The 45,957-nt window shown below is 50.6% G+C and carries 32 protein-coding genes, 11 tRNA genes, 1 rRNA gene and 1 riboswitch (1 of these 45 running past the window's edge); of the genes, 8 read left to right on the plus strand and 36 right to left on the minus strand.

What is annotated here, in order from left to right; genetic code table 11:
* Positions 1 to 9, minus strand: a riboswitch (cyclic di-AMP (ydaO/yuaA leader) (it extends 138 nt beyond the left edge of the window).
* A 368-nt stretch (positions 10 to 377) separates the two neighbouring features.
* The 4 genes from BMX45_RS26945 to BMX45_RS26960 all read right to left on the minus strand — a co-directional run bounded on the left by BMX45_RS26945 (position 378) and on the right by BMX45_RS26960 (position 4,191).
* The gene (locus BMX45_RS26945; protein WP_090913369.1) at positions 378 to 1,121 is read right to left on the minus strand and encodes an SDR family NAD(P)-dependent oxidoreductase; all 744 of its coding nucleotides are present in this window, start codon (positions 1,119 to 1,121) and stop codon (positions 378 to 380) included.
* A gap of 182 nt (positions 1,122 to 1,303) precedes the next feature.
* Positions 1,304 to 1,915 carry a flavin reductase family protein gene (locus BMX45_RS26950; RefSeq protein ID WP_090913371.1) on the minus strand — a complete coding sequence of 204 codons (612 nt, stop codon included), beginning with the start codon at positions 1,913 to 1,915 and terminating at the stop codon, positions 1,304 to 1,306.
* On the minus strand, positions 1,912 to 2,865 hold the full coding sequence (locus tag BMX45_RS26955) for a ring-cleaving dioxygenase (RefSeq protein ID WP_090913373.1): 954 nt from the start codon (positions 2,863 to 2,865) through the stop codon (positions 1,912 to 1,914). Before BMX45_RS26955 ends, BMX45_RS26950 begins: the two co-directional genes overlap by 4 nt.
* 246 nt (positions 2,866 to 3,111) lie before the next feature.
* Positions 3,112 to 4,191 carry an AI-2E family transporter gene (locus tag BMX45_RS26960; protein WP_009589554.1) on the minus strand — a complete coding sequence of 360 codons (1,080 nt, stop codon included), beginning with the start codon at positions 4,189 to 4,191 and terminating at the stop codon, positions 3,112 to 3,114.
* A gap of 223 nt (positions 4,192 to 4,414) precedes the next feature.
* On the opposite strand from BMX45_RS26960, the gene cls reads away from it, so the two are divergent.
* Both cls and BMX45_RS26970 read left to right on the plus strand, forming a co-directional pair.
* A complete protein-coding gene (gene cls, locus BMX45_RS26965) occupies positions 4,415 to 5,863 on the plus strand; it encodes a cardiolipin synthase (protein ID WP_090913375.1) in 1,449 nt (482 codons plus the stop codon).
* 123 nt (positions 5,864 to 5,986) lie between these two features.
* Positions 5,987 to 6,391: a VOC family protein gene (locus BMX45_RS26970; RefSeq protein WP_090913377.1), complete on the plus strand. Its 405-nt coding sequence runs from the start codon at positions 5,987 to 5,989 to the stop codon at positions 6,389 to 6,391.
* A gap of 61 nt (positions 6,392 to 6,452) precedes the next feature.
* Here the strand turns inward: BMX45_RS26970 and BMX45_RS26975 are convergent, their stop codons facing one another.
* The 4 genes from BMX45_RS26975 to BMX45_RS26990 all read right to left on the minus strand — a co-directional run bounded on the left by BMX45_RS26975 (position 6,453) and on the right by BMX45_RS26990 (position 12,433).
* Positions 6,453 to 6,869, minus strand: coding sequence for a MarR family winged helix-turn-helix transcriptional regulator (locus BMX45_RS26975; RefSeq protein ID WP_254778287.1), 417 nt, complete (start codon positions 6,867 to 6,869; stop codon positions 6,453 to 6,455).
* Between the two features lie 177 nt (positions 6,870 to 7,046).
* Entirely contained in the window at positions 7,047 to 7,457 is a 411-nt protein-coding gene (locus tag BMX45_RS26980) for a VOC family protein (RefSeq protein WP_090913380.1), read from the minus strand.
* A gap of 149 nt (positions 7,458 to 7,606) precedes the next feature.
* Positions 7,607 to 11,557, minus strand: a complete 3,951-nt coding sequence (locus BMX45_RS26985) for a glycosyl hydrolase family 18 protein (protein ID WP_254778289.1) — start codon at positions 11,555 to 11,557, stop codon at positions 7,607 to 7,609.
* A gap of 507 nt (positions 11,558 to 12,064) precedes the next feature.
* The gene (locus tag BMX45_RS26990) at positions 12,065 to 12,433 is read right to left on the minus strand and encodes a YybH family protein (RefSeq protein ID WP_090913384.1); all 369 of its coding nucleotides are present in this window, start codon (positions 12,431 to 12,433) and stop codon (positions 12,065 to 12,067) included.
* Between the two features lie 123 nt (positions 12,434 to 12,556).
* On the opposite strand from BMX45_RS26990, the gene BMX45_RS26995 reads away from it, so the two are divergent.
* Positions 12,557 to 13,330 (plus strand): helix-turn-helix domain-containing protein, encoded by a 774-nt coding sequence (locus BMX45_RS26995; protein ID WP_175495212.1) that lies wholly within the window; start codon positions 12,557 to 12,559, stop codon positions 13,328 to 13,330.
* 73 nt (positions 13,331 to 13,403) lie between these two features.
* Positions 13,404 to 14,216, plus strand: coding sequence for a VOC family protein (locus BMX45_RS27000; protein ID WP_090913387.1), 813 nt, complete (start codon positions 13,404 to 13,406; stop codon positions 14,214 to 14,216).
* Between the two features lie 165 nt (positions 14,217 to 14,381).
* Here BMX45_RS27000 and BMX45_RS27005 read toward each other — a convergent pair whose 3' ends face one another.
* A complete protein-coding gene (locus BMX45_RS27005; RefSeq protein ID WP_090913389.1) occupies positions 14,382 to 14,741 on the minus strand; it encodes a MerR family transcriptional regulator in 360 nt (119 codons plus the stop codon).
* Between the two features lie 119 nt (positions 14,742 to 14,860).
* Between BMX45_RS27005 and BMX45_RS27010 the strand changes: the two genes are divergently transcribed.
* A complete protein-coding gene (locus tag BMX45_RS27010) occupies positions 14,861 to 15,499 on the plus strand; it encodes a nitroreductase family protein (RefSeq protein ID WP_090913394.1) in 639 nt (212 codons plus the stop codon).
* A 166-nt stretch (positions 15,500 to 15,665) separates the two neighbouring features.
* Here BMX45_RS27010 and BMX45_RS27015 read toward each other — a convergent pair whose 3' ends face one another.
* The 8 genes from BMX45_RS27015 to BMX45_RS27050 all read right to left on the minus strand — a co-directional run bounded on the left by BMX45_RS27015 (position 15,666) and on the right by BMX45_RS27050 (position 29,910).
* On the minus strand, positions 15,666 to 16,001 hold the full coding sequence (locus BMX45_RS27015; RefSeq protein ID WP_090913396.1) for a hypothetical protein: 336 nt from the start codon (positions 15,999 to 16,001) through the stop codon (positions 15,666 to 15,668).
* On the minus strand, positions 15,988 to 18,963 hold the full coding sequence (locus tag BMX45_RS27020) for a GAP1-N2 domain-containing protein (RefSeq protein WP_090913398.1): 2,976 nt from the start codon (positions 18,961 to 18,963) through the stop codon (positions 15,988 to 15,990). The genes BMX45_RS27015 and BMX45_RS27020 overlap by 14 nt, the downstream gene beginning before the upstream one ends.
* A complete protein-coding gene (locus BMX45_RS27025) occupies positions 18,963 to 20,222 on the minus strand; it encodes a hypothetical protein (RefSeq protein WP_009589557.1) in 1,260 nt (419 codons plus the stop codon). The genes BMX45_RS27020 and BMX45_RS27025 overlap by 1 nt, the downstream gene beginning before the upstream one ends.
* Before the next feature lie 76 nt (positions 20,223 to 20,298).
* Positions 20,299 to 20,940 (minus strand): beta-mannanase, encoded by a 642-nt coding sequence (locus BMX45_RS27030; RefSeq protein WP_090913400.1) that lies wholly within the window; start codon positions 20,938 to 20,940, stop codon positions 20,299 to 20,301.
* Positions 20,941 to 20,957: 17 nt separating this feature from the next.
* Positions 20,958 to 22,223 (minus strand): vWA domain-containing protein, encoded by a 1,266-nt coding sequence (locus BMX45_RS27035; RefSeq protein WP_090913401.1) that lies wholly within the window; start codon positions 22,221 to 22,223, stop codon positions 20,958 to 20,960.
* 37 nt (positions 22,224 to 22,260) lie between these two features.
* On the minus strand, positions 22,261 to 24,645 hold the full coding sequence (locus tag BMX45_RS27040) for a transcription initiation factor TFIID (RefSeq protein ID WP_090913403.1): 2,385 nt from the start codon (positions 24,643 to 24,645) through the stop codon (positions 22,261 to 22,263).
* A 3-nt stretch (positions 24,646 to 24,648) separates the two neighbouring features.
* A complete protein-coding gene (locus BMX45_RS27045; protein ID WP_090913405.1) occupies positions 24,649 to 28,038 on the minus strand; it encodes a tubulin-like doman-containing protein in 3,390 nt (1,129 codons plus the stop codon).
* A gap of 84 nt (positions 28,039 to 28,122) precedes the next feature.
* On the minus strand, positions 28,123 to 29,910 hold the full coding sequence (locus BMX45_RS27050) for a vWA domain-containing protein (protein ID WP_090913407.1): 1,788 nt from the start codon (positions 29,908 to 29,910) through the stop codon (positions 28,123 to 28,125).
* 314 nt (positions 29,911 to 30,224) lie between these two features.
* Here BMX45_RS27050 and BMX45_RS31480 point away from each other — a divergent pair, with 314 nt between their 5' ends.
* From BMX45_RS31480 to BMX45_RS27060, 3 genes are all read left to right on the plus strand, one after another.
* Positions 30,225 to 30,377: a hypothetical protein gene (locus tag BMX45_RS31480; RefSeq protein ID WP_009589533.1), complete on the plus strand. Its 153-nt coding sequence runs from the start codon at positions 30,225 to 30,227 to the stop codon at positions 30,375 to 30,377.
* 142 nt (positions 30,378 to 30,519) lie between these two features.
* Positions 30,520 to 31,305, plus strand: a complete 786-nt coding sequence (locus BMX45_RS27055; RefSeq protein WP_254778291.1) for a hypothetical protein — start codon at positions 30,520 to 30,522, stop codon at positions 31,303 to 31,305.
* A 15-nt stretch (positions 31,306 to 31,320) separates the two neighbouring features.
* Positions 31,321 to 33,237, plus strand: coding sequence for a hypothetical protein (locus BMX45_RS27060; protein WP_090913411.1), 1,917 nt, complete (start codon positions 31,321 to 31,323; stop codon positions 33,235 to 33,237).
* 169 nt (positions 33,238 to 33,406) lie between these two features.
* Here the strand turns inward: BMX45_RS27060 and glmS are convergent, their stop codons facing one another.
* The 19 genes from glmS to rrf form a co-directional block, all read right to left on the minus strand.
* A complete protein-coding gene (gene glmS, locus BMX45_RS27065; RefSeq protein ID WP_090913413.1) occupies positions 33,407 to 35,239 on the minus strand; it encodes a glutamine--fructose-6-phosphate transaminase (isomerizing) in 1,833 nt (610 codons plus the stop codon).
* 736 nt (positions 35,240 to 35,975) lie between these two features.
* Positions 35,976 to 37,316, minus strand: a complete 1,341-nt coding sequence (gene glmM, locus BMX45_RS27070) for a phosphoglucosamine mutase (RefSeq protein WP_090913415.1) — start codon at positions 37,314 to 37,316, stop codon at positions 35,976 to 35,978.
* 32 nt (positions 37,317 to 37,348) lie between these two features.
* Complete coding sequence (locus tag BMX45_RS27075) at positions 37,349 to 38,821, minus strand: CdaR family protein (protein ID WP_090913417.1); 1,473 nt, start codon at positions 38,819 to 38,821, stop codon at positions 37,349 to 37,351.
* On the minus strand, positions 38,814 to 39,647 hold the full coding sequence (cdaA, locus tag BMX45_RS27080; protein ID WP_015737608.1) for a diadenylate cyclase CdaA: 834 nt from the start codon (positions 39,645 to 39,647) through the stop codon (positions 38,814 to 38,816). Before cdaA ends, BMX45_RS27075 begins: the two co-directional genes overlap by 8 nt.
* Before the next feature lie 313 nt (positions 39,648 to 39,960).
* Positions 39,961 to 40,575: a zf-HC2 domain-containing protein gene (locus BMX45_RS27085; protein ID WP_090913419.1), complete on the minus strand. Its 615-nt coding sequence runs from the start codon at positions 40,573 to 40,575 to the stop codon at positions 39,961 to 39,963.
* 222 nt (positions 40,576 to 40,797) lie between these two features.
* Complete coding sequence (gene sigW / locus BMX45_RS27090; RefSeq protein ID WP_009589526.1) at positions 40,798 to 41,367, minus strand: RNA polymerase sigma factor SigW; 570 nt, start codon at positions 41,365 to 41,367, stop codon at positions 40,798 to 40,800.
* A 241-nt stretch (positions 41,368 to 41,608) separates the two neighbouring features.
* Positions 41,609 to 44,395 (minus strand): phosphoenolpyruvate carboxylase, encoded by a 2,787-nt coding sequence (gene ppc, locus BMX45_RS27095; protein WP_090913421.1) that lies wholly within the window; start codon positions 44,393 to 44,395, stop codon positions 41,609 to 41,611.
* A 275-nt stretch (positions 44,396 to 44,670) separates the two neighbouring features.
* Positions 44,671 to 44,744 (minus strand) — tRNA-Gly (locus BMX45_RS27100).
* Between the two features lie 77 nt (positions 44,745 to 44,821).
* A tRNA-Pro gene (locus tag BMX45_RS27105) sits at positions 44,822 to 44,895 on the minus strand.
* 21 nt (positions 44,896 to 44,916) lie between these two features.
* A tRNA-Arg gene (locus BMX45_RS27110) sits at positions 44,917 to 44,993 on the minus strand.
* A 3-nt stretch (positions 44,994 to 44,996) separates the two neighbouring features.
* Positions 44,997 to 45,071 (minus strand) — tRNA-Gly (locus BMX45_RS27115).
* Between the two features lie 5 nt (positions 45,072 to 45,076).
* Positions 45,077 to 45,160: transfer RNA gene (locus BMX45_RS27120), tRNA-Leu, on the minus strand.
* A gap of 14 nt (positions 45,161 to 45,174) precedes the next feature.
* A tRNA-Lys gene (locus BMX45_RS27125) sits at positions 45,175 to 45,250 on the minus strand.
* 65 nt (positions 45,251 to 45,315) lie between these two features.
* Positions 45,316 to 45,390, minus strand: a tRNA-Gln gene (locus BMX45_RS27130).
* 53 nt (positions 45,391 to 45,443) lie between these two features.
* Positions 45,444 to 45,519 (minus strand) — tRNA-Val (locus tag BMX45_RS27135).
* Between the two features lie 44 nt (positions 45,520 to 45,563).
* Positions 45,564 to 45,638: transfer RNA gene (locus BMX45_RS27140), tRNA-Glu, on the minus strand.
* 36 nt (positions 45,639 to 45,674) lie between these two features.
* A tRNA-Thr gene (locus BMX45_RS27145) sits at positions 45,675 to 45,750 on the minus strand.
* Positions 45,751 to 45,753: 3 nt separating this feature from the next.
* Positions 45,754 to 45,829, minus strand: a tRNA-Asn gene (locus tag BMX45_RS27150).
* A gap of 9 nt (positions 45,830 to 45,838) precedes the next feature.
* Positions 45,839 to 45,955: ribosomal RNA gene (gene rrf, locus BMX45_RS27155) — 5S ribosomal RNA — on the minus strand.
* Positions 45,956 to 45,957 lie beyond the last annotated feature (2 nt).

Consider the following 45,957-nt stretch of genomic DNA (forward strand, 5'->3'; position numbering starts at 1 on the left):
GTGTTCATGATAAAGGGAAGCACAGGAAAAGTCAAACCCCTTTAACCGCTTTTTCTGGAAATTCAGAAGTAAAAATACCGTTTTTTCAACGAGGATATCGAGCCTTTTGAACACCTTGTTTAAGGCTGTCCATACACCGGATTGGTCATGGAATCCATGCTCCATTTTCCGCTATATAGCAGGCATTTGACGGGTCATGCGGAAATCGTTCATGCCATATATGTTTTATGTCATGAAAGAGCCCCGGATTAGGCAGTCTGCCCGTATGAAATACGGGACCGAAAAAAAATTTTGAAACACTCCATAAATAAGTCTGATAACAACGCCTGGAATGACTTGAAAAAAAGCCTCGATGCTTAGCATCAGGGCTTTTCTCATCATACTGCGGTATAGCCGCCATCCACCAGCAGGCTCGTGCCCGTAATGAAGGAGGCATCTTCACTGGCAAGGAACAACACCGCTTTGGCCACTTCTTCCGGCTGTCCCAAACGGCCCATCGGATGAAGGCCGACCAGGTGCTGCGTGATCGCTTCCGTTCTTCCCTTGATCAGCGGCGTATCGATATATCCCGGACACACGGCATTGATTCGGATTCCTTTGGAGGCATAGTCTGCGCTGAGCGACTGGGTTAACAGCTTGACGCCTCCCTTAGCCGAAGCATAGGCGGTTACCCCTGCTTTTCCGACATGGCTATGGATCGAGCCGCAGTTTACGATTGCCCCTCCGGTTCCTTGGGACAGCATTTGCTGAATAACATACTTATCGCACAGGAAGACCCCTGTCAGATTAATATCAATCGTTCTCTGCCAGTTATCCATCGTTAACTGATCGGCAGGAGCATCATGGGCAATGCCTGCATTGGCGAACAATACATCGACACGGCCAAAATGCTGCACCGTCTGATCCACCATTTTTGCGACTTCCTGCTCTTGGGTTACATCCGTTTTGACGAACAGCGCTTCGAAGCCGACTCCTCTCAATTCGTCGGAAACCGCTTGGCCCTGGTCGGAATAATCCGCGATAACGACCTTGGCTCCCTCTTTTGCAAAAAGTCTGACTGCCGCTTCGCCAATCCCGCTGGCGCCCCCCGTCACAATGACAACCTTGGAATCAAATTTCATGCGTTGATCACTCCTATGTTGTAAATTCATCAACCGGCTATCCATTCATGTAGAATGGGCAAATACCGACCATGATATTCCAATCCCCCGTTTCCTACTGAATGACCAGCAACCTATCGACGAAAAAGAATGTTCGCTAAAAATAGTCGCTAAGCAATAACCCTATTCAAGCTCAAGCCCTATCAGACCGGCCGCTCCATCGTAAACATCTCTCCCAGGGTCGAATAGATATTTCCTGCCATGCGGCTCACAGGTTTCAACTTCGATGCGTCGATCCGGCCATGCTCGTAGAGCTCCTCGGACACGTGAAATCGGACGACGCGGGCAATCAATAGATCAGCGGCAGGCAGCTGATCCGCGCCATCCAACGTGACGACCTGCTCCAGCACGCATTCCATGCGGATCTTGGATTCCAGAACGCCGGGAACCTTAACAACGTCACTAACGACCGGGGTTAAACGGGTTCGGTCAAGCTCACTTTCGTCCGGAGGCAGGTTCGCCGCCGTTTCGTTCACGGCTGCAACGGTATCTTCGTCCACGATGTGGATGACAAGTTCGCCGCTCTGCATGGCATTTCTCGCCGTATCCTTGGGTGCACCGTTCTTTCGCTGAACGGAAACCGACAGCAAAGGGGGATTGCTCGACACAATGGAAAAGTAACTGAACGGCGCCGCATTCAGCACGCCATCCGCCGATAATGTCGTTACGAAAGCGACCGGACGCGGAACGACGCTTCCGATCAACAGCTTGTATGTGTCCCGTTCGCTTTGGGTATTCGGGTCAATGGATATCACTTGAGTTGCCCCTCTCCTGTATTTTTGATTAGTATAGGCTCCAACCCCTGCTCGATTCGGGCACGCTCCGGTTCGAACCAGGCAGGAAGCTTTAATTGTTCCCCCAGCGAGTTCAGGTCTTCGTCCACCGTAAATCCGGGCGGATCGGTTGCGATCTCAAACAGGATCCCACCACGTTCCCTGAAATATAACGCTTTGAAATAGTTCCGGTTCCTGATATCCGTAGGGTGAAATCCCTGCTCCTTCACCCATTCATGCCATTTGCCGTGCTCCTCATCATCTTGAGCCCGCCATGCGATATGATGGGTCGTTCCGGCACCTCCGGCTCCCAAAGGGATATCCCGCATCGGCAGATCAATCACGTTGCCGAAGAGGCCCGCAGCTTGAAACCGGGCATAATTGACGTCCTCCCCAATATAGGTCAGTCCCATGACATTCTCCAGCGCCTTCTTCGTCTCCTCCCATTTGCTGCTGAACAGAACCGCGCCGCCGAATCCCTTAATCGCTGTAGCCGGTGTTATATCGTCCACGGACCAGCCGTTATTCGGACCGTCTTCCCGCTCCACCAACTCTAGCGAAAGTCCGTCCCGATCGGAGAATTGAAGATATTGTTCGTTAAACCGGAAAGCCTTCATGACGGGAACGCCAAAGCTCCGCAGCCGCTGTTCCCAATAAGGCAGGGCCCCTACAGGAACGGCAAAGGTCGTATATCCTGCCTGTCCTCCTCCACGCAGCCCTCTTCGCGAAGCAGAGGAAGGGAAGAAAGTGATGATCGTTCCGGGTTGTCCTCCCTCATCCCCGAAATACAGATGATATACCTCGGGCGCATCGTAATTCACGGTTTTCTTTACCATTCTGAGTCCCAGCACGCCTGTATAAAAATCAACGTTCTTCTGCGGATCTTGCGCATAAGCGGTAATATGATGAATGCCTGCCGTATGTAATGTCATATCCCATCTCTCCCTCACCATTCGTGTCGAAACCCGTTATTTCCGTTCATAATCCGTTTTGCATGATGGATGAGCCATAAATCATAAATAATCTTTAATTTTAATATCTTTAATTTAAGATTATAGGATTTTCTTATCATTGTCAAGCTCCTGTGCACCCCAAATATATAAAAAGCCGCCCAAGAACGATTCCTCGCTCTTGGGCGGCTTTATTATGCGGCTAAAGGCCGCCTCCCTATCCCACGCTTAGGCTTTTTGCCATTTCTCCTTAAAGAACAGCTGGTACACTCTGGTTACGATAATTTTAATGATCATATAGATCGGTACGATCAGCAGTATTCCGATAATGCCGCCAAGATCCTGCCCCACCAGTACCAGGATAATGATGGTAATGGGATGGATCGCCAGCTGTTTGCCGAAAATATACGGACCTATCAGGTTATCCTGAATCTGCTGGGCCGCCAGAATGACGACAAGAGACCAGATCGCGGTTCCCGGGGACTGAATAAAGCCGATAATCACGATCGGGATCGAGGACAGAATGGCGCCGATAAACGGTATGAAATTCGCGATGACCGCCACGACCGTCAACAGCAGCGCATAAGGCAGGCCGATAATCAGGAATCCGATATACATCAGAACCCCCAGCGCCAAATTGACGAGAACCCGGCCTACGATAAAGCCTTTGAGTGCATTGTTGATTTCATCCAGCACCGAGGCTCCCTCGCCCTTGAATCGGTCAGGCAAAAAGCTGACCACCATCTTCCCGAATTTCCCGCCCTCCTTCAGCATGTAATACAGGAGAATCGGAAACGTAAACAATACGATGGCAAAATTCGACACGAACGAGAACAGATTCATAATATAATTCGTCAGGAACGTGAAGCCTTGATTCAAATAATCGGTGAGCTGTGTAAGCGGGTTGGCGTTCTCCGGAAAAATGTCCTGGAAAAAGCCGTTATTCTCCAATTCCTGAAGCTGCTCGCCAAGCTTGGCAAACAAGGCTGGAGCGTTCTGTACGAGAGCCACGATCTGATCGCGCAGTGATGGCCATACCCCCAGGATAAAGCCGGTAAGGATGCCCGCGAACACGACATACAGGAGCAGGATGGCCAGCGAGCGATTTAGCTTGCGTTTTTCGAGGAGATCAACCAGCGGTCTGAGCAGGTAATAGAAGAATCCTGACAGCATCAACGGCACGAGGATGATGGAGAAGAACGAAAGTACGGGTCTGAATATAAAATCCACCAGCGATCCCAAATAAATGATGGTCAGCACCAGGATCACGGCAAGACACAATTTGAAAAACTTGTTCATTTTCAGCAAAAAGCATGCCCCTTCTCCTATTTTTTCACCATCGTATCATGACAACGAGTACGGTTTCAAATGGCCCCTTCTATATTCGTTGCGAGAGGCCTAATTCTAGCCGCCAACGTTTTACGACCTTTCGGTTTCACTCCATGCCGCCGATCTATACTTCTTCTAACGCCTCACGTATAATATGAAGGATTGCTAGGGCAAGGCTATAGTGTAGGAGGATATCATAAACATGCATGTTACATCCATCATTCTTGGTCTCATCATCGTTCTGAATATCGTGTTCTCCATGTTCGTGGTTTTCAGGGAACGGCGGGATGCCGGCTCCACCTGGGCATGGCTGCTGGTACTGTCCTTTATCCCAATTCTGGGCTTTGTGCTGTACTTGCTGTTCGCCCAGAATTTAAGAAGAATCCGTCTCTTTCATTGGGACGATCTGCAGAAAACCGGCATCGAGAAAGTATTGCTGTCCCAAATGGAAGGGATGAACAACGGCGAATACCCGTTTACCAATCAAGCGGCGGCGGACAGCAGCGATTTGATCCATATGCATATCAATGAGAATCAGGCGATCCTTACGGACGACAACCATGTTGAAATTTTTACGGATGGACGCAGGAAGTTTGAAAGGTTGTTTCAGGATATCGAGGAAGCCAAAGACTATATACATATTCAGTACTACATTATCCGTCGCGACGAGCTTGGCAAGAAGCTAATCTCCCTGTTGACCCAAAAGGCTAATGAAGGCGTGAAGGTCCGGGTTCTATACGATGAGCTGGGCTCGCGTCAACTAACCAAAGGCTTCTTCAAGGCATTCCGCGAAGCCGGTGGAGAAGCCGAGGCCTTCTTCCCGTCCAAGCTGCGCTTCATTAACCTGCGGCTGAATTACCGGAATCACCGAAAGCTGGCGATCATCGACGGCAATATCGGGTATGTCGGCGGTTTCAACGTCGGGGACGAATACCTGGGCCTCAACTCCAGGTTCGGGTACTGGCGGGACACCCATCTGCGCATCCAAGGCGAGGCCGTTTATGCGATGCAGGTTCGCTTCATTCTGGACTGGAATCAGGCTTCCCATCATAACGATATCACTTACGAATCGAATCTGTTTCCCAAGATCAATTCGCCCGGCAATGTCGGGATTCAGATTGTCACCAGCGGTCCGGATTCCCGATATGAACACATCAAGAACGGTTATATCAAAATGATTTCGTCCGCCAAGAAATCGATTCATATTCAGACCCCTTATTTTATCCCGGACGCCAGCCTCCTGGATGCGCTGCGCATTGCGGCGCTTTCCGGCGTCGAGGTGCATCTGATGATTCCGGATAAACCGGACCATCCCTTCGTGTATTGGGCTACCTTATCTTATATCGGGGAAATGCTGGGCACCGGGGCTAATGTGTATCTCTACAATAATGGCTTTATTCATGCCAAGACGATCATCATCGATGAGAAGATTTCATCCGTGGGCACGGCGAATATCGACGTTCGAAGCTTCAAGCTGAATTTCGAAGTGAACGCATTCCTGTACGATGAACAGTTATCGAAACAGTTGACCCACATCTTCCACCAGGATCTGCGGGTATCCAGCCAGCTTACGATGAAGCAGTATCTGGAGCGTTCACGATGGATCAAGTTCAAGGAGTCCATCTCCCGCCTGCTGTCGCCTATTCTATAGGACAACCCCGAGACGCTGCCGTATCATTTAGCAATCCAGAAGAAATGCGAGGGCCAGAGACCGTTTATACTAAAACCAAGGAAAACGAATCCATCATATTGAAACCTGGGAAGGATGTTGAACGTGGCTAAACTGACACCGTATATTTTCTCTGAGGATGCAAAATCGCAGGCTGAATTTTATACCCAAGCACTGGGAGGGGAAATCTTATCCGTGCAAACCCATGGCGAGGTTCCCGGAACCAAGGAAGAATTGAAGGACAAGGTCATGCATCTGAGTCTGGTAGCCGGAGGAATCCCGATCTTTATGTCGGACTCGATCTTCCAAACCCTGGAGCGTGGGAACGGGATTCATCTGAGCCTGTCGTTTGAGAGCGATGCCGAAGCCCATAAAGCTTTTGACCGCTTGGCCGAGGGCGGCAAGGTGATTGATGCGCTGAAGACTCAATTCTGGGGAGCCCTGTTCGGGTTGCTGGAAGACAAGTTCGGCGTATTATGGCAGGTCACGACGGAAGTTCAAGCCAAGTAATCTTAGAAAAGGCCCTTCAAGTTTGGCTTGAAGGGCCTTTTTTGCGTTCAGTCCTTATTCTCTAATCGATCGCTGACCTCGTATAGGCGCAGGGATAGTTCATCCCCCCTTCGGCATTGCCTAAAACATCTCCGTATCGACTACGCAGATTGTTCCAGCACTCGTGTATTACTTTCTCAAGAGCCTTTCCTTTATCGGTCGCGTAGATCAGCGACATCCTTCCTTCCACCCGATTGTATACCAGCCCTTTAACGGCCAGCTTCTCAACCAGTCGGGTTACGGTGGATGGCTGGAGGTGAAGAATTTCGCCTAATTCCTTCTGCGAGATCCCTTCCTTCTCATATACAGCCATAAGCAGATATGCATACGTAGGCGACAATCCGCTTGCGGCAAACTCGTCTTCGGCCATCTTGGTAATGACCCGGCTGAGACGACTGGCTGTAAAGTAAAGGCATTCCTTGATATACGTATTGAGCATAACGGTTACCTCTTTCGCTGAAGTTCATCTTGTTAGTTTATTGTTTGCACATACAAATATAATGGATTTTCAAATAAAAGTAAAGCGGCAGTTCCCCCCATCTCATGGAGTCATCTGCCGCTTCATTCTATTAGAATATGTCGTTCAGGTTGCGATCCTGCTTAGGATAACGCTGCTTTATTCAACTTGGCTCTGATCCATGTACATGACTTCCCATAGATGTCCGTCCGGATCCTGGAAGCTCCATCCGTACATAAAACCGTGATCCACCGGGTCGTTGGAAGGCGATCCTCCAGCAGCCAGCGCAGCGTTCACGATGTCATCCACCTGCTCCCGGCTTTCTGCCGATAGCGCCAGAATCACTTCCGTTGTGTTGGCCGCATTCGACAGATCTTTCTTGGTGAACGTCTTGAAATAATCCTCGGTGAGCAGCATGGCAAAGATGTTATCGCCTATGACCAGGCAGGCCGCATTCTTATCCGTAAACTGCTCATTAAACTCAAAACCGATTTTCGAGAAAAAGTCTTTCGTTTTCTCCAGATCCTTAACCGGAAGATTCACAAAAATATTATCGATTTTCAATGCCATCTACGATCACCTCATCCATTTGATAGATTCATCTTAGCATGTGCAGCCGTATGGCATTTCTTTTCGCTTGCTATGTTCAAGCCATTATTCGTCCAATTCCGTGAGAAACACATCCGTCAAAATGGCCTCCGCTCTCTTACACGGTCATATTAGTTCGATAACGCCGCTGCCCGCAGCAATCTCATAATCGTTACTACCGTTTGAGCTTTGGTCACATGAGATTGCGGATCCAGCTTGGTAGCGGATACCCCCAGCATAATCTTTTGTTCCACGACGAAGGCAACAGACGACTTCGCATAGGACGAAACCCTGGAGTGATCTTTAAATTTGTTTAACAGGCCTCGGCCGGCTTCATTCTTCTTACCGGCTAACTCCAGCACATTGCTTAGAATAACCGCCAATTCCTCGCGCGTAATCAAGCTGTTGGGATCAAAGATATCGCCTGTGCGTCCCTTCACCAGTCCTGCAGCTTTGGCAGCCGCGATTTCTCTGGCATATCGGGATTTCGGATCCACATCCTTGAAGCTGGAATCCTTGTCGTCAGGCAATAGACCCAGCGCTTTCACCAGGATGGAGATGATCTCGGCACGAGTAATGTGTTTATTCGCACCGAACGATCCGTTATTTTCTCCGGATACGATCATTTTGGCGGCAGCTTGCGCCACGTCTTCCCTTGCCCAGGAAGGAATTGCGTCACTAAATCGGATATCCTGCTGTACCAGCGCATAAACGCCGCTGCCGGTTTTCTTGATTTCCACGGTCACCGTGCCGTCCGCATTCACTTTAAACAATGTCGGAACGGATCGAAGCTCGTTTGTACCCGGTATATAGACCACTCCGGTCGCACGTTTTATATTGATCTTTTTCGCATCCAAGGTAACGAACTCGCTGACATGGGATTTCCCGAAGCGTGTCAGCTCGGTTGCCGTTTTATCCGCATGTACTTGCTCAAGCTTGAACTGCAGCGGACTCGCCAGTGTTTCTTTCCCTTGAAGCAAGGCGGCCAGGCTTGCTGCGTCCTTATCGTCTGGAGCCACAATTGAAACTCTCACCGGCCCGGAAACCGAGATCAGCGAAGCCGGAATCCGGTATTCCGTACCGTTTAGGAAAACGGACAGACTGGCTTTGGCCCCTTTTTTCGCAATGACCGCAATCACTTCTTGCGGAATTTCCAGCACCGCCTGCTTCGCGCCCGGACCCGCATGGAGCTGGAAGTTGGAGGATTCCGATTGGTTAATGCTGTTAACTGCCGCAGCCGCAGGCACGGTAACTAGAGCCTTATCTCCTTCAAGCACAACGTTGGCTTCGAGTTGATCCTTGCCTTTAGGCGGCTGTGGCGTCAATGGCGTTGTAGAACCGGATCCGCCGGAGCCTCCTCCGCCTTCAGAGCCACCGGAGCCATTGCCCGAAGTCGTGATGCTCAGCTGATTCGAAGCGCTGGAGACGCGTTTGATCTCATCTCCCGTTCGATCCACGGCAAGCACATGGATCTTGTAATTCGTTAGGGGGCTGAGGCCCTTCACGGTATAACCGTTCGTTGCCACCGAGCCGGACAACGCATGATTCACGTACACTTCATATCCCGTTGCTCCCGTCACAGCATCCCATTTCAACTGGATGGAGCCGGAATCGGCGCTTACCTTGGACAGATTCCCTGGAGCCGGAAGTGCCGATGCATTGACTTTGCCGTTGATCGGCAGATCGTGAACGAGTTGGGTCGTCAGCGTCTTATTGCGGTCGCCGCTGATATCCCAGCTCATGACGCCTGCGATATCCAACGATTTCACGATGGAAGCCGTATACTTCATGGTGTCCTTATCGTTGTAAGTGATGAACACTTTATTCTGCTCATTGTACAGGTATGGAACTTTGGCGGATTCGTTCCAGTATCGCTTATAACCGTTCTTGTCGATGTAGTTATTCTCGAGATCGCTGAAATCGAAAACGCCCGCTTCCCATGTCTTTAAGGCGGATCCGCCTTTGCAAGTCTGATATTGGCCGGTAGGCGGGCAATCATCCCAGCCTTTACCGTAATATGGCACCCCGGCGATCAGCTTATGCGTCGGCACCCCGCCGTTCAGATGGCCCAACAAACCGCCGAGCACATGATTTCTCGGAGCGGAGGAAGCGGCTCTTGGATGATTTTGGTCAAAGAACAGCGGTGCATTATGGTGACCCAACGTCTCCCAGCTGCCGCTGTAATCGTAAGTCATGATATTGATGAAATCGAGATAGGTCACGGCATTCGCAAGATCGGCATTTTTAACGAAATTATCGCCCTGCCCGGAAGCAATCGTCAGCAGATAGTACTTCCCATCTTCTGAACCGGCAGCATCCAGCGCCTCGCGAACGGTCTTCATTAACGATGTGAAGTTTTCCGTATCCTCCGGTCCCCGGGCGTTGTCGTCTTCCCCGCCTTCAACAGGATACTCCCAATCGATATCCAAACCATCGAATTTGTATTCTCGGAGGAAATCCACCGCGGAATTCGCAAAGGCCCGGCGTGTTTCTTCGGTCTTGGCCATGTTGGAGAAATGATTGGACCAGGACCAGCCGCCAACCGATATCATAAGCTTCAAATGCGGATTAGCGGCTTTGACGGATTCGAAGGCTTGGAAATTTTCGAAATCCTTTTCGGGATCGCCGAGTATCATCTCGCCATCATACACGTATCGATTTTGCAGCGGAACCTTCGGGTCTTCACATGCTCTTACCGTGCTTCCGAACTTCTTCCAACACAAATCAGCAAACGCGTAATTGATATGCGTGATTTGAGAAACGTCCAGATCGGACGGATAGAAATTCCGTTCGGCCGGTAGAGCCGACCAAGAGGTGTAGTAGGTAATATTATTATAATTGCTGCCTGGTACTACAGTAATCGCTTGACTGATCGGCGATGTCCATAAACGGTTTACAGCTATGATCTGGAACGAATACGTCTTACCTTCCTGCAATCCGGCAGCCACAAACCGGTTCTCGCTGCTTGTCGCCACCTTATTTCCGTCCTGATAAATATGATAGCCCGTTGCTCCCGGAACCGGAGCCCATCCCAAGGAGACGGTAGACCTTGTAGCTGTAACAGCCTGCAGCCCCTTTGGTGCAGCGAGCTCTCCCCATTTTACATGTACAGCGTTACTCTTCACCGAAGTTTCCGGGTTCTGTCCCTGCAATGCTTTTTGAGCAGTAACTTCAAAGATATAATCGCGATTGGCTGTTGGGTCCAGAGAGTACGTGACCGACGTCACCGTTTCCAACGTATCGACTTTATGGCCGTCCACATACAGCTCGTATCCGGTAGCTCCTGAGCTTGCTCCCCAATTTAATGTCACCGATTTCTCGGAAACGTCCGTTACCTTCAGGTAACTTGGAGGTGAAATTGGAGCTTGTTCATATACGGTTTGATCCGCGGTGGTCGTGAATTCAAGAATATTGCTCTTCATATCCTTTGAGGGCCTGTGGTCATACCAGGTAATATATATGCGGTAGGTTGTCTCGGGCTTAAGCCCTGTAACGGCATGCGTGGTTAAATTTCCCCACGTGATATAAGCATCCGTATCTGCATTCCAGACATCGATATCGTTCTTGTCTCCCTTGAGAAAATCCCATTCAAAGGTAGCCTGGTTATGCGTTACCTCCACTAATCGCAGATTCTGGGGAGCGGACGTTTTTGGAGGCTTAACCTCGCCATCCAGCGTAGTAAACTCGATTACATTACTCTTATGGCGTTGGTCCGGACCTTGAGACGGTCTCTCATACCATGTAATGTACAATTTATAGGTTGTGTTGGGTTTCAAATCATCCAGGGTCCGGCTTCCGCCGTTCCCCCATGTATACCATGCATCATCCACGGCGTTCCAGACATCAATATCAAACGTATGCTGTGGATTACTCTCGTCGTAATCCCATAGTATCGTTGCTTCGGTGGCCGAGATGGAGTCTTGCACAATTCGCAGATTCTGCGGTGCTAGCGGATCCTGGGAGCCATAGGTCGAGCTTGTTACCGTCACCGGATCGATGCCGGAGCTCGTTGCGGTAATTTCTGAAGGAGATGCGCCTTCTGCTGCAAAGGATGCAGGCGCATGAAGCAGTGGTGTAAACATCAGAATAAGGGCCAGAAAACACAGTACCCATTTCGGGCGTCTTTTCGTGATAAAGGGTATCACCGTATTCACCTCTGTCGATTAAATTTCGATTGCAAATGATACAGCATTTCCATGAATGTCTGTTCCTCTTGGTGTCACCCGGGTGGTATCCTTGATGACTTGCCCAGCTTCGCATATCGCTCGAAATCCACTCGTTTTTGAAAACGGTCACCAATCCAGGTAATCTTAATTATGTAAGATTTATCCCCTCCCCCTTTTCGCTCCATACCTACACTCACTTGCTCGATCGCTCTACTACGGCCCCCTTTCAATGAAATCCATGGTGTCCAATCCATATTCATATAGTTGTATCATGTAACCTGCGCCATCGATTGAGAAGGGATACATTTCCATAGGCATGGGATAAATTCTTGTAATTTTATATTCTGTTTATAAATTCAATCCACAAAAAAGAGCCCTCGAAAGGCTCTTCTTCTGTTTCCTATGTAACAAGTGACGGCCGATTCATCCCATTGAACTTAGATGCTCATGCTTTAATTTCCATGCGCCGTCGGCATCTCGAACGAATACGTTCGTTGCTCTCCCGCTCCCGGTCGTGAATTTCCCCTGAAAATACCCCTCGTAGCGATAAGTATAAATACAGACAGCCGAATGTACATCAGTCGCAATCCACACCACGTCCTCCGCCCGGTACACCTCATCCCGAATGACGTCCCAAGCGTGCTCGAAATAGGCCCTGATTTCCTCCAGGCAACAGCAAGTCCGGTCCGAGAACCAATACACCGCTCCCTCATCGAGCAGCCGGGCTACCTGATCAAAATCATGCGTATTCGTAGCCGCTATGTAAGCCTCAAATGCTTTTTGATATGACATTGTTTCGCACCTCCTACCTTATATCCTACTTGTTCTTCAGGATCCACGCCACGATTCTAGCAATCTTTATGGTATGATATGTAGGCAATTTTATTCACAAAAAATAACAGGTGAACGCCAATGATGAGCATCGCTCAATTCGCAGAACGCACCGGCATGGTTCCCAGTGCGCTTCGTTTCTATGAATCCAAGGGGATTCTGGTTCCGGCTGAACGGCTGGAGAACGGTTACCGGTATTATGGGTTTCACCAAATTCACGAAGCTAAGCTTGTAAACAGCCTCCGTCAATCAGGCATTAGCCTTGGGGATATCCGGTGTTTCCTTGAAGCCGAGGAAAGTACGCGTTCCGAGCTGCTTGCGCGCTGGCGGCGGGAAGCTGAGGCCCGTCTACTCTCGGTCCAAATTGCGAGTCAATATTTAAACGGAATGGAACCGGGTCGCGGCAGTCTGCATCTCATCAATTGGGAAGAACCCCTAACCGTGATATGGCAGCCGTTTTTGGTAGACAAACCAGTAAACTCTTATTCGCGGGAAATGAAACAAGCGGCAGCCAGGCTCCATGACCTCAACATTCGCACGCAAGGCTCCAGCTTGATCAAGGTGATGGACTCCCTCCAGCACGCGGTGCTAATTGAAGTCGGATATCAAATTTGTACGGAACCCTCTCGGAAACCAACGCCTCCTAAGACGCCCTCCGAAGCGTATCTGGAGTCCATCCCCCCTACCTTGTTCGTATCGGTGGACAGCTCATGGGAGGACACCTTCGCATGCATGCGAACGATCCGCTTCCTTCAGAAGTTCGGTTTCGAACCTGCGGGCAAGCGGCTGGAGCGGCATTATCCCGATTCTCCTATATTCGAAATCATGATTCCTGTCATGCAAACTCGCTTCTCTTGACCTTCAAGTTACTTGAAGGTTTATACTGGGATTGTTCCATTTTCCAAAACTTTCTTATAGGAGGATCAAGCGAATGGCTGGATTACGGCTGGATGATTTCGATGGAGGTTTTATCATTGCCCCATGGGATCGGTTCAAGGAACTCATCGAATGGTATAGCAAGCATTTGGATCTGAAAGTGACATACGAAGAGGATTACCCGGTCGAAAAAATGGCCACCCTTACTTTCCCGGCACTGGGATGCATACATATCAAGTCAGTGGAGCATGACCACCCGCATTTTGCAGTCGATTGGGGACAAAACGGAAATGTTCGCTTCTGCTTCACCGCAACGAATCTTGAAGCTGCACACGCCTATTTTCGCGAACAGGATATTCAAGTGACCGATGTGACCCAAGGTCCCTTTGACCGTACCTTCGATTTCTTCGATCCGGCTGGCAACCGCTTAACGGCAATCGAACCGGAGCCAGGTACGGAGGCGTTGGTTGCTAAAGCACCGGACGCACGCTTTCCGTTCCAAGCGATCCCCCGCTTTGGCGTTGACCGGCTGGATGAAGCCATTGCGTGGTATGAGGCTAATCTGGGCGGCAGAGTCGAACGGGTCAGTGAGGATGGAACCTCCGCGACCGTAATTATCACCACCGAGGGCGCACCGCTCTATCTGGAAACCGTTCGGACAGACCGAACGAAGGGCGCACTTACTGTAGCTGCAAGGCCTTATTGGGTAATACGGAAGAAGGCGGACTTTTTTGAGACTCATAAACGTTTGCGGGAACAAGGATGGAAGGTTACTGATTTTGCCGGAAATCCGAAGTTTCTTGTCATGTTCCACACCTACGATCCATATGGCAACCAGATCAATGTATGGTGTTACGAAGACTGTTAGTTCATGATTGGACACATCCATGAGTGATTCCGCGTGTATGGCTTTTAGAGTTGAATCATCAACAAAATCTGACCGATCTTCATGATCGGATCCCTTCTTGAAAGGGCTGCAAGGATCCCTAAAGATGACCGCAGCCCTTATCGTATCGTTCACATACTTTTATTTTTAACACTTGGTTTGAAAATTCGCCTTTCCTTCCAGGACGGCATTCAAGAATGTCTTCGACTTTTTCAATCGCTTCTGGATCTCTTCAATTTCTTTGATTTTTTGTTCTACCATTTTCGTCTTTGCCTCGTATGACAGGTTAAGTTGTTGATTGACTAACAAACTTAATTCTTCTATAGAAAAGTCTACCGATAAAAGTACCTTCACATCATCTAGAAAATCCACAATCTCTTCGGAATACATTCGATAATTATTTGCATCTCGTTTAACGAATGTGTCCGGAATTAGGTTCTTACGTTCATAGAATCTCAACGTCGATATGGGCAGACCCGTTAATTTTGAAACCTCGTTTATTTTCATCATAGGACCTCTTTTATCTCTTGCTATAAACCTAGGTTCATAGTTCATAATACGAAATATGATAACGAACGACATCCACAATGTCAAAAAAAATCGATGTTATCAAAAGGAGAGGTTCTATGTTTAACCATATTCAAAATAACGATTTCGCCAATATCGTTATGGGCCGACGTTCTGTCCGTAATTATGATGAGAACTTTAAAATATCGAAAGAAGAGATGAGCGACATGATTTCGGAAGCCAGTTTGGCTCCATCCTCTGCAAATATGCAGCCTTGGCGTGTAATTGTAGTCGATACTCCGGAAGGAAAAGAAAAGCTAAGACCTCTTGTGAGGTTCAATACGTTACAGAATGATACTTCATCAGCCATGTTATTGATTTTTGGCGATACCCAAAGCTATTTATATGCTGAAGAAATTTACAATACAGCTGTGGAACAAGGAAAAATGCCGGCAGAAGTCCGAGATCGTCAACTCGAAACCATTCTATCCCTGTTCCCGACTCTATCAAGAGAAATGAAAGTTGAAATTGCAAAAATCGATAGCAGCCTCTTTGCCATGCAGCTCATGTTAGTAGCTCGTGCGCATGGGTATGACACGAATCCAATGGCAGGCTTTGAAGCTGATCAGTTAGCAAAAGCATTCGATGTAGATGAAGAACGCTATGCTCCAGTCATGGTCATTTCAATAGGAAAAGCCAAAGAAGATGGACATGAGTCCGTTCGATTAGAGCCTGACAAGATTACATTCTGGAGATAACCCTGTTCCGTAATCGATATTCACCGTTCTTTCTTCAAAATAACTTTAGACTCAACCGCAGGTTTATGCAAACCGAAAAATCAATCTAAAAGAAAACGGCAGCCGGTCATTGTGATCGGCTGCTTATGATGGTTGAACTAGCAGCCGAGGTGACATCGCCGGGTCCTCATTCGTAATATCCTTGCACAGCAGGCAGTCTCTTATACTCCTCCCGCTCCTCCACCATGCCGATGATATTATCAACCAGCATGGTCATCCGTTTACCTTCTTCGCTCTTATCGCTTTCGCTCCATGCAAAGTGGTAACTTCCATTCGCTATCTTGACCGTCAGGTCAAAGCTCTCATGCGGCTTTTTATTGCATGCAGTTATATTATATTGATTTGTATCACCTCGAAAGAGAAGAACAAATCTGTCGCCAAGAGGTCGTGCATACATAGTGGCGCGAAAAAAAACGAGCAGACAATCATTCGTCCGCTCGTTCTGTAATTCAAACTCCTTCATCCGTCTCATTCTCGGGAGTCTGCTCTTGCTCTTGCGAAAGCGCGCTTTCGTCGGACAGCTCATAGGAGACACCATCCACTACGACCTTTTCGACTAGGGACACGTCAAACGCCTGATCCAGTTTCACGGTGACCTGACTCGTATAAACCTGGTTTGCCGGAGTGGTACCGACGTTATCCGAGGACTCCACGTCCTCACCATCAACAGGATCAGACGTGTTTTCCCCTTCTGTTGTCCCGCTAGTCGGATCCGCCTGGTTCCCGGATGAATCCGTCTCTGTTCCTGATGGATCGGCATCCGCTTCCCCTGTGGTTTCATCCGTGCACACCCGCGATAATTCAGGACTGGCCGCTTCAAGCAGCGTGCTTGCATCCTTGCCTATAATCTGTAGTTTGTCCACACTGAAATCCCGGCAAGCCGCCGGCTGTTTAAAATGGAAATTCAGCTTGGTGCTTCCCGCCTGCTCGCCTTCCTCCACCACCGTCGCCGTTAATAAAGGCTGCTCATCTACGGTCTCCGAAGAAGCCGGCGGTACCGTAACCGGCGGCGTAACGGCCGGATTCGGATCGGCATCGCCGTCCGCGGGACCTTTGCCGTTTTGGATCATCATGAAGGCAGCGCCAGCAACAACGATTACCACAAGCAAGGAAGAAGTGATTTTTACGAACCGCGAATGCCGGCGAAACCATCGCACCAACGGCGAAGCCAACTCGGCCTTAACCTGCGCATACACCGGTTTGAGGATGGGTGCAGGCGAACTGAAATAAGTTTTTACGTAATCCTTATTTTTAAAGGCTTCGCGGTCGTGGATTTTGAAATAATCGATGATGGCGGCGGCATAAGCGGGAACAAGTCCGCGCGGTCTAACGAATACCGGCTGCTCGGCAGACCACTGAATATATTGGTATACCACGTCCGGGTTCTTGCCGTATCTGTGCAAGTAATCCAGCAAGCTCCGGTAGTCTACCGCACTGGAATTGATATCCGTGCAGAAAGCCAAGGTTATGCTCTCGAAATTGGACGGCTCCACATGATGCTGCAGCCACTTCCGCATGATATGCTGGGTGCGCTCCCGTTCCTCTGCCGAGAGTTCCGCCAGCACTTCCGCTCTAACCTCTTCATGGCCGGACCACTGGTGAAGGGCCAGCATGACCGCTGCTTTGGACCGAATCCGGGAATCGAACCGCTCCACCCAGCCTTTGAACTCCTTCGGCATTTGCAGGAACCCGATATCCATCAGCTGCTTTTGGCTTAATTGCTCAGGCTCCAGCTCACGCAAGAGAAAGAGGTTGGCTGCATAGATCATCCGATCCGCAAAGGCACGCCCGCCTTGATAACGGCCGATTCCCTTTTGCGAATCGCGTTCCAGCGCATCCAATTGATCCAGTACGGCATTGACCGTTCTCACCGGATCCGAATCCTGCTGAAGCTTATCGATAAGCTGGGCTTCCGCAAGCCGTACATAATTCTCCTGCTCCAGCAGGAGAGGGTGATTCCGAACCCACAAGCCGATCAAATCCACGAGGTCTGCGGGCGTTGCCGCTTGCTTCATGCGCGTTTTCATGTAGGGATCGAACATCAGCGCCGGAAGCCCCGGACTGGTGAGTACCCTGGCATAAAAGGCCCAGCTTAGAGACGGGCTGCCCTCCAGCAGCTCGTAAATCGCCCTGGTCGTATCCTGACGCTGCTTCGATAAGGCATTATTTAAGGAGCGGATAAAATATTCCACGATCCAATCGTTATGTTGCCGGGGATTGATGCCGTGATAATCCTTCAGGAATCCCGCGATCGCGGCATCCGGAACATGCCCGCCTTTGACGAGCTCGAACTCCTTGGCAAACAGGGCAAGAAACAGCTGATCCAGACGTTGCTTCGCATCCAAGGCGCCTGCCGTCTGCAGATAGAGCAGCGAAGCACGCAGCACGGCATGTTTATGCTCATGGTACAGGCTTTCATGGCCTTCTTCGATCTGGAACAGCATGCATAAATCATCATAGCTGTCTAGCGAGATCTGATATACCGGCTCCATGTCCGCAAGCATTTGCTCGGCGAAGGCAAAAAAACGTTCGGACCGATCCGGGTCCAGCAGCGTATCCCAAGCAAAATCAAGATAGGGCTGCTCGGACCATTTCAGATCGGCATTGATGACCCGGCCGGCAGCGAGCTCAAACAAGTAATCCTTCTCGATGCTCCGGTCATTCAGGCGCAGGCTGCCCTTCTCCACGAACATGAGATGAAGACCCTTCTTGCTCTGCGGCTCCTTGGCATAGGTTACGAATCCAAGCACCCGGCGCAGCGCATAGGGCAATCGGCCAAACAGCACAAAGAGCAGCTGCTCCGCCTTCGCGGACAACTGTTCCACCGGGACATCCAAAACGATGTATACCTTTTTCTTCCCGGCAGCCGCGGATATGCAGGCATAGATCAGCTGCTTGAATACTTTCTCGTTGATCCCGAGCTCCTCCAGCAAGGCTGGCGTCCTCTCGGACGAGACAGCGGTAGGGGAATCGGCCTGGACTGGAATCGCAGGAAGCTGCGGCAGATCCACGCCCTCTTCGATATCGTAATGATCGGCAAAAGCCGCCTGAAGCCATGTCCGGTAAGCGTTATGCTCATCTCGATGGAAGCCTTCCGGAATGACGTAATGATGCGTAAAAAAGGCGCTGCGCAGCCCCGTGAAATCCGCAGGCTGAAACACGCTTCGGCCCAGCACCGTTTCCCCTGATTCGGTATGGAACAGATGAAGGGCAGCCGGATAAGACGCAGCGTCCCGTTCACTGCGCGCCGTCAGTTCGGCAGGTGCTTCGTATTGGCAGAAGGGATGCAGCACCTTTTTAATAAAGGAAGCCTCCAATCCGGACGAACGGGCCACCGTATCAAAACCTTCGGCCGAGCGGAATATGCCTCGCCGCTCCCGCGTGTACATCTGCTGCTGTATGTTTCGGGATGGGAAATCCGGCACTAGTCTTCCCTCCCCTGAATGTACTTCAGCTTGTATAGAAGCCAGATGAACGGTTCATCCACCCGAATCGGGCTGACCACGCTCTGCAGCTTCTGATCGACAGGGTTGCTGCCCAACGCCGACACGGCAAAATAGGCGGTATTCGAAAAGTACACATCCATCGTCCCTTTGAACGGACGGTCGACCTTTTCGATAAAACGGCGGATTTCGCCGTCAATATTTTCAAACTCGGTCAAATTCAAAAACTTGCGATGCACCACATTGTTAAAAATATTGCTGTTCAGCTTCACATATTCGCCATCCTCATCCTTAAGCGCATGAAGCATATCGCTCTTGGTCAAGACGACGGCCGTCGGAATATCCGTCTTGCCCTTGTCCTCATAAGCGATGAAATCGCCGAACATGGTCAGCACGACATCGCGCGGCTCATCATACTGGGATACCCACTCCCCGGGCTGATCGCCGAATTTCAAACGGATTTTTTCTCGAATGGAGCGAATTTGGAGCGGATCCACCATAAACAGAATGCCCGCGGAATTCTTGATATGCTGTCCGTGAAGCCCCAAATAATCCTCATCCACCATGCCCTCGCCCGCCACGTCAAAAAATACGAGCGTCAACGGCGGCTTCGACTCATCCTTGAACACGAATTGGAAAATAAAAGGCTCCTGCATTTTCTCCTTCTGCGTAGACGCCAGCAAATCCCCGCGTTCAAACAATGGCTCCTCATAGCCGGTGCGGAACTTGCGGCTGATCTCGGCATTCAACGGCATGCAGGCTGCATCGAAATGATCTGCCGTCGTATGCTGCAGCGTATGAATCAGCGAAGTCATATAAACCGATTTGCCTACTTGCGAGGCACCGATAATCGAGATAATGTTGCTTGGCACCTTCCCGGCGGTTACCGGCAGTTCATTGTGGCATTTCGGGCATAACCTTCTGCGCGTGACGATGCCGTAACGGTCATTCAATCCAACCAGGACGTGCTCCGAATAAATGTGCTGCTCCTCCGGGATGTCGCTCGGACGGATGATCGCTTCGATATCATACACCGAATCCAGCCCGAAGCGTTCACGGTAACGATTCAGCTCCTCATCTTCCCCAAGCGCATAATCCTCGTCATCCTCGCGGTCGTGGGCAGCCCGGAAGACAACCTCCTTCGGAGCAAACTTACTGAAACAGTAAGGGCAGACAATATCATAGAACAGCGGCCTTGGCTCCGGCTCCGGTTTTTTCTTGAATATATCAAAAATGCCCATCTTTCGTACCTCCCTCTGGACCCTATGAAATACACACGGACTCGCTTATCGTGGTTAACCGTGTGTTCATCGGTCTCTATCTGTACACCAGCTCATATCGTTGTCCGTATTTCTTGCCGTCCGTAAAAAACAGGCGAACGTAATCGTTTTTGCCCACCTCGATTGCAGGCAGATCGTTCCGGCCGGCAGCAAAATCCGTCACGAACGGGTACAAGATGCCGTCTTCCTTGTTGACCGGATAAGCGCCCTGCTTCTTCACGTAACATAAAGCTTCCTTCGGTACCGGCACCTCTGCCGTCACCTGGATTTCGATCGTCTTATAGGGCTGCAGCCAGCGGCTTTTTTCGCGAATGGAGTAGACCAGTTTCGCTTTGCCGGTACTGAACCGAATGCGGTTCGCTTCATCCTCCTGCCTGATTAACGCCATCTCTCCGTCTTCGGAAGACAAGGCGTAGACCGTGTACGTGATCTGGCCGATCCCGTCAATCCGGTCGCGATACCCGTTATTCGCCTTATACTCGTCACGGGTGTATAGACGCATCCCGCCTGGCTGCGAATCGCCCGCAGGCTGGCCGAATCCGTCGTCCATCGCACGGTGGATGTATACCGCTTGAAGTCCCGGCGGCCAGCTCCAGCGGAGCGTGCAGTAACCATCGTCTAGTTGATAGCTTAATCCCTGAATGACCCATTCTCCGGGCTCCGCATGTTTAAACCGCATCTCGAACGCCCCCTGCTTTAAAATCCTCGGCTTGTTGAATCATTCGGCCGCTGCCCTCTTCCCGTTCGGCCCTGCCGCTGCACGTTGCGGATGATCTTGCTGCTCTCCTTAACCGGAATCACCAGCGTGAACAAAGCGATGATCCCCGCGAGCAATAGGCAGGCGATCAGACGAACGGAGGCATCCCCGATTTCCTCGCCGGAGAGGCCGTATTCCAGAACCACGCCTGCCAGTACGCCCGATACCGCACCGCCGATGCTGAAACTCAGCGCAAGATGGCGATTGTCAAACACCGTGCCGAGGGCCAGGCCCATGGCAGCGCCGATGAGCAGCATCGCAGCGATTCTTCCGATCTGATGATACACGCTGTCTTCCATAGCGCCCGTACGTTTCGTCAACAGCGAACGGTCTCCGACGTCGTCATAGATTTTCTGGAAAACGAAAGACAAATCCTCCGCATGCTGAACGTCGTAATATTGTCCGCCCGTTTCCGCCGCAATCGTCTGAAGCAGCCGGGCACCGTCCGGGTTGACAAGGCTGAGGCCAATCGTATTTACCGCGATTTGCTGCTGCTTGTACTCCGCAAGCACACGATCATGGTCGGTTTCGCTAAATCCGTCCGACAGCATGATGACCATGGCGCTTCGGCCGGCATCCCGGCTTTCCTGAATATGCGACATGGTATCCTCCAGCGCAAGACTGATGTCCGTACCGCCATCGTTCGTTGCCAAACCGTCGATTTCCGCGATGATCTCATCCTTGGTTTCTTGGTTATTCACGCGCGTGAACGGCTGCAGTAACGTCGTTGCATGATCAAACACCATCACGGATACGCGGTTATCCCGATCCATGCGGTTGATCAGATTTTTGGCTGCCGTGTACCGATCCTGATTCGGATCCGTCTCATTCATGCTGCCCGAATTGTCAATGACCAGCACGATATCCTTCACGGGCTTAGCGCTGCCCGGGTTCAACTGGTACGCCCATTCAAACAGCATGCCAAGCAAGAACAGGGCCACCAACGTGGACGGTATCAGCAGCTTCCATGATGTGCCCGTGTACCGCTGTCTCCATGAGCTTCCGCTCAAACGGGGGGAGATCAGTTCTGCGATTAAACAGGCCAAGCCGATGCATAAGGCCAGAATCCCAAAATAAATCCCCGTAACCACGATGACAGGAAGCCCTGTCCCCCACTGGCGAAGCAAAAACTCCCCAATGGCAAATCCGAGTCCCCCACCGACCAGGCTAAGCAGCAGCAGGAGAGGGTTTAATTTTCGTTGCACAATACACGCCTACTCTCTGTATCAGAATCTGAGAACGCTAACGCAGCTCGGGAAGCTGCGCCGGTTCCATGCCATGAAATTCATAACCATTTGCCGTATAGGTCTCGTAGTAGGTTCTGCCATTCCGGTAATACATCAGATCCTCCAGATGGAAACCTCCCATCAGGTTCAGCTTCTCGACCCCGCTGGAGCGCTTCTCGTGCACGATGCCCAGCTTGTACACCCGTAAAGCTTCATCGGCATGGATCGCATAGCGGACGAATTCGCTGTCGGCATCGCCGAAGAAATATTTTTCCTCATATCGATGTTCCTGCGTATAATCAAGCAGCCTGACCAACGTAACGGAGTTCTCCTCCAGCATCCGGTATAACACCTTAAACAGGTCTTCCTTGGCCAGCACCTGCTTGTTATTGTAGTCGATGGTGACGTTCGCCCGCCGCAGCAGTTCTTCCTCGAAGGTCTGCACGAACGGCTCTGCCGTCAATAAATCCCTCAGACATACCCGGATCAAGTTCGACAGGATCGGTTCGATCCCTTCATGCGTAACGGCGGAGAGATTGCCGACATACCGTTCCTCGAAGAACACGCCTTCGCCGCGCTTGCTCTCCAGCTCCAGCATCAGCTCCTCCGTCACGAGGCCGTAATACTCCATCAGGTTCTGGCCGATATAATCGTCTGCGGCACGGATGCTGGAACGGGCCGCCTCCAGCAGCTCCGCCTCCAGCTGATCCAGCATGCCTGCCTGTTGTTTGTACTGACGGTGAATACGTTCAAGCTCCGTCTCATACCGCCTGTAGAGCTCAAGCTCCGTTTCCAGCTGCAGCAGCTCATATTTGCGCCGATAGACCTCGCCTACGAAATATCGAATGAAATGGCGCACATTCTGTTTATCCCGAAAAGGAAGCTTCTTAAACGGCTGGCTTTCGACGCTTTCCTCATAATAGCGGTTTAGTCCGTCCTGCTCGGTCTTAAGCAAGCTGCCGAGATCCCGGATTCGGGATCGAACCGCTTCAAGCAAAATGCCCGCTCCGGCTTTATCGCTCGTCCACGCTGCAATTTGATAACAACCGATTTGCAGGTGAGTCGCCAAAGATCGGCGCAGCGCATCATGCAGTTCTTCTGCGTTGCTCATATCGCTCAGTCTTTTTCGGGCAGCTAGTTCGTAATTGTCGTGAAAAAACTGCCGGCAGCCATCTCCGAAGAGCGCCTCTTCCGCCTCGCGAATATTCATTCGCTTCAGCCCGGCATAACTGACGGGATGCGACATCATGCCTTTCAGTCCGTCCAGATGCTCGGGAGCCGGCAGCATCCGGTCCGCTCTTGCTGTTACGGCCTCCGAGTCAAGACCGAAATAGGCCAGGCATTCATGAACCTCCGGCTCCGGCCTGTTCTTCATGCGAAGCAGCAGTCCGCGGCACAGATGGTAAAGGACCGTTAGCGCAATCGGCTCATTGGGCCTCTTCACCCGGGCAAAGCCGGCGGAGACAAAGCCTTGGCGGCCGGATTCGGTCATGATATTGCTTTTGAATGACGTATTGTTGTAAATGCCTCGGATTCCGTCATAGGTCTCATCCTTCTGCTTCCGGTTCTTGAGCAGGCCCAGGTGGCAGATGATATCGTAGATATCCTGCATGCCGGCGTAACCCGAGATGCCGCGTTCATTCTTGTCGGACAGCACATAGACGAGATCAAACAATGGGGATGCCGGGTGGACGACCGGAATCGTCAGCCCGTCCTCCGTTACCTGCAGCGGCGCGGAGAAGCTGTATTCCCTGCTCTGGATCAGCTCCAGTTCCCGCAGAAACGCAACGCCCACGGAGCTCGCATAGCCGTAGGATTCAATCTGCTCCCTTTCATTAATGAGCGCGTACAAATCCATCTGCACCGACTTGAACGACTGCTGGAAGATGGATTCGGCCAGCAATGAAATTTCCGGGATAAATACATTAAACGGGTCATCGACCCGTGTAATGACAGACAGATGAACCCGGTCAAACGAAGCATAGCTGCGTCCAAAGTCTGAAATATGGTGGCTTAACTTCCGAATCGCTTGATTCAACCCGGACAGATAAGCCGGGTTCCGATAAAAGCCCTGGTACAGCTCCTTGCGCAGCGATTTGGATGCGGCGTCCGACTCCGGCAGCTGCAGGTGATATCGGTGAAGCCGACCGGAGAGTCCGGAGCCTTGGGGCTCTCGTCCTTCGCTCCGGTCCGTGCCTACATGAAAATAAACGACGCTGGCGCTGTTATCCCATTTGCGATCCTGTATTTCCATGATCGGTTCGATGGCGGACGCTGTCTTGTCACCTATGAACAAGTATACCTCCGGGTAGTGGATGCTGCTCTGATCATCCTCCATCAAGGTAAGCTGCTCTTCCGACCTGGCATAGCCGGCAGCATACTGGCGAAGAATCTCCCTCATCGTCTATTTCAACCTTCTTCGGATGTCATTTAATTTCGAAGATACCTGTCTGTAGAACTGGTATCGCTCTTCGCCGTCCGCAAGCTCCACCTTCTCGTATTCCAGCCGGTCGCGCGTTTCCAGGAACCGTTCGGCCAATTCTTCCAGCTTCGTGAGCAGCGGCGTAATATCCTCGGAAGCGGTCAGCTCCTGATCGCGGCGGGAGGATTTGCGAAGCAGCGTGCTGCGGCTTTTCTCATCCAGCTGACGGAAATGCTTGTAGACTTCATACTCTACGTCGTTCACGCTTTTCAGCAGGTTGGCAAACGGCTCCCAGGAATCTTCCTCCGGATCGCGATCATAAACGAAGAGCGCACCCTTCTTGGTGATCGTCCCGGTGTACAACGCCTCGATGAATTGATCAAGCCACTTCTCTTCATTCTGATTGTCGCTGATCAAGAGCTCGAATTCCGTCATTTTGGCCGCGATGGCAGCATATTTCTTCAGCTCTTCCCGCACGATGCGGATCATTTCCGGCGAACGGATCAAATTCTCCTTGGCCATTTCCTCGTGGATGCTGTTGAAAATATCCTTGGAGCCTACCCGCTCCAGCCCCTCGTTCATCAATCGCTTCAGCTCGGCCCATGCCCGCTTGACCTCGCCAAGGTTAGGCTTGGGACTATCGAGCTGCAGATCATAAGCGCGAAGCAGCTCATTCAGATCAAACGGCTTCGTAAACACGACCGCATAGCGGCTGCTCGTATTCTGGTCAACGTCCTTCTGGATGACGACCTTATACTCAAGCGCTTGGCTGAATTCGGACCGAACCCGGGCATTGTACTCCTGAACCCGCGGGTTGACGTAGGTATCCCCCCAGGATTTTTCGGGAATCGGCGATGGCAGGTACGTCCAATTGTTGCGGTCCGTCTGCACCAAGTGGCGTCCAACGCCTTCCTTGTCCATGATCGTGCGTTCGTAGCTTTCCTCATAAACCTTCAGCGGCGTGTAGACGAACAGCGGCACGCCGTTCTTCGTATTCAGCCAGAAGATCCGGTTCTTCACTTCGCTTTCCTTCACGGTGAAATGGGATTTTCCGACCGAATTGTTCTGATAATTGCGAATCCCCTTCAGAATGCTCGGTGCCTGTACCGGCACGGACACGAAGCCCCAGGAAGGGAAGTACAGATTGCCTGCGCTGTTGCTCAGATGGAAGACCGGCACGGCTTCGTCATCCAGCTTGCTGGCGATATTGCGCTCGACGAATTTCTCGATGGAATCCTCCTGACCGAATTTCATGACCAGGAAATCCTCCATCGAACGGGTAATCAGATCGCCGAATTTATCGGTAAGAAACTCCGAAATGGAACGGACGACATCGATCTCCTGCTCCCGGGTCCAACGATTGGCATGACTCAGCAGCTCCTGAGCGAAATCGCGGATGAGATCGTCCACATCCTTCTGATCCATGATTTTGTTGATGACGTCGGAAATGTCGGGCACACTCACCAGGTTCCAGTAATACGTCTTGTTCCCTTTATGATCCTGCTGTTCTTCCCCGTTCACGAGTATATCGCCGTTCTTGGCAAAAATCGAATTCAGCGCATTCAGAATCTCCGTATATACGCTATAAATCCGGTTATTCTCCTGGTTCAGCAGATCGTATAAATCCTCGTAGAATTCAATCATCTGCTCGGTGCGTTCCACATCGGCTTCCAGCCAATATTCGTTGATTTTGGCTTCGATATAAATGTTCTTCTTCTTGTCCTTCGAGACAAAAGCGCTCTTTGCATCGCCCAGACGATCGATCGCCTGTTCTCTGGCCGACTCGATGTCCCGCGGTATGCGGGTCAGATTCTCCCGCAGCGCTTCGATGTAGGACAGCAGCATCTTCAGCAGGCTAAAGCCCTTCTCCGTATAGATCAACCGCGATACGTAAAACGGTCCTTGCTGCGGATGCAGGAACATCCGGCGAATTTGATCGCTGAACTGAGCCACGATCTCGCCCGGCAGCTGCTTCTTCGCTTTGATGTATTCCTCGCGGGCTCTGGCCAGAAAATTCTGTTCCAGCTCCGTGTCCATATTAATGACCTGGTTCTTCACCACGTTCGCGTAGCTGAGCCGCTCGCTGTTCTGGTATCCGGGCAGCGGCTCCGGTACGCGGGATTCGAAGTTCTTGGTCATCGAGTCCAGGTCAATGCCCAGCTTGCTCGCAAATTTCTCGACGTCCTCCTGGCTCGGCGCTTTCTCGAACATGGTTTGCATTTTGCCGAAGACGCGGTATGCCAGATACGTCGTCATCTCTTCGATCGGCAGCACGGCCGATGATGCGCCGATGATGTTGTAGTCGTAATTGGCAGGATACGCCTTGTTCATCTGCGCAATATTGGTGCGGATGTTGCTGATATAGTCATGGATCGCAAATTCTTCGCCGGACTGTTTCTCCTCGCTGGCCATGAAGTTCGTGATGTTCTCCGCTGTAACGTTCATGCAGTAATCGTAGGCATTCTCCAACAGCTTGCCTTCCGTATTCGTAGCGGATATCAGATGACATAGATTAAATGGCGGCAGCGGAGAGTTCACGTTCAGAATGTTGCCGTACTGCTGCTTGAACCGTTCGCCTCTGGCATCCACGTTCATCCAGTAGTCCAGCTCTTTGAGCGCGGCGTAACCGTTCTTCTTGATGTATTCGCGCGTATGCTCGCTCAAGCTTTTGTTCGCCAGATTGATATCCGGCGTAAACAGATAGCCGAGCGTGTTCACGCGGTCGATGCCGGCAGAGCCGTGATCGCGTTCGATAATGCCGCGAACGATATAGGCGATGTCCAAGAAGCAGCCGCTGCCCGTACCGCCGGACAGCCCCGTCAGCAGGAAGACCATCAGCTTTTTGTTCGTGCCGACCGACAGTGTTTTGATCTTCTTGTCGATCGCCTGCACCACTTGGGTAATCTTCGTGAACAGGAGCAAGCGGCCCGCCTGGCGTACGCCTGCTGCCCCGTTCATGCCGTCGGTAATGCTCAGCTCGGGCGACAGCCAATCCGTAATGTAAGGCTCCAGGATGCTGCGGTTCTGGAGAAGGCCTCCGATCTCGGCATTGGAGAGAAGCACGAATTCATTGATCGGATCCAGTCCGATCCCTTTGTAGCGTTTATTCTTATCTTGTTCGTTGGTCTCGAAAGCCAGAAACTCGACGTTATCCGGCTTGTCCATTCTTTTCTTGGACAACGGATCTTCCGGCAGCTTGAAGCGGCGGTTAATCTGATATTTCAAGCGCAGCAGCGCATCGATCCCCGTCCCTCCAAGTCCGATAATGAGGATCGGATTGTCGATGGTATCCACTCGTATTTTCTCGCTGACAATGCCGCCTCCGAGTGAAACGTCAAGCTGTTGTATATGTTCTCTAACTACCGGTTTCATAACTTCCCCTCCTGATAGGTCATGGCTTTAAGAGGTAGTTCAAAAAGTGCGTTTTCGATAAATCGACCTTTTTGAACTCGCACTTTAAGCCAAATATTCGAATAATATCGTTTTGTCCACCTGCTGAAGGGAAACTCTCAGCCGGTCTCCGTTCTTCAGCTCCGTCCCGTTCGCTACATCCAGAGCGCGGCCGGATTTCTCAATCACGGCTGAAGAATTGTTCTTCAGTATAATGCGGTCGTTCTTGCCCGGCATGAATAGGATCTTTTCGGTTTCCTTCAGCTCCGGAGCAAGCTGGAGAAGTTGATGGAGATTGAACTTCCCTTTGAACGAAGTCAGCTTCTTGTATTGCGGGGATGTCTTCTCGCCGGTGTTCTCATCCCTGATCTCAATTACAATTTGGCCGACAAAGCCCTTGTTCGCTTTCTTTATCGCGCCGAGAATGAAATAAGCTGCCGCTCCAACAATGAGCAGCGCCGCGATGCCAATGATTACGGGCCATAATGGAAAAGGTTTCGCATCCTCGCCCGCTGTCATCTCCTTCTCGCCATTACCCGAACCAGAGGCTGCCGCTTTCGCGCTTATCTTCACAGGCGGGCTTTCACGGTAGAAGCTCTGCTCCTCCGCACGCACCCTCAGCTCGTAGTCATGCTTCTGCGGAATCTTGTAATCCCCTACAAAGCTGCCTTCTTTGTTCTCTAGTTCGACCTCTGACTCGTCTCCGGTGTCCAGGTCCTTGATCAACAATTTCGCCGTCATATTGCCGTACTGTTCTTGGTCCTGCAGCTTCTGTCCATTGCTGACGAGGTATGCGTTAATGTCAATCGTATCCCCGGCCTTTACCTTGGAAGACGGCGGAGGATCCATAGCCAGCTCCAGGTCGTAGTTGAACACGAGGTTGATGTCGATTTTGTCCTTCGATACGCCTTTCACCTGAAGCTTCCAGTCGCCTTGCTGCGGCTTCAGCAGCTTGAGCAGCGAATAGGAGTTGGACGTGGAGCGCAGCACACTAGCCGAAGGAATGCTCTGCTCAGTACCGTCGGGATCTACCAGCTTCACGTCCACGGGGCTGGAGGACATAATGGAAATATTCGCTTCCAATACGTTGGCATTCGGCACGCGGACCGTAACCTCCTGATAGCTTCCGTTGCCGGTAATCGACTGTACCGGAACGATCTTGAGCTGCTGGTGGCTGGCAAAAATCTCGCTTAATATTTGCGGAAGGTCATCCGCCGAACTGGTCGTAAAGGATTTGCCCCCCGTTTGGTTAGCCAGTTCAGCCAGCGTTTCTTTGTTCAGCTTCCCGTCGGCATTGAGTCCGATCGTATAAATCGGAATACCGCTTCCTTTGGCCTCCTTGACGGCTTGGTCCAACTGCTCTGACGCTTCCTTGCTCGTCCTGCCCGTATTCGGGTCCAAATCATTGTTACCATCGGCCAAAACAACGATCATCGGCGCATGAGCAGGGTCCATCCCCTGCTTCAGCACCTTCACGGCTTCATCGAGACCGACGGACATATCGGTGTACGGTCCGCGATCCAGCTGATCGATAAATTCCTTCAGCGCGGTTTTGTCCGCCTCCGACTGAATTTCAAGCAAGGCTTTCTCCCGCTGAATCCGGTCAGTATAGGAAACGATGCCGACCTTGTCGCCGGTTGTCGCCAGCATGTCGATGAACATCTTCATCGCTTCGCCGCTAATCCGTTCCGGATCGCTATTTTTCATCGAATTGCTGGCGTCCATCACCAGTACGGCATCGATGTTGGAGCCTTGGGAGGCAGCCGCTGCCTTAGGCAAGGCCCCTCCGCTCCAAGTCATGATCAGCAGCACTGCTGCCATCAGAGAGAGCAGCCATTTATTTTTACGTTGCATAGATTTACTCCTTCATTCATTTAATCGAGCATCGGCGGATGTCTCGGTTCGTTCGTCAGAGACTAGTCTAACTGTAGGCAATAAGTCTTAAAATCACATGAAAGGAAGCTTAAAATAATAATCGAAAACATCCATATTTCTACTATGTTTATATAGAAAATACCATGCCAGTCACTAAAATATCCCAGCACTATGTCCATATGATATAATTATACCTGCCAAAGTTCAACAGCATCAGTCGTGTCGCCCGGACTTAGGACACAAGGCTCACCCGCCATTTTTGAACCAATTTCGATACCGAAAGGAACCGACATATGATTACATACGGATGTCTCGGGATTTTGTTTCTTTTTGTCATCATCAAGATCACGGCCTATTCCAAGCGTAAGAAGAACGCCCCGACGCCGGAGCAGCTGCAGCAGACTCTGCTTGAAGCGGCCAACTCCAAGAGGGAACAGCATGGATAAGAAAAAGCCGGTGCAACTTCGCCCCTATACTAAAACGAGATATGTCTACCAAAAGTTAAGGATTTGCAAACATTGCCACAATTTCACGATTCTTTGGGAGGACAGCTGCGCTTTCTGCAAACGCCAGTCCCTGGTCCCCGTTATGGAATTTGCAGAAGGTATGGCCAAACGTTCCGTGCAGAGCGACCGGCTTCTTTTCTACATTATAGGACTCTCCGCCGTGCTTCTCGGTCAGACCTTCTTGCAGATCGCGATCGCCTTTGCCTGCATGCTGATCCTGCTTGTATGGTTATGGCTGATCCAGCGGCGAATGCTGGATTCCGAGACCCTGCACGCTCTGGACAAGCTAATAAGAAGTCATCGAGAACAGATTCTGGATGGCCTCGATCTGAACAAAGCGACGGCCTCTGCCGCCATCAAGGAAGATGCTCAGCTTGGCTTTGAGATCGTCAGGGAAATTGCTTCCTTGGTTCGGAATGACCGGATCCGCCTGCAGCAGATCGTCCTTCTGCAAAGCTTCAGCCTCCGCAAGGATATGGATCTTGAACTCGAGCCCCTGCTTCTGGACGAGTTTGATCCAGACCTGGCCGCCTATATCGGGGAAATCGCCAAAATTAAACGCGAGCTGATCAACAGCAAAGCCATTCGGTACCTGCTCGATCATGAAGCTGACATTTTACGGATGGAGCATGGCAGGCAGATTATGATCGACGCTGCCGGAGCAGCGGTGCGGAAGAAAAAATATATCGATACGTTTCCGGATTTCATTAGCCGCTATGCGGATGGATTGCCAAGATACCGCTTCCTCCGCTTGTATCAGATCGTGCGCCGCAATCCCGGCTTGTCGTGGAACGGCCTTCGGGATCGGGTATCGGCGATTTATAATGAACATTACCGCTCGGACCCTGATTTTCAAAAATGGGATTAGAGGGGCTATACCGTTATGACGATGAAAAACACGCTAACCCTGCGAAATTTGTATCTTTTTTTATGTATCGTCCTTCTGCTGCTGATCGGGTATAAGGGAATTCACATCTATCAAAAAATCGAGGCGATGGCGCAAGCCGAGTCGTTGTATGCCCAGAAAAAGCTCGTTCAGGCAGAAGAGTGGTATCAGAAGGCCCGTAATAACCGTTCCCTTCTATATAAAGAAGATCTGCTTGCTTCAAGGCTGCAAGAGCTTGCGCCCATTACGTCCATGAAGGAAAGTCTCTCCTCTCTTGATCATCGATTGAGCCAGGTCGGGGAGGCCGGCGATTTCTCTGGCTTCATGAACGTATATGCCGAACTGCTTGAGGCGGAGAAGAAATTCTCGGAACAACAGGGTTCCCACGCCTCGTATTACGACGAAATTGCGGCGTACTATGGCATACCCGATGATGTGAAACGGACATTCCTGCAGTTCATCAATTTGTTTACGCGCAGGGCCGACGAGCTGCTTGAAGAGCAGCAGTACGAGGATAACAGCTTTAAATGGAATCTGCTTCGCATTCCGGATTCCTTCTACGGCAGCGAGAAACAGAAGGATGAGAAGCTGCTCCGCCTGTTCCAGCGATACGACGAGATGGTTTTGACCCGCCTGGCAGGGGCCGGGCAGTATGCCGACCTGTTGAATTGGTCGCAATCCATGGGTTCCGAGTATGCCAGCCGGTCGATATCGGCTGCCTGGTTGAACGGCAAGACCGATGAACTTGTGTATGCCATGCTGCAAAGGGATGTGCAGCGGGAACAACCGGCCGTTTTTGCAGCTCACGCCTCAGGCTACAGAAAGTTCCTGGAACGGAACGAGCGGAAGAACGCGGAGATCATGGCGTATATTCAGAATGAGATCAACCGCTGGGTCGCAGCGGCCGATGCGATGGTACAGAGCCAGAACTACGAGGAAGCGGTCGCACTCTATGCGGCCTTGTCGGGGTACCAGGATATGAGCGGTAAACGGCAAGCTGCCGAATTGGCCTGGACGATCCACGATCCGATTCGTTTGTTCCACATGGCCGGTCTGAAAGGCAGCTTCAGCTATGTCAGCGGAGGCGGCAATCGTTTCGGAGGATTGGCCTATGCCATAGGGGTCGACGAGGGGAGCATCATCTACTTAGCGGTCTTGAATGCCGATGAAACGGTGCAATTATTCCAAAACCACGATTACCTGTCCGATGTCGCGATCCATGAGGTTTCAGTCGAGGAATCGCTTAGCACCGAGAAGAATCCGGTCATCCTTGTGGAGGGCTCTGCGGGAACTGACTTGGTATTCTATTCAGCCTATGAAGCCAGAGATTCTAATCTAACGCCGCTGTTCCAATTTACGGCCGAAGGCTACCAGGTGCTGCCGGACAAATCTTTGCTGGTCACGAATTTGGAAGGAGTCAGTCCGGACGAGATCGCCATCTTTGAGCGTCAAGGAGACCAATACGGATTCACTGGGTATCAGGTTCAATATACCGACATCGATATCGCTAATATCGAGGGTTATCCTAATGAGAAAGTACGCTTCTCTGTCCATATCCCGCAAGGCGGCTATGGCGAAGTCATTGCCGAACGTGATGGATACTATATCGTCTTAAAGGGAGACTTGGATTTCCCTGCGGGGAGCACGACGCTAATCGGAACGTTCCATGGCAAGTATCAGCAGCTCGAGATCCCGGTAAGCAGCCAACCGCCTGCGTCTCCGGACCCTGCCGAGCCGGAGACCAGACAAGTTGAGGGAGATCATCTGGATGAAACTGAGAATCCAAGCGATCCCGTCACTTCCGAGGAGATCAATCCGGATGATGTTCAACAAGACCATAGCGGAAGCAGCGAAAGCGCCGCATCCGGTCAGATCACGAAGGTGCCAGTCATTCAGGTGGAATCGATCGAGTAAGTTATTGAATCTTTAATCACTTTAATATCTTGAATCCTTCTAAACATGACAAAAGGCTTCGCCCCTAATCACCAGGGGCGAAGCCTTTTCATTAATAAATTCAAGCGAGATGAATCCTAACTTTCATTAACAGAACAACTAGAGCAGATCTTAATTGCCCGCTCCTGCCTTACTCCACCGTCACGCTCTTCGCGAGGTTGCGCGGCTTATCCACGTCGTTCCCACGGGCAAGCGATGCGTAGTAGGCAAGCAGTTGCAGCGGTACGACAGACAAGGCTGCCGTTAAGATCGGCAAGGTCTTCGGAATGGCGAAGGCTTGATCCACGGATTTCAGCAGGCCGGCGACATGCTCTTCATGTGTAATGGCCATCACTTCCGCGCCGCGGGCCTTCACTTCCTTGATATTGCTTACCGTTTTTTCAAGTACGGTTTCTTGGGTTGCCAAGGCAATGACCGGAATTCCCTCTTCAATCAGGGCAAGCGTACCATGCTTTAGTTCGCCGGCAGCATAAGCCTCGGAGTGAATGTAAGAGATCTCCTTCAGCTTGAGGGAGCCTTCCTGAGCCACGGCGTAGTCTTGGCCGCGGCCAATGAAGAACAGGTTCTCATGCTCAGCAATCTGCTCGGCATATCCCTTGATCGATTCCGCGTTGGTCAGCATGGACTCTACCTGTTCAGGCAGTGCTTCCATCGCTGCAATCACTTCAGCAACGGCGTCTTCTGTCATCGTTCCGCGCACTTGAGCCAGGTACAGACCAAACAGATAGAACGCGATCAACTGCGAGGTGTACGCCTTCGTGGAAGCTACGGCAATCTCCGGACCAGCTAGGGTGCCAAGCACATCGTTGGCTTCTCGGGCAATCGAGCTGCCTACCACGTTCGTGATGGCCAGGACATGAGCGCCATGGCTTTGCGCTTCACGAAGCGCAGCCAAGGTATCTGCCGTCTCGCCGGATTGGCTCACAACGATGACAAGGGTCTCCGGCGTGACGATCGGCGAGCGGTAACGGTACTCGGACGCCACGTCATTTTCGACCGGAATGCGCACCATCTCTTCGATCACGCTGCGTCCCACCAGCCCGGCATGGTAAGCCGTACCGCAGGCGACGATCTGAACATTGCGAATGTTCTTGATCTGTTCCTGTGTCAGCTTCAGCTCAGGCAGAACGACTTTACGTCCGCTCTCATCCACACGGCCCAGCATCGTATCCCGGTATGCTTTTGGCTGCTCGTGGATCTCCTTCAGCATGAAGTGATCGAATCCGCCTTTTTCCGCTGTAACGGCATCCCAGTCGACACGAATCATTTCCCGAGAAATAAAGTTCCCCTCAATGGTCATTAATTCGACAGCATCTGCCGTCAGCAAAGCCATCTCTCCATCGTTGAGAATATAAACGTTACGCGTATATTTCAAAATAGCCGGAATATCAGAACCGATGAAGTTCTCTCCTTCGCCAAGACCGATAATAAGCGGGCTTGCTTGACGCACAGCCACCAATCGATCCGGCTCATACTCGGTCAATACGCCAAGGGCAAATGCGCCTCTCATGTAAGAGATCGACTTCTGCACAGCCTTAACGATATCTCCGTCATATTCGCGGGCAATGAGATGGGAAATAACTTCCGTATCGGTCTCCGAAGCAAACTGGTGTCCTTGACTGATCAGCTCTTCCTTCAGTTCTAGATAGTTCTCAACGATCCCGTTATGAACAACGGAGAACTTCTGGCTTTCGTCCGTATGCGGATGCGAATTCACGTCCGATGGACGGCCATGGGTTGCCCAGCGGGTATGACCGATACCTGCGGTCCCTACCAGTGGTGCAGACTCCAGTCGCTCCTCCAGATTGGCAAGACGTCCTTGTGCCTTCGCAACGCGCAGGCCTTCATTCGTAAAGACGGCAATCCCTGCTGAATCGTATCCGCGATACTCAAGCTTTCTCAATCCCTCGATCAACACCGCTTGCGTTTTCTGATTTCCAATATATCCGACAATACCACACATATTATGATTCCTCCGTTCGATTTCCCTATAATAGTTAGGCGGAAATAGAACACGGCAGCATCTGTGCGGCATCAGGAAAGAAGAATGATCTATTCAATTATCAACGTTCAAGAAACTCAGCAATTCGTTAGGCTGTTTAGTTGAATAGACATGAATGCACTCTTCTTCCACCGCGCTGTCGAATTCTAGATCGCACATTCATGTTTTGTATACAAGTGATGAATAAGCATCTGCGAATACGTTGTAAGAACGGTCGCCCATTCCTTTTCCGTTATCCGCTTACGGTTGATGCATAACCGAGAGGTCCCCGCCGAATAATCCGAACACCTCTACCTCGTCAACTTGCGTTCTGCCGTTTGGTTATCCTTAGCATGGCTATAACCAATTCCCCGCGCAGGTACAAGCTCTGGCGCTTATGAAGCTTGAAGTAACCTCACGATCCTCGCTTTCTATTCTTGAATGACATCCTTTATTATATTCATGCCCTATCACTTTGGCAACTCGGCTGGTTCCTGACAATGCCAAGCCCTACCTTGAATGAACCCCATGAATGACACCGATTGACCTATTTTCGCAAGCGATGCCGAACAAGTACCTCTTTGCAGGCAGGACAGGGGGTGTTGCGCTTTCATTCGACCGGCATTCTGGAAAACAGCGGGCCAGTGAACCGAAACTTCATAGTTCACTGGCCCTGACAGAAATTAGTCTGCTTTCCTTGAAAAATACACCCTTAGTCTTATGCCAATTCCCGCTTCACCACGTCTGCAATCTGTGTTACATAACGGTCAAGCTCATCTTTGTCCGGGCCTTCCGCCATGACGCGAATGAGGGATTCCGTTCCCGATGGGCGCACCAGGACACGGCCGTTATCCCCTAGAATGCCTTCAACTTCAGCAATCGCAGACTCGATAACGGTATTACCTTGGTACTTGCTCTTATCGCCAACGCGGACATTAACGAGTACTTGCGGATACTTGCGCATGCTACTCTTCAGCTCATGCAGCGGCTTGCCGGAGGCTACCAGCGTATCCACCAATTGAATCCCGGTCAGAATGCCGTCTCCTGTGGTGTTGTGGTCCAGGAAAATGACATGTCCCGACTGCTCGCCACCCAGGTTGTATCCGCCGCGGCGCATTTCTTCCATGACGTAGCGGTCGCCGACTGCCGTTTTTGCCGTCTTCAGCTTCAGGCTGTCGCATGCTTTATAGAAACCGATGTTGCTCATCACGGTCGAAACAATCGTACCTTCCTTCAGCTTGCCGGCACGGTTCATGGCATCCCCGCAAATGCACAGGATGAAATCGCCGTCCACTTCCTCGCCTTTTGCATCGATGGCAATCAGGCGATCCGCATCTCCGTCAAAAGCCAGTCCGAGGTCAGCGCCATGCTGGAGTACAGCCTCAACGAGTTTCTCTGGGTGAGTCGATCCGCAATGATCATTGATATTCAGTCCATTCGGCTCAGCGCCGATGGTGATCACATCCGCACCCAATTCACGGAACAGCTTCGGAGCGAGCTCATATGCAGCCCCGTTTGCACAGTCCAGCACGATTTTCAGGCCGTCGAACCGGTTGCTGATCGTCGTTTTCAAATATTCCAGGTATTTATACTTGGATTCGTTATCTACCAGCAATTCACCCAAATCAGCCCCGATCGGCCGCGGCAGATTGTCGGTTTCCGCATCCATCAGCTCTTCAATCTTGAGCTCGGTTTCATCCGACAGCTTGAAGCCGTCGCCACCGAAGAACTTGATGCCGTTATCCTGCACCGGGTTATGCGAAGCCGAGATCATAACGCCCGCATCAGCGTTCAATAGTCTTGTAATATAAGCCACCGCCGGCGTACTTACGACACCAAGGCGAATGACGTGTGCGCCAATGGACAGCAGACCTGCAACCAGAGCCGACTCCAGCATTGCGCCGGATACCCGGGTATCCATCCCGATGATAACGGTTGGCTTCTCTTTATCGCCCGTAAGCACATAGCCGCCGCAGCGGCCGATGCTGTAAGCCATTTCCGCCGTCAATTCTTGATTCGCAACCCCTCTTACTCCATCTGTACCAAAATATTTCCCCATGTTTTATATACTCCTTTATCTACTCTTCGATATTATCCATCATTCGATGTTTCTGTACCCGTTGTTCCATCGCTTGATCCGTCTCCCGGCGGATGTGATGGGTTTTCTCCTGACCCGGAGTTATCCGTGCCCTCATTCGCGGGAGGCGTCTCCGGATCCTCCCCTTGATCATGGCCTGTCCCTGTTCCAGTGCCGGTTCCCGGTACATCAGGCTTGTCTTTGTCGGTTCCCTCGTTGTTCGAGGTACCCGGGTTCGTTGTCACGGGTTTCGAATTATCCTTGAGCTCTATCTTAATCACAGGGCGATCCTGATCCGTGCGGTTGATGAAATTAGGCAGCGTAATCTGCAGCGGAACTTCATGGACGCCGGCTTTCAAGCCGGTCACGTTCGCTTCAGCTCCAATATCCGTCGGCTCCAGACTATTGAGCAAGTCAGGCGCACCGGTGAGCGTCAAAGAGATCGTCTTCGTCTTTGGATCCGTAATGATGGCATCCAGGCCGGAGGGGACTCCATTTAACGTGATCGGAATGCCGGTAATTACCCGTTCACCATGCGATACAGCCGTAACTTCAACCGTTACAGAGCTCGGCTCGATTTTCTCAAAACCTTCAGGCGGCGTCAAGTCGGCCGTAAGCACTGTTGTTCCTGAATTTCTAACTTCTCCCAGATTGATAGCGGCTTCGATATAGGTCTCAGCTCCTGCCAGTGCCTCATTACTGCCGAACAGCTTCACTTCTTTGACCTTCTGTTCTACCTTGGATAAGACAAACCCTTCCGGCAGCCTTCCGGTATACTGAAGCTCTAGCGGCAGCGTGACAAATGCAGGCTCAATCGGTACTTCAACCGCTACCGTAGCGGGCTCAATGACCGCATCCTCCATTTCGGCGCCTTCTTTATCATATGCTGTTAGCTTGACTCGTTTCTCCGTAATCTTCTCTTTGGCTCCATCAAGCTCCACGTTACCTTTGACCTGCCCTAAATTTGCCATCGACGATTCCGGCAGGGTAACCGTGACTTGCCTTGGGTCAATCAGCACGGGCGTTCCGGCCCGGTAATCTTTAGCAGGCTCGCCCTTCGTTCCAATACTTACCGTCACGGATTTCGACACTCTCGGCTCTACGGTCACCGTAACAACGGATGGTTCCATCGATACCATCTCCACGCCGCTTGGGATGGAGTAGGTCAGGGGAAGTGTGTGCGTACCCGGTTCTTTGACGTTGCTCAGATCAAGTTTTACTTTATATTCGTCGGTCAAAAGCGAAATATTGGATTTCTTCCCCCGCACCTCGAGATTCACGCGATCTTGATCAATGCCGGTTAACACATATTCGCCGTCATCAAATCCATAGGTTTGAATCTTAACGCCTTCAATGATCTTGGTATCATAAAAGGTCGTGGGCGGTGCGGGCGTACCGCTGTCCATATGAACCATTGCCCATAACAGAATGCTGACAGCGAGTGCGATGAGCTTGCTTGCCGTGTTGTTCTTGATCCATTTATCCATTGCTGCCGTCCCCCTTCCGTTTCCAGAAGAACGTGCGTTTCTCCTTGATGGACGCGGCAGGTCTGAGCTCCTCATACAATTTCGATATCAGAGACTCTTCCTTAATATCCCGAACCACTTGTCCATTTAAGGCCAGCGATACTTGCCCAGTCTCCTCGGATACGACAACCGAAATCGCATCCCCTACTTCACTGATTCCGATAGCGGCACGGTGCCGCGTCCCCAGTTCCTTACTGATGAAAGGATTCTCCGATAGCGGTAAATAACAGCCTGCGGCCGCGATTTGGCCGTTCTGAATAATGACGGCTCCGTCATGGAGAGGCGTATTCGGTATAAAAATGTTGATGAACAATTCCGAGCTGATCACCGATCCCATCGGAATTCCCGATTCTACGTATTCATTCAGGCCTGTCGTCCGCTCAAACACGATCAGTGCCCCGATTTTGCGCCGCGACAAATAATTAACCGCCTTAATGGTTTCGCTGATTAACTTATTCGTTTCCTCGTCAATATCCGCTGTCCGCCCGAACAGCTTGCCTCGGCCGAGCTGCTCCAAACCACGTCTGAGCTCAGGCTGGAAGATAATAAAGATCGCCAGCACCCCAAAGGTAAAGATCTGGTTCATCAGCCACTTGAGCGTATACAGATCAAACCAGGTGCTCAGCGCCCAGATGACCACCAGCACCAAAATTCCTTTGAGCAGCTGGACCGCCCGCGTGCCGCGGACGAGCAGAATCATCTGGTATATTATATAAGTAACGATAAGGATATCGATGATATCTTTAATGGATTCACCCCAGGTCATATCTGTGAAATACTCCACCATACAGCAACCCCCGTCATTTCCTTTAAGTGCGGGCCCAAAAAATCCGGTTCCTTCGAAGATGAACGCCCTGGTTTGAAACCGGGCCTGCTTTCCATCATCCTTCTAATCACGCGGAGATTCTTGAACATCCTCTTTAATAACGCATGAGACTATATATGTAGTATGTACTCTACACTCTCTAGGTTATAACGTTAATCTTTCCGATGCAAGCGGACTCCCTCCGCTTTCCATGCAAATCCGCATAAAATCAACAAAAGAAGCGCCGTCTTTTCACTGAAAAGAGGCGCCTTTGCTTCGTAATTGCGGTTTTCACCTAGCGGTAAGCGGCATCTGTAAACAGAGTGGAGATCTTATACCATATCCAATCCATGGCTCTATCTATATCCTTCACTTGACCCGCTATATGCGCGGTGGAAGCCTGAAATAATTCTCCGTCGATAACGGTCACATTGCCATTAACCTGACCGTAAACCTTAGTCTTTCCGTTCTCGACCGTAATATCTCCCGTGATGATCTGATCCGGTGGAATAATGACCGTATCCCCTTCAATCACCAGCTTTTCGAATTCATCGCTCTTTACAACCAGCTGAGTGTCCTGACTCCAGAAACTGATCGTGCTAAAGAGCATGACGACCAAAAACAAAGCTACAGCCGTGAGCGCAGGATGATTCTTAACCCATTTGACCCAAGCTTTTTGTTTCTTGGGCTGCGGCAGCATGCCCATTATACGTTCCGTTAAATCATCGGATGGCTTGGTCGCATGATGAGTTAAGGAAAAAAGAAGCATATCGGTATGCTCCAGCTTCTCGAAGTAATTCCGACAGTCAGCACAATCCAGCAAATGCTTCTGCAATTCTAGCTGCTGCGGGTCGGACAAGTCATTATCCAGATAATCATGCATCAAAGAGACGGCTAATTTGCAATCCATTTGTGAGCCAATCCTTTCATTCAATCTCTTTGCTGGGTCTATCCCCCCTAGGGGCATAAGACTTGCTTATTGTTCATACGTGCCGGAATCGGGGATGTTTCAACTTTTTTAAAAGAAAATCAGAAAAAAATGACGGGCACTGACTTTCTGATTTCCGCAAGAAAAAAGCGCCTTTAAACGCGGTCTCTCTTCCTCAAAGAACGGCGATAGGCGTTTTTTTCCTCACAATTTGTACTCTAATTTTTTTCTCAAAAATTCGCGTCCACGATGTACACGCGTTTTGATCGTTGTTACAGGCAGGTCCAAAATCTCGCTGATCTCTTGCAGGGATAAATCCTGGATGTACCTTAAAATCATAATGGTCTTGTACTTGGCAGGAAGTCCGTCAATAGCCTGATGGATAATGCGCTGCGTTTCCGATAGCAGCATCTCGCTCTCAGGCGTACGGTTATCGCTTGGGATCAGGGAGTAGCCGTCCATCCCTTCGCTTTCGTTCAGGTCGGCGTCCAACGAGAAAGAAGGCTTGCGCTTGCGCAGCCGATCAATGCTAAGATTCGTGCCAATTCGGTATATCCAAGTTGAGAACTTCTGGTTCTCGTCATATCGGTCAAGGTTCTTGTAAACACGCAAAAAAGTCTCTTGTACGACATCCTCGGCCTCATGGCGGTTGCTCAGCATCCGGTAAGCCAAATGAAAAATCTTGTCTTTATAAAGCTCTACGATTTCGGCAAATGCCCTTTGGTCCCCTTTTCGGGCCAGCTTTGCCAGTCTTACATCCAAATTGTCCACCATAATTCCCCCAGAATGGTCTGATGGGTAACGTTTAAAAACGCATCATTCAAATCGTAATTCAACTGTTTCTAAAAATCAACAATAATTCAAAAAGAATCCCATTCGTGTATCAAAGACAATTCACCTGCAGCCGATACTTTAATCATTAGGACGCAAGCTGCGCATAGATAAAAAAACGAGGTCCCTCTAGGGAACCTCGCCTAATACTATCCCTTTCAAACAGTTTTAGCTTCTGCAAGGATCAGCCTGTATTGCGAAGCCCGGCGGCAATGCCGTTGATGGTCAGCAGTACTTCCCGAAGCAGATCCGGATTATCCTGCTCCTGCTCCCTTAGTTCACGCAGCTCGTTAAGCAGTTGAACCTGCAAATAACTGAGCGGATCCACGTATGGGTTGCGGAGTCTTATCGATTCCTGCAGAACCGGCTGGTTATCCAGAATATCCTGTTGTCCTGTAATCTTAAGAACCAGCTCTTTCGTCAATTTGAATTCTTCCTGAATCAGACCGAAGATGCGCTCGCGTGCTTGATCATCCTTCGTCATCAAGGAATACTCCTTGGCGATGATCAGATCTGCCTTCGCAAGTGCCATCTGAAGGGTATCGATCAGGGACGTAAAGAACGGATAGCTCGTGTACATCTTCTGAAGCACCTTCATATTCTCTTCCTTGCCTTGGTAGAAGCTTTGTAAGCCCGTACCAGCCGCGTACCATGCCGGAAGCAGGTAACGGCTCTGCGTCCATGCAAACACCCAAGGAATGGCTCTCAGGTCCTCGAAACGGTCACTGTTCTTGCGCTTGGAAGGTCGGGAACCAATATTCAGCTCGCCCACTTCAGGAAGCGGCGTGGATTCCTTGAAGAAAGTAAGGAAATCCGGATCGCGGAATATCAGATCCTGATATTTTTTCTGAGAAACGGCCGAAATGCTGGAGGAAATCACTTCCCACTCTTTTTCGGTCGATTCTTTTTCAGGGTAACGGGCATTCAGGGAAGCCGTGATCAATGCTGAGGTTGCCTGATCCAAACTCCGGTAGGCAATGCCCTTCAAGGAGTAACGGGACGAAATAACCTCACCCTGCTCCGTGATTTTGATGCCGCCTGCAATGGTCGATGCCGGCTGAGCCAAAATGCTGCGGTTCAGAGGCATACCGCCGCGTCCGAGCGATCCGCCGCGTCCATGGAAGTATTTTACCTTGATGCCGTAGTCATTGGCTACGGCCGTAATCTCTTTGAGTGCGACCTGGAGCTCCCAGTTCGCCGTAATGGCACCGCCGTCCTTGTTGCTGTCAGAGTAGCCCAGCATGATCTCCTGCAGTTCGTTCATGGCGCTCACCGCTTCACGGTAGATCGGCAGGCTGAAGAGCTTACGCATGATTTCCGGCGCGGCATGAAGATCGTCTATCGTCTCGAATAATGGCGCTGCCTGCAGCGTAGCGATTACGGAACCGTCGTTATCCTTCCGGAACAGCCCGACCTCTTTGGCAAATACCATCACTTCCAGAATGTCGCTTGCGCCTTCGGCCATACTGATCAAATAACTGGAGATGCATTTCACGCCGAATTCCTGCTGCGCACGGAATACGGTACGGTATACTTCGAGGCATTCCTCGGTGCTGTCGCTATACTCTTGATAAGGCGTAGTCAATGGACGCGGATCATTAAGCAAGTTATTGAGCAGTTCGATCTTCTCGTCTTCGCTCAATTGGGCGTAGTCCTGCGTCACGTTCATTTTTCGCAGAATTTCGGCCATGGCATTCTCATGCTCTTGGCTATGCTGTCTGATATCCAGCGTTGCGGTATGGAAACCAAACAACTCCGCCTGGCGAATCAGCTTTTGAATATAGGTGTCTGCAACATAGTCAGCAAAATGGAAACGCAGGCTTCGATCAATGATATTCAAATCCTCGATGAATTCCTCAGGGGTCTGATAACGCTCGCCGCCTGTCATGTTCTCATCCAGAATATGACTCATTTTAGCCAGCATATATACCAGTTTTACACGATAAGGCTCTTTCTCATTGTGCCAAATTTCCATCTTCTTCAGTGTTACATTTTCGCGGTCTTTTTCAATGGATTGAAGTAATTCATCCGAAACGTTAACGATTGACGAGCTGAAGCTCAGGTATTTCATGAATTCACGCAAAATCCGTTGATATTCACGAATCGCCAGCTTCCGCTGCATTTCAAGCGTTCTCCATGTTACGTCCGCCGTCACTGAAGGATTTCCGTCCCGATCGCCACCGATCCACGAACCGAAACGCAAATAGGTTGGAACGTGCCAATGGTGACCCGGATAATATTTAGTTAGGCAGCGCTCCAGTTCTTGATAAACCTCTGGCAGAATGTGAAACAGGGTTTCGTGAAAATAATACATACCGTTTCTGACTTCATCCAAAACAGTAGGTTTACGGTCACGAAGCTCATCGGTTTGCCATAGCGTAATCACTTCATTCAGTAGTTTCTCCCGAAGCTGCTCCCGTTCGCGGAATGTCAGTGTCGGATTGTCCAGCTGCATCACATCGTCCGCTATCCGTTTATGGATATCCAGAATAGCCCGACGCATCGCTTCTGTTGGATGAGCGGTCATCACCAGCTCAAGGGATAGACTTTCGAGAATTTCTTGAACTTCTTCAAACGTAATATTGCGCTCTTTCAAATCCTGGACTGCACTTTCGATGGAACCTGGTTGAACACTTTCCCCGGCGGAACGCTCGTAATCGCGTTTACGCCGTATGCGATGATTCTGTTCGGCGATGTTAACCAATTGAAAGTAAATGGCAAACGCGCGAATCACCTGATGGCGAATGTCGGGTTCCAGCGTGCTGATGATCCTTTTGAAATCTGCAAACAATTCTGGCAGGAATACGGATCGCAACGATTTACTCGTTTCGCGAATTTTCTCAACTATATCTAAAAGCTCATTGCCTCCTTGATGGACAAGAACTTCTCCAAGAATATTGCCAAGGAACCGTACATCTCGCCGCAGCAGATTGTTGGAATTGCTTTTTGCGGTTACTGTAAGTTCAGTCATGCTATTCCTCCCATCTCAACCCGTTTCAGCAGTTTATTTATAGGACGTAACGCCTTCCTAACATCATACAATAAAAGCGAATGAAAATCTGCATTTTTCAGGCGAAAAAATTAGCCAAATCGACAAAACTCATGATCATGTTATACCCTTAGCCCACGGACATTAGTCCTATAAACCGTTGATACGACAGCATTCTTTATTGCATTAACACTTCGCAGGATAGTCGTATGAATATGTAAAAAAAACATCACACACGGTGATGTCCTGCTTATGTATGGAGCGGGTGATGGGAATCGAACCCACGCTACCAGCTTGGAAGGCTGGAGTTCTACCATTGAACTACACCCGCATATCAACCCACAAAAGTCACGCTATGCTTCAAAGCATATTCCGGTTACTTTTGCCGGGCCTCAATTCTTAAGCAAATCGGGATGACACGATTTGAACATGCGACCCCCTGGTCCCAAACCAGGTGCTCTACCAAGCTGAGCTACATCCCGATATTATCTTTTTTATAAAAATGGCACGCCCTGAGAGATTCGAACTCCCGACCTTTTGATTCGTAGTCAAACGCTCTATCCAGCTGAGCTAAGGGCGCAAATGGAGCGGACGACGGGAATCGAACCCGCGACCCTCGCCTTGGCAAGGCGATGCTCTACCGCTGAGCCACGTCCGCATTTATGGTGCGCGTGGAGGGACTTGAACCCCCACGTCAAAGACGCTAGATCCTAAGTCTAGTGCGTCTGCCAATTCCGCCACACGCGCACAAGATGAAACAATGGTGAGCCATGAAGGACTCGAACCTTCGACACCCTGATTAAAAGTCAGGTGCTCTACCAACTGAGCTAATGGCTCGCATTTCAGGTCAACCGAAAATACTCGGAATCACCTTTAAGCGAATCTTTACTTTTGAAGTAAAGTGGCTGGGGATATAGGATTCGAACCTATGCATGACGGAGTCAAAGTCCGTTGCCTTACCGCTTGGCTAATCCCCAAAAACGTTGAGTTACTTCTATCTTGCCGATTCTCGTTAGAATCATGCATGAAATGGTGGAGGCTGAGGGGATCGAACCCCCGACCCTCTGCTTGTAAGGCAGATGCTCTCCCAGCTGAGCTAAGCCTCCGTATAAACTCATGGGATTCTCATCCTCTGATGCATGAAAGAAAGTGGTGACCCGTAGGGGATTCGAACCCCTGTTACCTCCGTGAAAGGGAGGTGTCTTAACCCCTTGACCAACGGGCCATGTTTTCATGATGCATGTCCAAACCAAAAGCAATCTGGAGCTTCCAACCGGGATCGAACCGGTGACCTCATCCTTACCATGGATGCACTCTACCTACTGAGCTATGGAAGCAAGTGGCTCCCCGAACAGGACTCGAACCTGTGACAACTCGATTAACAGTCGAGTGCTCTACCAACTGAGCTATCAGGGAATATGTACCGCTTGGCGACGTCCTACTCTCCCGGGACCCTTCGGTCCAAGTACCATCGGCGCTGGAAGGCTTAACGGTCGTGTTCGGTATGGGAACGCGTGGAACCCTTCCGCCATCGCCACCAAACG

The organism is Paenibacillus sp. cl141a, assembly GCF_900109305.1.
Taxonomy (GTDB): Bacteria; Bacillota; Bacilli; order Paenibacillales; family Paenibacillaceae; genus Paenibacillus_AQ; species Paenibacillus_AQ lautus_A.

What these genes read in the sequence shown, in the direction of transcription:
- BMX45_RS26945 (WP_090913369.1), bottom strand. Translation starts at nt 1,121, where the DNA reads ATGAAATTTGATTCCAAGGTTGTCATTGTGACGGGGGGCGCCAGCGGG.
- BMX45_RS26955 (WP_090913373.1), bottom strand. Translation starts at nt 2,865, where the DNA reads ATGACATTACATACGGCAGGCATTCATCATATTACCGCTTATGCGCAA.
- cls (WP_090913375.1), top strand. Translation starts at nt 4,415, where the DNA reads ATGCATGTTACATCCATCATTCTTGGTCTCATCATCGTTCTGAATATC.
- BMX45_RS26975 (WP_254778287.1), bottom strand. Translation starts at nt 6,869, where the DNA reads ATGCTCAATACGTATATCAAGGAATGCCTTTACTTTACAGCCAGTCGT.
- BMX45_RS26980 (WP_090913380.1), bottom strand. Translation starts at nt 7,457, where the DNA reads ATGGCATTGAAAATCGATAATATTTTTGTGAATCTTCCGGTTAAGGAT.
- BMX45_RS26985 (WP_254778289.1), bottom strand. Translation starts at nt 11,557, where the DNA reads ATGTTTACACCACTGCTTCATGCGCCTGCATCCTTTGCAGCAGAAGGC.
- BMX45_RS26990 (WP_090913384.1), bottom strand. Translation starts at nt 12,433, where the DNA reads ATGTCATATCAAAAAGCATTTGAGGCTTACATAGCGGCTACGAATACG.
- BMX45_RS26995 (WP_175495212.1), top strand. Translation starts at nt 12,557, where the DNA reads ATGAGCATCGCTCAATTCGCAGAACGCACCGGCATGGTTCCCAGTGCG.
- BMX45_RS27000 (WP_090913387.1), top strand. Translation starts at nt 13,404, where the DNA reads ATGGCTGGATTACGGCTGGATGATTTCGATGGAGGTTTTATCATTGCC.
- BMX45_RS27005 (WP_090913389.1), bottom strand. Translation starts at nt 14,741, where the DNA reads ATGAAAATAAACGAGGTTTCAAAATTAACGGGTCTGCCCATATCGACG.
- BMX45_RS27010 (WP_090913394.1), top strand. Translation starts at nt 14,861, where the DNA reads ATGTTTAACCATATTCAAAATAACGATTTCGCCAATATCGTTATGGGC.
- BMX45_RS27015 (WP_090913396.1), bottom strand. Translation starts at nt 16,001, where the DNA reads ATGAAGGAGTTTGAATTACAGAACGAGCGGACGAATGATTGTCTGCTC.
- BMX45_RS27025 (WP_009589557.1), bottom strand. Translation starts at nt 20,222, where the DNA reads ATGGGCATTTTTGATATATTCAAGAAAAAACCGGAGCCGGAGCCAAGG.
- BMX45_RS27030 (WP_090913400.1), bottom strand. Translation starts at nt 20,940, where the DNA reads ATGCGGTTTAAACATGCGGAGCCCGGAGAATGGGTCATTCAGGGATTA.
- BMX45_RS27040 (WP_090913403.1), bottom strand. Translation starts at nt 24,645, where the DNA reads ATGAGGGAGATTCTTCGCCAGTATGCTGCCGGCTATGCCAGGTCGGAA.
- BMX45_RS27045 (WP_090913405.1), bottom strand. Translation starts at nt 28,038, where the DNA reads ATGAAACCGGTAGTTAGAGAACATATACAACAGCTTGACGTTTCACTC.
- BMX45_RS27050 (WP_090913407.1), bottom strand. Translation starts at nt 29,910, where the DNA reads ATGCAACGTAAAAATAAATGGCTGCTCTCTCTGATGGCAGCAGTGCTG.
- BMX45_RS31480 (WP_009589533.1), top strand. Translation starts at nt 30,225, where the DNA reads ATGATTACATACGGATGTCTCGGGATTTTGTTTCTTTTTGTCATCATC.
- BMX45_RS27055 (WP_254778291.1), top strand. Translation starts at nt 30,520, where the DNA reads ATGGAATTTGCAGAAGGTATGGCCAAACGTTCCGTGCAGAGCGACCGG.
- BMX45_RS27060 (WP_090913411.1), top strand. Translation starts at nt 31,321, where the DNA reads ATGACGATGAAAAACACGCTAACCCTGCGAAATTTGTATCTTTTTTTA.
- glmS (WP_090913413.1), bottom strand. Translation starts at nt 35,239, where the DNA reads ATGTGTGGTATTGTCGGATATATTGGAAATCAGAAAACGCAAGCGGTG.
- glmM (WP_090913415.1), bottom strand. Translation starts at nt 37,316, where the DNA reads ATGGGGAAATATTTTGGTACAGATGGAGTAAGAGGGGTTGCGAATCAA.
- BMX45_RS27075 (WP_090913417.1), bottom strand. Translation starts at nt 38,821, where the DNA reads ATGGATAAATGGATCAAGAACAACACGGCAAGCAAGCTCATCGCACTC.
- cdaA (WP_015737608.1), bottom strand. Translation starts at nt 39,647, where the DNA reads ATGGTGGAGTATTTCACAGATATGACCTGGGGTGAATCCATTAAAGAT.
- BMX45_RS27085 (WP_090913419.1), bottom strand. Translation starts at nt 40,575, where the DNA reads ATGGATTGCAAATTAGCCGTCTCTTTGATGCATGATTATCTGGATAAT.
- sigW (WP_009589526.1), bottom strand. Translation starts at nt 41,367, where the DNA reads ATGGTGGACAATTTGGATGTAAGACTGGCAAAGCTGGCCCGAAAAGGG.
- ppc (WP_090913421.1), bottom strand. Translation starts at nt 44,395, where the DNA reads ATGACTGAACTTACAGTAACCGCAAAAAGCAATTCCAACAATCTGCTG.